The 57671-nt window shown below is 37.3% G+C and carries 56 protein-coding genes (2 of these 56 running past the window's edge); all 56 read left to right on the top strand.

Annotated features, from left to right (window positions below):
- Nucleotides 1–800, top strand: the end of a protein-coding gene (gene feoB, locus LKD20_RS02600; protein ID WP_227720810.1) for a ferrous iron transport protein B. The gene continues 1573 nt to the left of window position 1, outside the view; 800 of the gene's 2373 nt are visible here — the last part of the coding sequence; its start codon lies beyond the left edge, outside the window; it ends in the stop codon at nt 798–800.
- A 231-nt stretch (nt 801–1031) separates the two neighbouring features.
- Nucleotides 1032–1238 (top strand): FeoB-associated Cys-rich membrane protein, encoded by a 207-nt coding sequence (locus tag LKD20_RS02595; RefSeq protein WP_227720809.1) that lies wholly within the window; start codon nt 1032–1034, stop codon nt 1236–1238.
- Nucleotides 1239–1342: 104 nt separating this feature from the next.
- Nucleotides 1343–1603: a DUF6110 family protein gene (locus LKD20_RS02590; RefSeq protein WP_004697111.1), complete on the top strand. Its 261-nt coding sequence runs from the start codon at nt 1343–1345 to the stop codon at nt 1601–1603.
- 16 nt (nt 1604–1619) lie between these two features.
- Nucleotides 1620–3758, top strand: a complete 2139-nt coding sequence (locus tag LKD20_RS02585) for a heavy metal translocating P-type ATPase (protein WP_227720808.1) — start codon at nt 1620–1622, stop codon at nt 3756–3758.
- Nucleotides 3759–3873: 115 nt separating this feature from the next.
- Nucleotides 3874–4278: a hypothetical protein gene (locus LKD20_RS02580; protein WP_227720807.1), complete on the top strand. Its 405-nt coding sequence runs from the start codon at nt 3874–3876 to the stop codon at nt 4276–4278.
- Nucleotides 4271–5113 carry a hypothetical protein gene (locus LKD20_RS02575; RefSeq protein ID WP_227720806.1) on the top strand — a complete coding sequence of 281 codons (843 nt, stop codon included), beginning with the start codon at nt 4271–4273 and terminating at the stop codon, nt 5111–5113. Before LKD20_RS02580 ends, LKD20_RS02575 begins: the two co-directional genes overlap by 8 nt.
- 49 nt (nt 5114–5162) lie before the next feature.
- Nucleotides 5163–5963: an ECF transporter S component gene (locus LKD20_RS02570; protein WP_227720805.1), complete on the top strand. Its 801-nt coding sequence runs from the start codon at nt 5163–5165 to the stop codon at nt 5961–5963.
- Between the two features lie 67 nt (nt 5964–6030).
- Nucleotides 6031–6174 (top strand): six-cysteine ranthipeptide SCIFF, encoded by a 144-nt coding sequence (gene scfA / locus LKD20_RS02565; RefSeq protein ID WP_004693318.1) that lies wholly within the window; start codon nt 6031–6033, stop codon nt 6172–6174.
- Between the two features lie 166 nt (nt 6175–6340).
- Complete coding sequence (scfB, locus tag LKD20_RS02560; RefSeq protein ID WP_039969275.1) at nt 6341–7750, top strand: thioether cross-link-forming SCIFF peptide maturase; 1410 nt, start codon at nt 6341–6343, stop codon at nt 7748–7750.
- Nucleotides 7751–7785: 35 nt separating this feature from the next.
- A complete protein-coding gene (gene hypF / locus LKD20_RS02555; protein ID WP_227720804.1) occupies nt 7786–10065 on the top strand; it encodes a carbamoyltransferase HypF in 2280 nt (759 codons plus the stop codon).
- Between the two features lie 143 nt (nt 10066–10208).
- The gene (locus LKD20_RS02550) at nt 10209–10460 is read left to right on the top strand and encodes a HypC/HybG/HupF family hydrogenase formation chaperone (RefSeq protein ID WP_005387071.1); all 252 of its coding nucleotides are present in this window, start codon (nt 10209–10211) and stop codon (nt 10458–10460) included.
- Nucleotides 10420–11538 carry a hydrogenase formation protein HypD gene (hypD, locus tag LKD20_RS02545; protein ID WP_039969273.1) on the top strand — a complete coding sequence of 373 codons (1119 nt, stop codon included), beginning with the start codon at nt 10420–10422 and terminating at the stop codon, nt 11536–11538. The genes LKD20_RS02550 and hypD overlap by 41 nt, the downstream gene beginning before the upstream one ends.
- Before the next feature lies 1 nt (nt 11539).
- Nucleotides 11540–12547, top strand: a complete 1008-nt coding sequence (gene hypE / locus LKD20_RS02540; protein ID WP_005387069.1) for a hydrogenase expression/formation protein HypE — start codon at nt 11540–11542, stop codon at nt 12545–12547.
- 254 nt (nt 12548–12801) lie between these two features.
- A complete protein-coding gene (locus tag LKD20_RS02535) occupies nt 12802–13248 on the top strand; it encodes a hypothetical protein (protein ID WP_005387067.1) in 447 nt (148 codons plus the stop codon).
- A 108-nt stretch (nt 13249–13356) separates the two neighbouring features.
- Nucleotides 13357–14475, top strand: a complete 1119-nt coding sequence (locus tag LKD20_RS02530) for a hypothetical protein (protein WP_039969271.1) — start codon at nt 13357–13359, stop codon at nt 14473–14475.
- Between the two features lie 37 nt (nt 14476–14512).
- A complete protein-coding gene (locus tag LKD20_RS02525; RefSeq protein ID WP_227720803.1) occupies nt 14513–16069 on the top strand; it encodes an LptA/OstA family protein in 1557 nt (518 codons plus the stop codon).
- Between the two features lie 13 nt (nt 16070–16082).
- Complete coding sequence (gene galU / locus LKD20_RS02520) at nt 16083–16946, top strand: UTP--glucose-1-phosphate uridylyltransferase GalU (RefSeq protein ID WP_227720802.1); 864 nt, start codon at nt 16083–16085, stop codon at nt 16944–16946.
- A gap of 167 nt (nt 16947–17113) precedes the next feature.
- Complete coding sequence (locus LKD20_RS02515) at nt 17114–17680, top strand: hypothetical protein (protein WP_227720801.1); 567 nt, start codon at nt 17114–17116, stop codon at nt 17678–17680.
- Nucleotides 17681–17688: 8 nt separating this feature from the next.
- Nucleotides 17689–18201: a biotin transporter BioY gene (locus tag LKD20_RS02510; RefSeq protein ID WP_005387058.1), complete on the top strand. Its 513-nt coding sequence runs from the start codon at nt 17689–17691 to the stop codon at nt 18199–18201.
- Between the two features lie 66 nt (nt 18202–18267).
- The gene (locus LKD20_RS02505; RefSeq protein WP_227720800.1) at nt 18268–19374 is read left to right on the top strand and encodes a thiolase family protein; all 1107 of its coding nucleotides are present in this window, start codon (nt 18268–18270) and stop codon (nt 19372–19374) included.
- Between the two features lies 1 nt (nt 19375).
- Nucleotides 19376–20671: an AMP-binding protein gene (locus LKD20_RS02500; RefSeq protein WP_227720799.1), complete on the top strand. Its 1296-nt coding sequence runs from the start codon at nt 19376–19378 to the stop codon at nt 20669–20671.
- A gap of 27 nt (nt 20672–20698) precedes the next feature.
- Nucleotides 20699–21697, top strand: coding sequence for a nucleoid-associated protein (locus LKD20_RS02495; protein ID WP_227720798.1), 999 nt, complete (start codon nt 20699–20701; stop codon nt 21695–21697).
- An 80-nt stretch (nt 21698–21777) separates the two neighbouring features.
- Nucleotides 21778–22269 carry a Cys-tRNA(Pro) deacylase gene (ybaK, locus tag LKD20_RS02490; protein WP_227720797.1) on the top strand — a complete coding sequence of 164 codons (492 nt, stop codon included), beginning with the start codon at nt 21778–21780 and terminating at the stop codon, nt 22267–22269.
- A gap of 9 nt (nt 22270–22278) precedes the next feature.
- Nucleotides 22279–23004, top strand: a complete 726-nt coding sequence (locus tag LKD20_RS02485; protein ID WP_227720796.1) for a ribonuclease H1 domain-containing protein — start codon at nt 22279–22281, stop codon at nt 23002–23004.
- A 22-nt stretch (nt 23005–23026) separates the two neighbouring features.
- A complete protein-coding gene (locus tag LKD20_RS02480; RefSeq protein WP_105088996.1) occupies nt 23027–23950 on the top strand; it encodes an NAD-dependent epimerase/dehydratase family protein in 924 nt (307 codons plus the stop codon).
- Nucleotides 23951–23970: 20 nt separating this feature from the next.
- Nucleotides 23971–24249, top strand: a complete 279-nt coding sequence (locus tag LKD20_RS02475; RefSeq protein ID WP_024065484.1) for a DUF1294 domain-containing protein — start codon at nt 23971–23973, stop codon at nt 24247–24249.
- A gap of 84 nt (nt 24250–24333) precedes the next feature.
- Nucleotides 24334–25770 (top strand): phosphoglucose isomerase-related protein, encoded by a 1437-nt coding sequence (locus tag LKD20_RS02470; RefSeq protein WP_227720795.1) that lies wholly within the window; start codon nt 24334–24336, stop codon nt 25768–25770.
- A gap of 155 nt (nt 25771–25925) precedes the next feature.
- The gene (locus LKD20_RS02465) at nt 25926–26336 is read left to right on the top strand and encodes a GDP-mannose 4,6-dehydratase (RefSeq protein ID WP_432049330.1); all 411 of its coding nucleotides are present in this window, start codon (nt 25926–25928) and stop codon (nt 26334–26336) included.
- A gap of 129 nt (nt 26337–26465) precedes the next feature.
- Nucleotides 26466–27296 (top strand): hypothetical protein, encoded by an 831-nt coding sequence (locus LKD20_RS02460; RefSeq protein ID WP_178885221.1) that lies wholly within the window; start codon nt 26466–26468, stop codon nt 27294–27296.
- An 89-nt stretch (nt 27297–27385) separates the two neighbouring features.
- Nucleotides 27386–28666, top strand: a complete 1281-nt coding sequence (locus tag LKD20_RS02455) for a type II secretion system protein GspD (protein ID WP_178886024.1) — start codon at nt 27386–27388, stop codon at nt 28664–28666.
- A gap of 27 nt (nt 28667–28693) precedes the next feature.
- The gene (locus LKD20_RS02450; protein ID WP_227720794.1) at nt 28694–30613 is read left to right on the top strand and encodes an ABC-F family ATP-binding cassette domain-containing protein; all 1920 of its coding nucleotides are present in this window, start codon (nt 28694–28696) and stop codon (nt 30611–30613) included.
- A 109-nt stretch (nt 30614–30722) separates the two neighbouring features.
- Nucleotides 30723–31871, top strand: coding sequence for an ABC transporter substrate-binding protein (locus LKD20_RS02445; protein ID WP_129822882.1), 1149 nt, complete (start codon nt 30723–30725; stop codon nt 31869–31871).
- A 17-nt stretch (nt 31872–31888) separates the two neighbouring features.
- The gene (locus LKD20_RS02440) at nt 31889–32770 is read left to right on the top strand and encodes a branched-chain amino acid ABC transporter permease (RefSeq protein WP_227720793.1); all 882 of its coding nucleotides are present in this window, start codon (nt 31889–31891) and stop codon (nt 32768–32770) included.
- The gene (locus LKD20_RS02435) at nt 32770–33780 is read left to right on the top strand and encodes a branched-chain amino acid ABC transporter permease (protein WP_119208314.1); all 1011 of its coding nucleotides are present in this window, start codon (nt 32770–32772) and stop codon (nt 33778–33780) included. Before LKD20_RS02440 ends, LKD20_RS02435 begins: the two co-directional genes overlap by 1 nt.
- A gap of 11 nt (nt 33781–33791) precedes the next feature.
- Nucleotides 33792–34553 carry an ABC transporter ATP-binding protein gene (locus LKD20_RS02430; protein WP_227720792.1) on the top strand — a complete coding sequence of 254 codons (762 nt, stop codon included), beginning with the start codon at nt 33792–33794 and terminating at the stop codon, nt 34551–34553.
- Nucleotide 34554: 1 nt separating this feature from the next.
- Nucleotides 34555–35265: an ABC transporter ATP-binding protein gene (locus LKD20_RS02425; RefSeq protein WP_060924775.1), complete on the top strand. Its 711-nt coding sequence runs from the start codon at nt 34555–34557 to the stop codon at nt 35263–35265.
- Between the two features lie 419 nt (nt 35266–35684).
- The gene (locus tag LKD20_RS02420) at nt 35685–36428 is read left to right on the top strand and encodes a polysaccharide biosynthesis/export family protein (protein ID WP_060924774.1); all 744 of its coding nucleotides are present in this window, start codon (nt 35685–35687) and stop codon (nt 36426–36428) included.
- A gap of 36 nt (nt 36429–36464) precedes the next feature.
- Nucleotides 36465–38291: a polysaccharide biosynthesis protein gene (locus LKD20_RS02415; protein WP_227720791.1), complete on the top strand. Its 1827-nt coding sequence runs from the start codon at nt 36465–36467 to the stop codon at nt 38289–38291.
- A 120-nt stretch (nt 38292–38411) separates the two neighbouring features.
- Complete coding sequence (locus tag LKD20_RS09595) at nt 38412–39857, top strand: GumC family protein (protein WP_227720790.1); 1446 nt, start codon at nt 38412–38414, stop codon at nt 39855–39857.
- Nucleotide 39858: 1 nt separating this feature from the next.
- Complete coding sequence (locus tag LKD20_RS02405; protein WP_227720789.1) at nt 39859–40470, top strand: CpsD/CapB family tyrosine-protein kinase; 612 nt, start codon at nt 39859–39861, stop codon at nt 40468–40470.
- A 69-nt stretch (nt 40471–40539) separates the two neighbouring features.
- Nucleotides 40540–41745, top strand: a complete 1206-nt coding sequence (locus tag LKD20_RS02400; protein ID WP_349226959.1) for a DegT/DnrJ/EryC1/StrS family aminotransferase — start codon at nt 40540–40542, stop codon at nt 41743–41745.
- Complete coding sequence (locus LKD20_RS02395) at nt 41739–42425, top strand: sugar transferase (RefSeq protein WP_255621181.1); 687 nt, start codon at nt 41739–41741, stop codon at nt 42423–42425. The genes LKD20_RS02400 and LKD20_RS02395 overlap by 7 nt, the downstream gene beginning before the upstream one ends.
- Nucleotides 42426–42436: 11 nt before the next feature.
- The gene (locus tag LKD20_RS02390) at nt 42437–43303 is read left to right on the top strand and encodes a LicD family protein (protein ID WP_227720786.1); all 867 of its coding nucleotides are present in this window, start codon (nt 42437–42439) and stop codon (nt 43301–43303) included.
- Between the two features lie 9 nt (nt 43304–43312).
- The gene (locus LKD20_RS02385) at nt 43313–44035 is read left to right on the top strand and encodes an IspD/TarI family cytidylyltransferase (RefSeq protein ID WP_227720785.1); all 723 of its coding nucleotides are present in this window, start codon (nt 43313–43315) and stop codon (nt 44033–44035) included.
- Nucleotides 44028–45077 carry an NAD-dependent epimerase/dehydratase family protein gene (locus tag LKD20_RS02380; protein WP_227720784.1) on the top strand — a complete coding sequence of 350 codons (1050 nt, stop codon included), beginning with the start codon at nt 44028–44030 and terminating at the stop codon, nt 45075–45077. The genes LKD20_RS02385 and LKD20_RS02380 overlap by 8 nt, the downstream gene beginning before the upstream one ends.
- Nucleotides 45074–46141 carry a glycosyltransferase gene (locus LKD20_RS02375; RefSeq protein WP_227720783.1) on the top strand — a complete coding sequence of 356 codons (1068 nt, stop codon included), beginning with the start codon at nt 45074–45076 and terminating at the stop codon, nt 46139–46141. The genes LKD20_RS02380 and LKD20_RS02375 overlap by 4 nt, the downstream gene beginning before the upstream one ends.
- Nucleotides 46142–46160: 19 nt before the next feature.
- Entirely contained in the window at nt 46161–47402 is a 1242-nt protein-coding gene (locus LKD20_RS02370; RefSeq protein WP_227720782.1) for an O-antigen ligase family protein, read from the top strand.
- The gene (locus LKD20_RS02365; protein ID WP_227720781.1) at nt 47380–48312 is read left to right on the top strand and encodes an ATP-grasp fold amidoligase family protein; all 933 of its coding nucleotides are present in this window, start codon (nt 47380–47382) and stop codon (nt 48310–48312) included. Before LKD20_RS02370 ends, LKD20_RS02365 begins: the two co-directional genes overlap by 23 nt.
- Nucleotides 48296–49429, top strand: a complete 1134-nt coding sequence (locus LKD20_RS02360; RefSeq protein ID WP_227720814.1) for a CapA family protein — start codon at nt 48296–48298, stop codon at nt 49427–49429. The genes LKD20_RS02365 and LKD20_RS02360 overlap by 17 nt, the downstream gene beginning before the upstream one ends.
- Nucleotides 49429–50880, top strand: a complete 1452-nt coding sequence (locus LKD20_RS02355; protein WP_227720780.1) for a lipopolysaccharide biosynthesis protein — start codon at nt 49429–49431, stop codon at nt 50878–50880. The genes LKD20_RS02360 and LKD20_RS02355 overlap by 1 nt, the downstream gene beginning before the upstream one ends.
- A gap of 26 nt (nt 50881–50906) precedes the next feature.
- Entirely contained in the window at nt 50907–52004 is a 1098-nt protein-coding gene (locus LKD20_RS02350) for an NAD-dependent epimerase/dehydratase family protein (RefSeq protein WP_227720779.1), read from the top strand.
- Nucleotides 52005–53171, top strand: coding sequence for a nucleotide sugar dehydrogenase (locus LKD20_RS02345; protein WP_227720778.1), 1167 nt, complete (start codon nt 52005–52007; stop codon nt 53169–53171).
- A gap of 34 nt (nt 53172–53205) precedes the next feature.
- On the top strand, nt 53206–53652 hold the full coding sequence (locus tag LKD20_RS02340; protein ID WP_227720777.1) for a VanZ family protein: 447 nt from the start codon (nt 53206–53208) through the stop codon (nt 53650–53652).
- A gap of 264 nt (nt 53653–53916) precedes the next feature.
- Nucleotides 53917–54720 carry a CpsB/CapC family capsule biosynthesis tyrosine phosphatase gene (locus tag LKD20_RS02335; protein ID WP_227720776.1) on the top strand — a complete coding sequence of 268 codons (804 nt, stop codon included), beginning with the start codon at nt 53917–53919 and terminating at the stop codon, nt 54718–54720.
- Between the two features lie 243 nt (nt 54721–54963).
- Nucleotides 54964–57114, top strand: coding sequence for an anaerobic ribonucleoside-triphosphate reductase (nrdD, locus tag LKD20_RS02330; RefSeq protein WP_227720775.1), 2151 nt, complete (start codon nt 54964–54966; stop codon nt 57112–57114).
- A 137-nt stretch (nt 57115–57251) separates the two neighbouring features.
- A protein-coding gene (gene nrdG / locus LKD20_RS02325; RefSeq protein ID WP_039969258.1) for an anaerobic ribonucleoside-triphosphate reductase activating protein crosses the window boundary here: on the top strand, nt 57252–57671 show its 5' portion. 78 nt of this gene lie beyond the right edge of the window; only the first 420 of its 498 coding nucleotides appear in the window; it begins with the start codon at nt 57252–57254; its stop codon lies off the right edge, out of view.

The following is a 57671-nucleotide window of genomic DNA, read 5'->3' as shown; positions in this document are numbered from 1 at the left end:
CTGCTTCCATCTTGATTTGGTTCATCACTGCATATCCAATGGATGTAGAATACTCCAAAGATTATGATGCAGTGAAAGAACAAGTTGCACAAGAGTATGAAGTAAAAGATGCTGCTACATTAGCTCAATTTGGTATCACTACAGATGATCAAAAAGAGGCAGTAGATAAAATTGTAGAAGATATGAAATCTACTGTAAAAGATGCTGAAGATGCTGCTAAGAATGCAGGAGAAGATGAACCTGAAGTAGCAGTAGAGGATGATTCTGAAGCACCTGAATTATTCAATGATATTAAAGATGAAAATAAAGACTTGTTCCCAGCAGCATGGGCAATGTATAAAAACAGTGCTAACTTAGATGCTGAAAATGACAAACTTGATAAAGAACAAGCTTCTGAAAAAATTGAACAATCCTATGCAGCATCCTTTGGTAAAGCTATCAACCCAGTGCTAGAACCATTGGGGTTTGATTGGAAAATGGGCCTATCATTAGTAGCTGGTTTGGCGGCTAAAGAGGTTGTTATCTCAACATTAGGTACTGTCTATGCTGTTGGTGGTGATGATCAAAATCCAGCTCCATTGACTGATTACCTACAAAATGATCCAAGCTTCTCACCATTGATTGCATTAACAATGATGTTGTTCGTATTAATTTACCCACCTTGTTTGGCAACATTAGCCGTTATCAAACGTGAAACAGGTTCTTGGAAATGGGTTGCATTCATGTTCTTCTATGAAAATACATTTGCTTGGATTGCATGTTTCATCTTCTATAACATAGGTCGCGCATTAGGTTTCTAATCTAGAATCGCTAAATAGGAGAGTTTAGCCACTTTTAGATACTTTGAACAAAAATGAATAGAAAAAATGCGATTTTGTTATAAGTAATTTAAAAATAATACTTGATAATTATCAATATTCGTGGTTAAATGATAATGAGAAAAGGGAAATATCCTTTAGATATTGCTTTTATCTTATTTATCACTAAGACACATATTGTAATTTAGTAGATATTGAGAAAGAGGCATAATAATGGATAATCTTGTTATAGGACTCATAGTTGTATTAGCAATAGCTTATATCGGCAATAAATTTTACAAACAAATGTCTGGTAAAGGTGGCTGCGGCTGTGGTGGCGGTGGCTCCAATTCTAGCTCTAAGAAATCTTCTGGTTGCGGTGGTAACTGCAGCTGCGATGGTTCCAACAAGGCACTAGGCATTAAACGTACAGCTAAGTAAGCTAATACGAATTCTGATTTTGAAAGAGGGGTCTCTATAATGGCTCCTCTTTTCAAATATAGTAATTAAATTTTTTATCATATTTAGTAGAAAGGAATATTATCATGTTCAACATCGATCAAAAAAATCTTAAAAACGCTAACTTATTCGCAGCAGGTCTTGCATTGGGTACTGTAGGTCTTAAAGTTTTAACTTCTAAAGATGCTAAAAAAGTATATGCTGGTATCGTAGCAGCTGGCCTTCGCGCTAAAGAAACTGTATTAGAAACAGCTGAAAAAGTACAAGCATCCGCATCTGACGTATTGGCAGAAGCTCAAGAAATCAACGAAGCACGCAACGAAGAAATCTTTGAAGAAAACAAATAATTAGAGGATTGCACATATGTTACAATTTTCTGTAGTAAAAAAACTCAGAAATCGCTTGCATGTTAAGGTTACAGGTCATCGTTTTACAGAGGCTGAAGCAGCTTATGTAGAGGATACATTGCTCCTTAATGATGCAATTGTAGATGTAACCTTCTACACTCGCAGCAATCAAGTTGCCATTAAACATACTGGCGATGTTGATGCTGTGCGTGAAGCAGTGCTAGGTCTACGCGATTTAGACTTGTCCGAAGCACCTGCTTTGAACGAATATTCTCCACGCTTGGTAAATAAAAAATACCGTGAAATGATGATCAATCGCACTGCACTTTACTTAGGTAAAAAAGCAGTGTTGCCTGCACCAATTGCAGCTGCATGGGCATGGTTTGATGGTATTAAATTTATCGGCAAAGCCATTAAAACATTGTGGCAACGTAAGTTAACTGTCGAAGTACTTGATGGTGTAGCTATTGGTGCTGCATTACTTCAAAAAGATTATCCTACAGCTGGCGCTGTTATGTACCTATTAGGTATTGGCGATATCTTAGAAGAATGGACTCACCGTAAATCCGTATTGAATCTTGCTCAAAGCATGTCCTTAAACGTAGATAAAGTATGGGTTTTAGTTGATGATATTGAAGTGAGCAAGCCAGTTAATGAAGTTGTTGCAGGCGATCAAATTATCATTCGCCAAGGCGAAGTGATTCCATTGGATGGCGTCGTTATCGATGGTGTTGTTCTTGTTAATGAAAGCTCCATGACTGGTGAACCAGAAGCGGTTCGTCGCGATCAAGACAGTTCTGTATATGCTGGTACTGTTGTTGAAGACGGTAAAGCTATTGTCGAAGTACGTAGCACATCCAAAACATCTCGTTACGAAAAAATCGTTAACCTCATTGAAGAGTCTGAACAAATGAAATCCGGTATGGAACAACAAGCATACCGCATGGCTGATAAATTAGTTCCAATTAGCTTTATTGGTGCTGGTTTAACATACTTGTTGACTCGTAATGTAATGAAAGCATTGTCTTTCGTAATGGTTGACTTCTCTTGTGCTCTTAAATTATCCATTCCATTAGCAGTACTTTCCGCTATGCAAGAAGCATCTAAACGCGGTATCACTGTTAAAGGTGGTAAATTCTTAGAACAAATTGCACAAGCAGATATGATTGTATTCGATAAAACAGGTACTCTTACAAAAGCAGAACCTGAGTTTGAACAAATCATTCCATTTAATGGTCATGATGCAGATGAAATGTTAAAATTGGCTGCATGTATTGAGGAACATTTCCCTCATTCCATGGCAAAAGCAATTGTACGTGCTGCTAAGGATCATTCCTTGCCTCACAAGGAAATGCACTCCGACGTAGAATACGTTGTAGCTCATGGTATTGCATCTAAAGTTGGCCGCTACCGTGTACGCATTGGTAGTGCTCACTACATCTTTGATGATGAAAAAACAAAGATTCCTGCAGATGAACAAGAAAAGTTCAATAATTTACCAAATTCATCTTCCCATATTTACCTCGCTATTGGAGGTACACTAGCAGCGGTTATTTGTATTAAAGACCCTGTTCGTGAGGAAGCAAAACAAGTTATAGCTGATTTACATACATTGGGCATTAAAAAGGTTGTCATGATGACTGGCGACTCTAAACGTAATGCACAACGCGTAGCTGACGAACTCGGCATCGATGAATTGCATGCTGAAGTATTGCCAGAAGATAAAGCAGCTTATGTAAAACAAGCAAAAGCTGAAGGCTATACTGTTATGATGGTAGGGGATGGTATTAACGATTCTCCAGCAATTTCCGAAGCACATGTTGGTATCGCTATGAATGAAGGCGCGCCAATCGCTCAAAAAATTGCAAATGTTACTATTTCTTCCGATAACTTACAAGCTCTTGTAGATTTACGCCGTATTTCTATGGCATTGATGAAACGTATCAAAGCTAATTACAATGGTATCGTTGGTTTCAATGGTGCTCTTGTTGGTGGTGGCGTACTCGGTATTATGCCGCCAAGTCAAACAGCTTGGTTGCATAATCTATTCACATTGGGTATCGGCTTAGAAAGCATGACTCCATTGTTGAAAAAAGAAGAACCAAAGGATGCTGTTCCTACAATTGATGTAACAGCTGACTCTGTAGTAGCTTAATTAGAAACCTCCATATAAGGTATTCATTTACCTATATGGAGGTTTTTCTTTTTTGATGACATTTATCTATGATTATTGTAAAATACAAAGAGATTACATATCATAGGAGATCTTTATGAACACATTAATGGATATTTGTAAAAGATCCATCTACTTGAATCTATTTATCGTAGTAATTCCTATTATTGCGTATATGATTCATAATGGATCGAGTGCGACGGTAGCACTTGTATGGTATTTGCTTTTATCCCTAATTATGCCTTGGGCATATTTATCATTTAAAAGTAGTACCTTTGGAGATGGTAAATCGATTAGCCGTATTGCCTATGTTGTAAGTTGGATTATAATCCACGGCATTAGCTATAAAGGTATTTTTCTCGGTGTAGATTTATCGATGTTATGGGGCTGGCCTACAGCAGGCCGAGATGTAGCTTTCTTAGTAGCTATGTATATCGGTGTTACTATTAGCTTGATCTTAGCGTATGGTCTTACTCGCTTAGTGGGAGGCCGTAATGAATAAGAGTTTCTGGTTATTTACTATTGTTTGTGCTTTATTTGTAAGTGCTGTAACGACAGTTCTTACTTTGAGTGGAGCATTAGCGTTACCTATATTAGTATTCCCTGTATTGTCTCTTGTAATACCGCTCATGGTGCGTAGACTTAAGAATGCTAAATTTAACGACGACCTACCATTGAGCATGGGCTATCATGCATATAGTTGGGCTTGGTGGACAGTATTTTCATTTCTTCATACGCCATTTAGCTTTACAACAGAGAATGGAATTGTAACAGCATTGCTTCTATTCGTGGTGTATTTTATCGTTCAAGTGCTCATTGAACTTTGTGGTCTGTTAGCAACTAAGTTTTTTGATCGAAAACATCGATGGGGCATGGTAGATGAAGCCCTTGATATAATCGGGTATACTATACCAATCCCATTTTTATACATTGGTTCGCTTTTGTATATTGATTTACAGGATCCGATGGTATACTTCATGTATGCATCATCAATGAATGTGAATATACTGTTTGCAGAATTTGTGTTGTTGCTTATATCTTTGTTGGTATTTGTATTTTATTTATATCCAAGAGATATAGCATATAGAGGTATACGATTATTTCGCATTGTTTTAACCGCTGCTTTATGGCTTGCTATGAATGCCCATATTTTATACGGTGGTTATATTCCAGAATTTATTGTATCTTTAGTTCCCACCGTTTTCCCAACGTATCAAGGTAATCCGCTTGTGTTTGTTACTCCTGCTTTATTAGAAGCTGGTATGACAGGTATAGCGGTGATTATAGGCGCATTGGTAGAACGTGGTATAATTTCACGACGCCGTGAACGTATTTAATTTCTAGTTTCGACTTATATCCGTAAGGAATGAGAGCGAAGGAGGATCTATGAACAACATTGAACGTCCAGTGGATGATAACTCAACTGTATCAATCCAAGACAATGAAAAAATGAAGCAAGTTGAACGTAAAAAGACCAAAAAGCAGAAGAAGAGTGGCATTACGATTCGAGAATTAACAATTATTGGTCTATTAGCGGGGATTACTATTGCATTAGGTGTTTCTGGCTATGGTATTATTCCATTAGGCCCTCTTAATGTAACTACCTTGCATGTACCGACACTTATTGGTGCTATTGTAGAGGGACCTAAAGTGGGTGCTTTTGTAGGCTTCATCTTTGGTTGCTATAGCTTGTGGCAAAATATTACAGCACCTAATATTTTATCCCCTCTATTTATTAATCCAATTATTTCTGTGCTACCACGTATTCTTTTTCCGGTATTAGCATATTTAGTATATTTACTATTATGGAAAGCACCGCAAGGTCCACGCATTATCGTGTCTGCGTTCATGGGTACCGTATTCCATACAATTATGGTTATGGGACTTATTTTCTTACTTTATGCAGACATGTTTGCTGTTAAAATGAATCTTAGCCCAGATCAAGTATTAGGGTCTATTGTATTCTTATCTGTTACACATGGTATTCCAGAAGCAGTGTTTGCTGCTGTTATCGTAACACCAGTTGCAATGGCATTGAGAAAGGTATTACGTAAGGATACGCCAAAGAAATCAAAATCTGAGGATGTTACAACTACTACAGCAACAACAGGTGCAGTAAATACAAATAAATCTGCAACTGTAGAAGTAAATGAAACAAAACCTGTAGAAGAAAACATAACTAAATAGTATTTTACAGGCTTTTCATAAATATGATAAAATAAATATCATTCGATAAGTATTGAGGAGGATAACCATGGCTAAACGTATTCGTACTATCAACACTGAATCCTTACAAAAAACTGCTAAAACTGGCGGTTGTGGGGAATGTCAAACATCTTGCCAATCCGCTTGCAAAACAAGCTGCACAGTTGGTAACCAAGTTTGCAAACAAAAATAATAAAGAGGCTCGCTTAGCGGGCCTTTTTTATTTATGTGTATAATACATACTTTGTATGGTATATCTTTATGACTCTTTTCATAACGTTTAGCGTGGAAATGTGGTACAATTATCTAGAAAGTTCTATATAGTAGAACTTTTACCATACATAATAATTGGAGGTACCATGTTAGAATTAAAACCAATGATCCATAAGTTTCGGATGAAGGATAACTATTACTGCTTAGATGTTAATAGTGGTATTATTCACGTTATCGACGAACTCATTGATAGAGTTCTTGACATATATGATGGCACTAATCGCGATGCAGTACATGCTGCATTAGATGCTAAGGAAGATGCCGTAGAACTTGATGAGATTATGGATGAGTTAGATGAGCTCATTAAAGCAGAGCAATTGTTTGCTCCGATGAGTACAGAGTTTAAACTTGTAGTAGGTGAAAAACCTATTGTTAAGGCATTATGCTTAAATATTGCTCATGATTGTAATTTAGCATGTAAATACTGTTTTGCTAGCCAAGGTGATTACGGCGGTGTAAAACGTGAATTAATGAGTTTTGATGTGGCGAAGCGTGCAGTGGACTTCCTCATTAAAATGAGCGGCCCTCGTCAACATTGTGAAATAGACTTCTTTGGTGGAGAACCTTTATTGAACTGGGATGTTGTTAAACAAACAGTTGAATATATTGAATCCATTCAAGAAAAGCACAATAAGATTTTCAAGCTTACATTGACTACAAATGGCATGCTGTTAACACAAGATAAAATCGACTATGTAAACGAACATAAGATGAGCCTTGTATTATCTTTGGATGGTCGTGAATCTGTACATAATGCGATGCGTCCTGTAGCTGGTAGTGGTGCGGAATCTTACAAATATATTGCTAAAAACCTTATCAATGCTGTAAAACAACGCCATGGCCTTGAATACTACGTACGTGGTACGTATACACATAAAAACTTGGACTTTACAAAAGACGTTATGGCTATGTCTGATCTTGGCTTCGAACATTTATCCATGGAGCCTGTAGTAGGTGAAGAGGGGGACTATGTTCTTCGCGAAGAGGATTGGCCTGTATTGGAAAAAGAATATGAAAAATTAGCAGATATTTATTTACAACGTCAATTAGATGGTTGGGGCGAGAAGTTTAACTTCTTCCACTTCCGTATGGATTTGTATCGCGGTCCATGTATGGCTAAACGCCTTCGTGGTTGTGGGGCAGGTCATGAATATATGGCAGTCGTACCAAATGGCGATATTTACCCATGTCATCAATTCGTAGGTAAAGATGGATATGTGCTTGGCAATGTGTATGATGGATTACAAAATACAGAAATTCCTAAAGATTTCCGTAATACACATGTATTCTCTAAACCAACTTGTGCTGAATGTTGGGCGAAATTCTTCTGTTCTGGTGGTTGTCATGCTAACAACATTACATTAGGTGGCGATTTAGAAACACCTTATGAATTTGGCTGCCGCTTACAAAAGAAACGTATTGAATGCGCTATTATGATTCAAGCCGAGTTAGAACAAGCTGGCATTGATGGCAGTATTCCTGTAGCATTAGGTTAATAGCCATTAATTCTCCGTCTATAGTAGGAGTTTATATGAAACAAAATAGTAATCAAACTATAGAACGCTGGGGAATTCGTTATACCGGTATAGTTCAAGGGGTCGGATTCCGGCCCCTTGTTTCTATGTGGGCACATTCCCTAGGTTTAACAGGTTTTGTATATAATGATAGCCAAGGTGTTTACGTCGAGATACAAGGTTGTACTAGTGATTTGCAGTTGTTTTTAGATGCGATTCAAGATGACCAACCTCGATTGTGCCGTATTACAAGTCAACGGGTAGAACATCTTACTATACAAAACAATGAAGTTGAGTTCTCTGTGAAGCCCTCTCCATTAGGCGAAGAGGTTAGTACGTTTATTAGTGCTGATACAGCGCCATGTGATGACTGTCTTAAAGAACTAGAACGGGACAAGCGTAGGAAAGAATATCCTTTTATTAATTGCACAAATTGTGGCCCACGATATACGATTATTAAATCTCTACCTTATGATCGTGAGCGAACGACGATGGATGAGTTTCCTATGTGTGAAGCTTGTAAGGCTGAATATGAGGATATAGAGGGGCGTCGTTATCGTGCTGAACCTAATGCGTGTTCTCTTTGTGGGCCACATTATACTCTATATAAACCTAATCGTACGGTTGTAGATACAGTAAATGTATGGAATACAACCCGTGAATTAATCAACGAAGGTAGTATTATCGCTATAAAGGGGATTGGCGGCTATCATTTAGTTTGTGATGCTCGAAATGATGTAGCGGTCCAACGCTTACGTAAGCGTAAAAACAGACCACATAAACCACTAGCAATTATGGTGGGGTCTCTAGATACGGCAATCGAGCTAGTCCATCTTAGTGATGTAGAACTAGATATTTTGACTGGAATGGAACGTCCTATCGTATTATTAGAAAGAAATCACCATAGTTTAGTTCATTTGAGTACCCATGTAGCGCCAGATAATCATATGCTTGGCGTAATGTTACCATATACACCGATGCATGAGGTACTATTACCATCAGATGCGGCGTGGGTCATGACGAGCGGCAATCGTAGTGGTGATCCCGTTTTATATGATGATAATCAAGCATTTGAAGAATTAGGGGCAGTTGCTGATTACTTTTTGGTCCACAATCGGAAAATTTATGCACCTCTCGATGATTCTGTTGTAACTGTTATTCATAAGAAACCTCGATTTATTCGTCGTAGTCGTGGCTATGTACCAGAACCTATTCATTGTGAAATTTCAGGGCAAACTTCGATATTAGCCATGGGTAGTGATTTAAAAAATGCTTTTGCTGTGAATAAAGGTTCTGAAGTTCTTGTAGGACCACATATTGGTGATCTACAGAATGCATCAACTCATGCCACATTGGAGTGGACTATTGACCGATATGAGGAATTGTTTTCTATACAACCAGAGAAAATTATTGTAGATAGTCATCCTCAATTTTTCTCGTCCCACTTAGGAGAGCGCATTGGTAAAAGCGCACAGATTCCTGTTATATCTGTTCAACATCATCACGCTCATATTGCATCAGTCATGGCAGAGCACAATCTTGAAGGTCCAGTGCTGGGGATTGCCATGGATGGTACCGGATATGGACCAGATGGAACGGTATGGGGTGGTGAATTTCTCCTTTGCAAGGGAGATAAATATCAACGATTAGCTCATATCCATGAAGCGCCATTACCGGGAGGAGAGAAAGCTGTTTCCGAGCCATGGCGCCAAGCCTTATGGTATATTCGAAATTACTATGGTGATGATGTTCCACCTATCTACCAAGATTGGATGAAAGAATTGCCTAAAGGTTGGGCCATATTAGATAAAGCATTACAATCTACGATGCCTATGGTTCAAGCAACGAGTTGTGGTCGTTTGTTTGATGCGGTTGGCTCTCTTTTAGGGCTTGGTATGGTCCACACCTATGATGCACAAATTGCTATAGCCTTAGAGGCTCTATGTGGTGATGAAAAAGGAATATTGCTTGATTATAACTATGATGGGCGAATTCTTGATTTTACACCTACCGTTCAATCCATTATGGATGGTGTAGTTAATGGTGAATCTAGGGCTCATCTTGCTGCATCTTTCCATAAAACCGTTGCTATCGCATTATGTGAAACCGCAGCGGATTTAATGGAGCGCTATAATGTTAGTGATGCGGCTATTTCTGGCGGTGTATTTCAAAATCGCAAATTAGTAGAGCTGATATATCGCGCTTGGCATGTAGGCGATTTGTATATGAATGAAGCGGTTCCTTCCAATGATGGCGGAATAGCCTTTGGTCAACTATGGATTGGCAATCAGAAATAGTTATATATTCTTGTAGTTAGTATCACTTAATAATTACTACAATTGTGATACAATGATATTAGAAATATTTATATATGGTGAGTTTTCTTTCTCGAAAGTAAACTCATAGAATTTGTTATTAATATAATATATAAGGAGATAGTATGTGCTTAGCTGTACCAGCACAGTTAGTAGCTGTGAATGATGTTATTGGCACTGTTGAATTAACAGGTGCCACCCGTGACTGCAGCTTACTCCTCGTACCAGAAGCAAAGGTAGGGGACTGGTTGTTAGTCCATGCGGGTTTTGCTGTACAAATTGTTGATGAAGAAGAGGCACAAAAAACATTAGAGGCCTTTAAGGAGCTAGAAGAACTTGAAGAAGCTTACTTTGCAGGAAAAGCAGAACAGTGCTGATGCGTTATTAAAACGTATCAATGCCCTTCATGAGCCTGGGGAAACCGTAAGGCTTATGGAGGTTTGTGGTACACATACTGTATCGATTTTCCGTGAAGGTCTTCGACAATTATTGCCAAGTGGCATTGAACTTGTAAGTGGACCAGGATGTCCTGTATGTGTAACAGATCAAACGTATATGGATAAGGCGTTAGCCTATGCTGAACGGGATGATGTTATTATTGCTACCTTTGGGGATATGTTAAAGGTTCCTGGTAGCTATAGCAGTCTTAGTGAGGCTCAAACAAAGGGCGCCCATATTCATGTCATTTATACCCCTTTAGAGGTGGTAGAACTTAGTAAAAAATACCCAGATAAGAAAATAGTATTTCTGGCTATAGGTTTTGAAACGACTATTGCCGTTATTTGTGCAACTGTAAAAGCAGTTCATGCAGCAGGGCTGAAGAATGTTTTCTTCCTTGTATCTCATAAATTAGTGCCTCCTGCATTACGAGCTTTATTAGATAAACAAGAAGGTCATATTGACGGATTTATTTTGCCAGGTCATGTAAGCGTTATTATTGGTGAAGAGCCATACCGATTCTTACCTGAAGAATATCACATACCGTCTTGTATTGCTGGCTTTGATGGACTTGAGATTTTATCTGCTATAGCAAATATTTTAGAGCAACGTAAAACCGGTAATTTTGTGGTGGGTAATACCTATCATTCTGTAGTTATGCAGAAGGGGAATCCGGTAGCGCAAGCGATGATCAAAGAAGTATATGATGTATGTGATGATGCGTGGCGTGGTATCGGTGTTATTCCAAACTCTGGCTTAAGATTAAAGGATGCATATGCAGCCTATGATGTGGAACGTGCATTACCTATCCAGCTTGAAAAGCCTTCTCTTGATCCAAAAGGGTGCCAATGTGGTCGTGTATTGCAAGGGCTTATTAAGCCAAGTGAATGTCCATTATTTGGTAAAAGCTGTACTGCTGACCACCCTGTTGGTGCTTGCATGGTATCTGTAGAAGGTAGTTGTGCAGCATGGTATAAATACGGTTATTCCAGTGGTGGATCGACGTGGGAGGATTAATATGGAACGAGTTCGCTTAGTCCATGGGAATGGCGGTCGATTTAGTCATGAATTGACCGAGCGTTTTATTTTGAAATACTTTACAAATGATTTATTGGCTCCTTTACATGATGGTGCTCAATTTCCCGTTACAGCAGGACGTATGGCGTTCTCTACAGATTCCTATGTAGTACAACCAACGTTTTTCCCTGGCGGAAATATTGGTAAATTAGCTGTATGTGGTACTGTGAATGATTTAGCTATGAATGGTGCTGTCCCACAATATTTAAGTTGTGGCCTTATCTTAGAAGAAGGCTTGGCCTTTGATGAGTTAGATGAAATACTTCATACTATGTCAGATATGGCAAAAGCTGCAAATGTACAAATTGTTACAGGGGACACTAAGGTTGTTAAAAAGGGCGAGGTAGACAAAATCTACATAAATACAGCGGGTATTGGCATGATCCCAGATGGGATTGATATTGGTCCACATCGTGTGAAAGCGGGAATGGATATTATCTTATCTGGTGCTATTGGGGATCATTCTATTGCTGTTATGGGTCAACGATTTGGCTTGGATTTATCTGATGCGTTAAAAACTGACTGTGCGCCTTTAAATAACATGGTTCATGCTGTACTTGATAAAGTGGGGCCTCAAGTGGCTCTATTGCGAGATCCTACACGTGGTGGTTTAGGTACTGTTTTAAAAGAAATTGCAGACCAAAGTCAAGTTGGTATTAAGGTAGAAGAAGCGGCTATACCAATTCACGCTGAAGTACAGTCTGTTTGTGATATTTTAGGATATGATCCATTATATTTAGCAAATGAAGGAAAGGTTGTACTGGTAGTAGATCAATCCGTTACAGAAGAAGTTCTCTCCATTCTTCACGGCTTTGAAGAGGGCAAAGAAGCTGTGTTAATTGGGAGAACACTAGACAAGAATATTGGTAAGGTTGGTTTACAAACCGCTATTGGTGGTGTTCGCTTAATCGATTTGTTAGGTGAAGATCAAGTTCCTCGTATCTGCTAATTAACTAATTGAGTTTCTTTAAGTCCTAAGGGTATGTAAAGATAAGAACTATTTTATGCCTATAGAGTATGATTGAGAGTTGATATTGACACTAAATCTTTGTGATGGTAGCATTAAATTAAGTTGTGTAAAATTCATTGGTTGTTCATCGGACTTTTATACAATGCTAGTATCTTTATGTGTAAGTTCTTATACTTTCACTAGAATCTATGTATAGAATTTGTTAAAATATAAGTATCTATAGGAGGCTTATTATGAAAAAGAAGATTATTACAGCTGTTCTAGGGATTTGTTTAACTACAACTGCATTCGGTGGCATCTTGACTACTCAAGCTGGCGGCCTTAGCAGTATTCTTGGTGGTGCAGCTAAAATTGGTGGTATCGGTATTGTTATCAATAAATTCGGTCCTCAAATTGACTCTTTCTTAAATAAATTATTGAAACAAAATAACTTAAGCACAGAGTATACAACTAAAGTTGTACCTATTATCAGTATTGGTACAAAAGGTTATATCGGTGCTGCTCAAGTTACTGGTCCTGCATCTAGCATTGAACAAGTTAAAGCAGTTGCTCAAGTAGAAGGTAGCTTTAACGGTATGGTTCGTGTTAAAGGTTTAGTACCTGTTGATAGCACAAACCCAGTTGGTGCATCTCGTGTTCAAGGCGTAGGTGTATCTGCGATTATCGATTTGAAAATTTAATGGCCACTGAGCATATAAAATAGTAGACTCAGGGAATAAGCACGGTCTTAGGCCCGTGCTTATTCTGTTGTATAACAGTTATACATTAGATACGTTGTGGAGGAATTTATGAAGAAGCAAGTACTTACACTTTTAATGGCATCCTTGATTTCAGGCACTGCATTTGCTGCTCCTGGCACAGTTACAGAGAAAACAAATGTTTTGGAAACTACTGTATATGGTGCAGTACAAGATGGTGCTGTAGTGGACCGCATTAATCAACTTGATGAAACCGTGTATGGTACTGGTTTCAATGGCAATTCTGCTACATTGAGCAAACGTGTTGATTCCCTCTATAACTCCGTAGAAGGTAGTGGCACAAACATTTCTTTGCGCGAAGAAATGGATGCGCTTGAATATACATATCAAAATAGCATTAACGCAGGTTCTCTTGTAGATCGCGTAGAAAAGATGGAACGTAGCGTTAATGGTCGTATTGGTAGCGGCTCTTTACAAAAACGTATCATTTCTTTGAAAACAAAAGTATATGGTAGCAATGTAACGCTTACTAACCAAGTTGGTACATTAGCTGGTAACCAAGTCTTCAAAGTTACCTTGAATGACGCTGTTTCTTCTAAAACTAGCCATGAAGGCGACACTGTTGCTTTCACAGTAGCTGAAAATGTAATGGATGGCAATGTGTTATTGGTACCTGCAGGTACAGTAGGATCTGGTACAATTACATCCTTGAAAAAGGCTCGTTCCTTTGGTCGTAATGGTGTATTAGACATCACATTTGACACAATCCCTGCTATTGATGGTACTGAATTTACTGCAGTACAAGGTAAAGAAGCTAAGGATAAAACTCGCAGTGAAGTTAAAGCAGCTGGTGCATCCGTAGCTGGTGCTGTTTTACTTGGACCAGTAGGCTTAGTAGGTGGTGCCTTTGTTAAGGGTAAAAATATTGAATACCCTGCTGGTGCAACTATTTATGTACAACCTCAAGATTCTGTTACAATTCAAGGTCTTGTAATTGGTGGTGATGGTTTGGCTCACAGTGATGATGAATTGGCTGAAGCAGTAACTGTACCTAATACGGCCGATGAATCTGAAGAGACTGTAGACACTAATGAAGCGGCTGTTGATGAAAATGAAACAACAACAGAGGAACCAGCAGCAGTAGAAGAACAAGAAGAACCGGTAGAAAATGTTTCTCAACCTATCGTAGTTGTAAAGCGTAATCAATAATTAACAAATTCTTAAAGCAAGAGGAGTTCTAGTAACCATGAGGAAACGTAAAGTACAATGGCTGGCAGCGGCTTGTGTTTTTTGTTTAGCACAACCAGTATGGGCCGCTACGGAGTCAACCACGGTATATCAAGATCAATTGGATAGCGTTGATCAATCCTATCTTGGAGAAATCTCTAAAGCATCTACACCTGAAAATAGTAATATCCGTGTTGTACGTCGTGGTGAAAAGGCAAAGTCTGATCAACCTACAGAACAATTGCCGACTCGTATTGATGCAGATAAAATGTCCTATACTGGGTCCACTGGTGATGTATATGCACAAGGTGATGTAGTAGTGACTCAAGGTAATCAAACCTTGATGGCACCACGTATAGAAGGTAATACAAAAACTACAGAATACCGTACTGTTGGTGGGTATCGCTTTTTGGAAAATGGCGGTAAAACAAAGGATATTACAGGTCAAAATATGACATATCGGACTAGTGACCGTCATTTTACAGCTGACCAAGCGTTTGGTTGGAATGATCCTTACTATGTGAAGGGGCAAAATGCTACATTTGATGGTGAAACTGGTCATATGGATAAAGGCATGGTTACCACAAAACATGCGATGGCCTTTAAACATACACCAGATTATCGTGTAGAAGGTCAAGATATCAAGGTGTATCCTGGCGATAAAGTCATTATTAAAAAACCGTCTTTCTACATTAAAAACTTTAAGGTTTTATCTTTACCTTCTTATACAGCGTCCTTACGTCATGATAAGGGTGAGCAGAAGTTTAGCCTTTTTTCTTTGATTCCGAGACCTATGTATAATAGTGATGATGGATTTGGCTTGCATGGTAGTACTGAGTATCCAATTGGTAAGCATGGTGAAGCGTACATCGACTATCGTTGGTACGTTAAAAATGGCTTTAAACCACAAATTGGATATCGTCATTATTTACCTTGGGCTACAGCATCTATAGGGTATAGTAAAGAATCTAATGAATATAATGATGAAACAGTATGGGTTGAAAAAATTGGTGAGGTTCGACTCGATACTCATACGTATCATGTAGGAAAATCACCAGTAACTGTACGCGGTGGTGTTAATGCTGGTTATTGGAAAGAAGGTTCTGTAAAAGGTTCTCATAAAGAATACTATACAGAAGTATCTCACGATCCAATTAAGCTTGGTAAAAATGCTAATCTACGATTCTTAGGTGGGTATCAACGCGATTATTATGGTTATAATGATACTATTCGTAGTATGCCTTATTGGGGGGCTCGTTTCCGGTCTAAGGTTGGTAATCGAGCTAATGTATGGGTTAGCTATAATCAACGCAATATTTCATATAACAACTCTCCATATCGTTTTGATACTACGGAACTTCCGAAAGAACTTATCTATGGTGGTAGCTATAAATTAACTCGTCTAGATGACTTCTCTGTAAGTGTAAAAACAAATATGATGAGTGGTGATATTGATTCTGTATACTATACGTGGCATCGTGATTTGCATTCCTTTGATATGTATTTGACATATAAAGATGCCCATAGAAGCAACAATGATCAATGGAAGATAAAGTTTGTTGGCAAAGACTTTTAATTAGGAGATAATTATGCAACGTATTAGAAAAGCCGTTATTCCAGCAGCTGGCTTTGGTACACGCTTTTTACCAGCTACTAAAGCACAACCAAAGGAAATGCTTCCCATTGTAGATACACCAGCTATCCAATATATTGTGAAAGAAGCATTAGATTCTGGCATTGAAGAAATCCTAATCATTACAGGTCGTAATAAACGCGCTATTGAAGATCATTTTGATAGCAGTGTGGAATTAGAACTACTTTTACAAAGCCAAGGTAAAAATAAACAATTGGCTATGATTAAAGACTTAGCAGATATTAAAGTTCACTTTATTCGTCAAAAAGCTCCTCGTGGTCTTGGCGATGCTGTACTATGTGCAAAAGCCTTTATTGGTGATGAACCATTTGCTGTATTGCTTGGTGATGATATTGTATATAATCCTGAAAATCCATGCCTTAAACAGTTAATTGAGTGTTATGACGAACATCCTGGCATTATCTTAGGGGCTCAATTTGTACCTGAAGATAAAGTTAGCTCTTACGGCATTGTATCTGGTGAAGCATTAGCTGATAATTTATATCGCGTTCATAATTTGGTGGAAAAACCAAAAAAAGAAGATGCACCATCTAGACTTGCAGTATTAGGTCGTTACATTTTAACACCAGATATTTTCAATATTTTGGAAAATACAAAACCAGGCGTAGGTAATGAAGTTCAATTGACTGATGCTCTAGCCGCATCCAAAACCGATACATATGCTTTAGCGTATGAAGGTATTCGTTATGATATAGGCGATAAATTAGGTTACTTGAAAGCTACTGTTGAGTATGCCTTTCGTAATGAAGAGTTAGGTGAGAACTTCAAAGCATATTTAAAAGACCTAGATCTTAAATAGTGAATCTATATATGTATATACAAAGAACCTGTGGATATTACCATAGGTTCTTTTGTATGGTAGCGATATTTTTGCATTATTGTCAACAAAACAAAGGTTATTTTGTTGACTAATAAAATAATGTTGATTATAATCAATTTATTGAATAAATAAAGGACTGTGATTATATGAAATCGCTCTTTACAACATTGTGTAATAATGATTTTGGATTACCAGGACATAGTGTTATTAAGCATATGCATTATGATGCTTCTGGTAGTAATCAATCTATCAGTGGTATTTTATATCAAGTTGCTAAAACTACTACAATTGGTATTCTAGATAAATCAGGTTTTTTAATTGTTGATTTACGACCGGTACTGAAACATTTTCGTATCCGTTCTACAATTCATCAAGAGAAAAACGACCGTACTATATCTTTTTCTAAGGACGATATAATACGATTTGTAAACGATATTAATGATACTAATGAGATTCATCGAGAAGCACCCTATGTGGTACCGGGTTGTATGATTCTAGAAAATTTATGGAATTATTGGAATATTAGTAAATCTGCGCAGCAGATGGCTATTTATTTTCATGCACCCGTTATTGCAGATGATCAGGTAACTTTGGTGGAAAATTCTGAAGATGCTCAAGTAGAAGGGTATATAGGTGATACATTAGCTTTTTCGGCTACTTTTTTTGGTGAAAATGAAGATTTAACATATTTAAAACAAAGATGTATTAGTTAGAGGTAATTATGGAAGCAAGACGTTTAACAAAAATGGCTTTATTAACAGCCTTATTATGTATTTCAGCATATATTTCTTTCCCATTGCCATTTAGTCCGGCCATGGTAACTGCATTGACTTTGGTGGCTACATTAACAGGTCTATTATTGCAACCAAAGGATGCATTTATTGTATTTATCATTTACGTTTTACTTGGTGCTGTAGGTTTACCAGTATTCGTTGGTGGCACAGCAGGTCTTGGCAAATTATTAGGACCAACAGGGGGCTTTATCTTCTCTTGGCCAATAGCTTATACATTATTAAGCGTATTCAAAGGTTCTAAAAAGAGCTTTTTCTCTTATGCATGGCGTTCTCTTGTAATTACTATTCCTGTAGTATATCTATTTGGCGTTGCAGGCTTTATGATTGTAACAAAAACTGAACTTTGGGCGGCATTGCCTGTAGTAATGTTCCCATTCATTCCTGGGGATATTGTAAAATGTCTCGTTGCTTCTTGGTTAGCAACTAAAATTAAAATTTAGAATGTAATAATGAAAAGAGGCATTCCTTGGGATGCCTCTTTTCTGCATTTTCTTATAGGAGCTAATATGTCAGTATATATTCATGGTGGGCTTAGAATCCCTATAGGCGTATTAAATGGACAATATAGAAATATGAGACCTGAAATGTTAGGAGCTCAACTCATTAATGAATTAATCAATCGTTATGATATTTCACAAGTGGATGGGATCTTTTGTGGTAATGCAGTTGGTACAGGTGGGAATATTGGTCGCCTTATGGGGCTCATGACTAATTTGCCGAATTCTGTTCCTGCGATTACCGTAGATATGCAATGTGCATCAGCCTTGATGAGTATTGAGATGGCCTATACACATATTGCATCAGGTGTTATGGATTCGGCTATTGCTGGTGGTATTGAAAGTTCTTCATTACAGCCCGATAGGATGTATGCAGCTGGTGATAATCGTGAAGGCCTATATAAGGTTGCTCAGTTTAGCCCTAACGATTGTTCTCCTCTAGCTATGTTAGAAGGGGCAGAGAGGACGATTCAAAAACATAATGTACTCAAGGAAGATTTATATCCCTATATTATTGGTAGTCACAAACGCGCTTCTGAAGCTTTAAATAATCCGCATTTGAAATCTTACATTATGCCTATTACCATCGATGGCAAAGCCTGTGTTGATGAATGCATTAGACCTAAAATGAACGAAAAACTCTTGTCCAGGATGAAGCCCTTATTAGGTAAGAACTCTATTACAAATGCAGGTAATGCTTGTTTAACTCATGATGGCGCGGCTTTTGTATACGTATCTAATGAAAAAGGGCCCTTTAGAATTCATAGTATTATGCCTTGGGCGGGAAATCCTCGGTTTAGCCCAGAAGGAGCTTTAGAAAGCACAGAAGCGATTTTAAAACGCACTGGTCTAACGATGGATGATATTGATGTAGTGGAATGGAACGAAGCCTTTGCTATCATCGATGTGCTTTTTAATAAGGCGTATCCTAACCACATGGGGAAATATAATAAACTAGGTGGTGCTTTAGCGTATGGACATCCTTATGGCTGTTCTGGTGCTATATTAGTTCTTCATTGTATGGCTGCTTTAGAATCTTGTAATGGTCGCTATGGTTTGTGTGCTATTGCCGGCGCAGGTGGTACAGGAACTGCTTTGATTATGGAACGAATGTAAAATGACAATTATTGAACGGTTACAACAATATAAAGAGTTAAAGCCTCATAAGGTTGCTCTTATTGTAGATGATACGCAGTATACATATGGTGAACTATATGATGCTATTCTTTCAATAGATCTTGATGATACTAGTCGTATCGTACATCTTACTCAAGTTAAAGAAACATTAAAAAATAAAGTTCTTTTAATTCAGAGTCAATCCTTTTTAGAACAACTTGTACAATGGTTAGGTGCATTGTATGCCGGCTATATTCCCATGGTATGCCATAATGAAATGGATACTGAGTATATAGACGAGTTAGCTCATATTATAGCTGATGAAGGCGTGTTACCATTAACTGATTTTGGTGTACTTACATCAGGTACTACGGGGCGTCCTAAACCGTTGTGGAGAAAAGAGGAATCATGGCGAGAGTTTTTTGATATTCAAAATAATATCTTTTATATAAATGAAGATACAAAAATCTTTTTGCAAGGCAGCTTTAGTTTTACTGGTGTTAGTAATATGGTTGTTGCTGTCTTATGGGCAGGAGGAACCATTGTTACTACCAGTTCCTTGCGTCCTACTCGATGGATTGAGCTGCTTAAAAGATATGAAGTAGATCATATCTATGCTCTTCCTACAAAACTTAGATTGCTCGTAAGGCATTGTAAATATAAATTATCTGCGATTAACTATATTATTGCTGGCTCACAAGTGCTTGATCGTCATCTGATGGAACAGTTACAGTCGATATGCCCTAATATGGGATTTATATTGTATTATGGAGCCACAGAGCTTAACTATATTACATATTGCACAGGCCGAGAGTGGCTTGAACGTGAAGGTACGGTAGGAAGACCATTTCCGTCTGTTCAAATTGAAGAGGATAAAGGCATTATTTATGTGACTACAAAATATCATATTGAAGGTATATCCGATACATATACGGTTAATGATTGTGGTTATATAGATGCAGAGGGGTACCTTATGTTTACTGGGCGACAAGGCGATGTGGTAAACAAGGGGGGGTATAAAATATCTATTCCCTCCATGGAAACTTATTTGCAATCTATAGATGGTGTCTCAGAAGTAGCTATTATCGATATCATAGATAATGTAAAAGGGGAAGATTTTGTAGCGTATATGGTGTTGGAGGATAATATTCTAGTAGCTGATGTTATGGAAACAATACGGCATCATAGGCCTTCCATAGAATGGCCAAAATCTATCTACTCTATTCCTATGTTACCTCTTACTGAATGCTCAAAAGTTGATAAACGAAAGCTAAAAGAGTGGTATAATAAAGGGTAATTGTTTTTACTATTATAAGGAGGCATCATGCAGATTAATAAGGCGGCGCTAGAGATTTTCGATTTTACATCCTCTTTAGCCGTATACTCTGAACATGAATTAAAGGTTGGGGATCAAGCCATTCATGATTATATTGCCAATCATGTAGTTAAGGCGTTCAAAGACCCCGGTGCTAGAACAGGTACCTTGCATGATGCAAGTCCATTTGGTAAACAATTAGTCGATTATAAAAATGGAGACCTCAAGTTTATAGAGTTATCTAAGAACTTAGGTGAAAGCTTGTTTACCTATATGAAACAAGCGACGGACTCCGTTGTTATCGATACGATTATTTGTGAAGCTGTTACGGATGCCTCTTATATCTGCATTCTTTTGTGCCAAGCTCATGATGCTTTTACACATCAATTATTTAGTGAAGATAATGGCAGCTTAGCCACAGAACTTGTTTCTCATAAGGCCGTGTTGCCTATGCCGTCGCAGAAGTTACGCGCCTTTGCATCCATTAATTTAAATGATTTTAGCGTTCGAATTTTTGAACCGAAAGGTGAATTTGATGGTGAAGTATCCTATATCTTAGCAGATAAGGTATTGCAATTAGGCACTAACCAATCTTCTAGAGATACGGTGAAAAAGGTGAAAGCTATCGTAGATAAGGTGGCTCAAGCCCATGAGTCGGATGGTGTCGTTGAATTGACGACTGCAAAGTCTATGATTGCGAAAAATGCAGAAGTATCTGATACAGTAGATCCTGTTCGCATTGTGGAAGAGGTATTTAAATCAAACCCTGTTCAACAAGAGGCGGCTAAGAAAGAATTAGCTGATGCAGATATGATGAGGCCTCTACCTGTTAATCGAGAGTTTGCTACGAAGGTTGGCGAACATCATAAGATTAAAACGGATACGGGCATTGAAATTTCTTTTCCTGTAGAGTATATGAAAAATCGCGAGTTCATTGAAATCAAAACTAATGATGATGGAACCTTGCGTATTGAACTAAAAAATATTAATAAAATCGTAAATAAATAGTAATGAAAAATATATTTATCGATAGAAATATATTATGGTATGATTAAATTTATTTGTTATGCTAGTATATGGAGGTTATAGTGGGTAAAGAGAAACATAAGAAAACAAATGCATTACGTATTTTAGATACTCATAAGATACCTTATAGTATTAGTGAATATGAGTGGTCTGAAGAACGTGCTGCTGGCCTTCATGTAGTAGAAGTCTTAGGACTCGATGAAAAACAAGTCTTTAAAACACTTGTTGGTAAGGGCGATAAAACAGGGTTTGTAGTATTCTGTATTCCAGTGGCTGAAGAGCTAGATATGAAACAAGCGGCTCGTGTCAGTCATAATAAGTCTGTAGAACTGGTTCATGTTAAGGACTTACTAGGCATTACAGGATATTTACGGGGCGGATGTTCTCCAGTGGGAATGAAAAAATCATTTCCTACCTATTTTGATGCCACAATGGAGCCTCAAGAATTTGTATATGTAAGCGCTGGTCTACGAGGCATGCAGATGAAGGTAAATCCAAAGGATTTGGCCTCTGTTGTAAATGCTGAATTTGTAGCACTTACAATGGATCATTAAGAGGTACCTATGGCAAAGAAGTTTTATGCAGTTCGTCAAGGACGTGTACCGGGAGTTTATACTACCTGGGCAGATTGTGAGAAACAGGTAAAGGGTTTTGGTGGTGCTATCTACAAATCTTTCCCTACAGAAGCAGAAGCACGTGTTTTTGTAGATGATTCAGGATTATCCTTAAGTGATTTTATGAGTGCTAAACGGAGCGAACCTAAATCGCCACAAGCAGTTAAGTCTAAATCTATGAATTCTAGACCTATAGGCTTTAGTTCTAAAGGTCAAAATAAGGTATCTCCAAATGTGGTAAAACCAGATTTTACTAAGGCCAACCATGTTATTGCTTATATTGATGGTAGTTATAATAAAGGCACCAATACAGTTGGCGCTGGTGGCGTTATCTTCTTGAATGGATCTAAGGAGACTTTTTCATTTCCTTCTAATGATGAAAGATATACATCATTTTGGAATGTAGCTGGTGAGCTACTAGCAGCTATGTATGTTATGAAATATGCCGTTGATAATGGTATTCCAGAATGTTCCCTATATTATGATTATATGGGAATAGAAATGTGGGCTACCAAACGATGGAAACGCAATAATGCACTGACTCAACATTATGCTGCGTTTTATGACTCAATTAAAGACCGTGTGCGCGTACACTTTCACAAGGTGGCTGCTCATACGGGCGATACATATAATGAAATGGCTGATGTACTAGCCAAACAAGGCGCGGGAATTTAACTTTCTCAGAAAGGAGGGTGTTATGAATATATGTGTTACAGGAGGGGCCGGTTTTATTGGTTCCCATCTCGTTGATCGATTAATTGAATTGGGGCACAATGTGCTCGTTATAGATAATCTATCTACAGGTATGCGTTCTTTTGTACATGATTCTGCTCAATTTATTGAGATGGATGTACGAGATCCAAAATTATTATCTGTCTTTGAAGAGTTTAAGCCCTCTATTGTATTTCATGAGGCGGCTCAAACTATGGTTCAATCCTCTATGGAGAATCCAAGTTATGACTGTGATGTTAATTTGTTAGGGCTTATTAATGTACTTGATGCTTGTCGTAAGGTAAAGGTTGAACAATTCTTAATGCCTTCTTCGGCTGCTGTGTATGGGGACTTAGCAGTATTACCATTGACCGAAGAACTAAGTGGTATGCCATCATCCTTCTATGGTTTGACTAAGCTTACTGCAGAAGGGTATTTACGTATCTATCGTGAAGCTTTCGGGTTAAATACAGTATGCTTTAGATATGCCAATGTATATGGTCCACGTCAAGGTGATGGTGGTGAAGGTGGCGTTATTAGTATTTTCAATCGTTTAATCGTTGAAGGCAAGCCTTTAACCGTATATGGTGATGGGGAACAAACAAGAGACTTCATTTATGTAGAAGATGTGGTAGAAGCTAATATTAAGGCTATGGGCAATACTAGCTGTACAGGTATTTATAACGTGTCTACCAATACGGGAACATCTGTTAATGAGTTGATTACACGATTCAGATCTATTAGTGGTGCTGATTTTATGGTTCATTATGAAGACGAACGCATAGGGGATATCAAACATTCACGTTTAAGTAATGCAAAGGCAGAACGTGATTTTGGATTTGTAGCTTCAACAACATTAGATGAAGGCTTACAAAAAACATTAGAATATTTTAAAGCTCATCATAAGTAAGGTATATAAGGTTTGGGGACATGAGTGATACACAATTCTGGGTTACTGTAGGGCTATGGAATCTAATTGTATTTAGCATGTATGGATATGATAAGCTATGTGCTATTAAGGGGTATAATCGGATTTCAGAGTTCACATTATTATTTTTAGCATTTGCCTTTGGCGGCCTTGGTGCGCTATTGGGCATGGTTATTTGGCGTCATAAGACTTTAAAGCTTAAGTTTAAACTAGCTATCCCTATTGCATTGTTATGGTCTGTTTATGCAGTGGGGTTTGGTTATGGTTTGTGGGTGAATTGATTGCATAAACTAATATTTTATTCATTGTTTTATGGTATAATGAGTAGAATATTGTACATAAAATGTCAGTGAAGGAGATATTTGATGTTGCGATTACAATCGGGGTTCGAGTTAGATTACGCTAACATATATAATGAAAGTTGCATACAAGAACGAGACGTAAAAAACTTTGAGCGTGCTATACAAAATGTTTGGCGCCATACCAATATTTTACGCTCTACAGGCTTTGAAGAAGGCCATGTTTCCAAGGACGGCTTGCCTGAACCGGTATTGTTTTACCAACTTCCTTATATTTCTGAAGATGGTATTAATACACCTGCAATGCTAAAACGTCTTTATGAATTGAGGGACTATGCTCGCCATAATATTGATACAGTTGTATCTGTAGGTATTGGTGGTTCTTATTTGGGTAGTAAGGTTATTTTTGATGTTCAATGTGGTGCATTTTGGAATAATCTTAGTACGGAAGAACGCAACGGATATCCACGGATGTATTTTGCTGGATTTAACGTAGATGGTGATTATTTATCAGGCCTTATTCGTACCTTAGAGTATCAAGCTCAGAAAAAAGGACCCGACTATAAGGTGATGCTCGTTATCACCTCTAAGTCTGGCTCTACTATCGAACCAATGGCTAATTTCATGATTTTGGAAATAGCATTGCAAGATCGGAATATAAATTATGAAGTAGTAGCTGTTACCGATACGTCTGATGATGAACATCCTACAGTTCTACGTTCTATGGCACTAGAAAATCATTGGAAAACCTATAGTATTCCCTATGGTGTTGGCGGTCGTTTCTCTGTGTTTACAGAGGTTGGCTTTGTAACGGCGGCTCTTGTGGGCTTTGATATTGAGGGGTTCTTAGCTGGTGCAGCTTCAATGGATGCTGCTTGCCAAGAAGAGGATATTTTCAAAAATCCTGCTTTATTAAGTGCATTGCTAAAATATATTGCGTCCGAACGTTATGGTCGTATTATTGAGGTGTTTATGCCTTATGGGGAAGCCCTTCATTCCTTATCTGATTGGTATGTACAGCTATTGTCCGAATCGTTAGGTAAGATGAGTAATACATGCTTACCTTATGGTCGTACACCAGTTGCGGCAGTAGGAACTATGGATATGCATGCTCAAGTACAAGAGCATCAAGAAGGTCGCCTTAATAAGGTCGTTCAATTTATTAAGGTTAAAGAGTGGCAACATAATCTTGTAGTGCCTAATACACATAGTCAATATGAACGATTGCAAGCACTTGGTAATGTAGGCATTTGTGATATTCTCAATATTGCATTAGATGCTAATAGAGAGGCTTTATCTAGTGACAATCGCTTTAATATGACGATAACTGTACCAACATTAAATGCATTCCATTTAGGGGAAATCATGTTTATGCATTGTTGGGCTGTTTACTTTGAATCTATTTTTGCTGGTGTAGACGCTTTCGATCAACCAGGTGTTGAAGTTTATAAACGTCTCATCGGTCCAAAATTGGCTCATGTAAAGGATGGAGAGAATTCATAAGGGGGAACTATGAATATTTTAGTAACAGGTGGGGCTGGTTATATTGGGAGTCACACAGTACGTGCCTTTCAATAAGCAGGCTATACACCTATCATTGTAGATAATCTTTCGCGTGGACATGTAGAATCTATTTCTAAAGGGGACAGTTTTACAATATGGATGCAGCTCGTGGTAAAAGAGAGCACATAACTGTTTTTGGTACTGATTATAATACAGCTGATGGTACATGTGTACGCGATTATATTCATGTTAATGATTTGGCTACAGCTCATGTGTTAGCAATGGATTATTTGCGTAACGGTGGTGAATCTCAAGTGTTTAATCTTGGTAGTGGCAATGGCTTCTCCGTTAAGGAAATTATTGAAACTGCTAAAGAGGTAACTGGTATCGATATTCCTGTTCAATATGGTGATCGTCGTGCTGGCGATCCAGGTACATTGATTGCTTCCTCTGAAAAAATTAAAGAATTACTTGGTTGGGATCCTAAATTCAGTAATGTAGCCGATGTTATCAAAGATGCTTGGAAATGGCATACATCTCATCCTGATGGTTTTAAAAGCAAATAAAACAAGAACAAATCCTTTTGATTTGTCAATATAATGAATGACTCTATTAGTCACCTAGGTGACTGGTAGAGTCATTTTTTTGTAGGAATTTAAAAGGACCTCCTAGAATATGTCAGCAGGAGGTGGAATATGAACTTACAAGATTATATACAACGCATTAAATTATGGATTGATAAACAGTATTTTATTATTCGTCACTATAAAATTATTATTTCTGTTTTTCTTGTAATTATAGTTGGCATATTAATCGTTGGTGTTTTATATCCTCACGAAGAAGAACGTGTTCATATACAACCTGAGCATGTTAATGGTGGGGAAAATAATCAGACCCGATTAAGTTCAAAAGAATCATCAGAAGGAATATCACATAATAGACAGAAACATCATAACAGTGATGCTAAAGAAACGAGAAAAGATGACAATCTAAAAACTAAAAGTGAAGGCCGTTTGTTATATGATGTGAGCAGCGTGGAACGCGGGCATCCTTGGAGAGAGGTTTTTAAAGATTTACCAGATAATGATGTACATGGTAGACATGAAGATACTAAGGATGTAGATGAAGTGGCTGATAGCATTAATGATATGCAAGGGTTTAATAATAGTAAGTACTCAGGCAGGGATACATATAAAGGACGGACTAATAGGTATAAAACCAGGAGAACACAGAATAAGAATAAACACACAGGGGATAAAACCATTAGTGATAGCAGTGATGATTTTACTAATAATCAAATTAATTCAAAGTCTCATAGTAGGTTAAATTCTTCGAGTATGGAACAGCCTGTTGAACTTGTTGGTATTGTTGAGGGCAATGAGATTATTGCTATTTTACGAAAAGGTACAGAGGAGCAAATGGTTACTGTTGGGATGGTTTGGCATAGCGTTACTGTCTCTAATATAAGTGCAAGTGGTGTAGAAATCGTTGAAGGAGGTTCATCACGGTGGTTAAAAATCAATTAGGTAAGGATTGCTTACGTAGTAGAGTGACCATAGTAAGAAAAAAACTATTCAAAGCTAGCATACTAATAAAAATAATTATAATAGTGGTTATGTTTCTATATGCATCATTAGGGGAATCTTCTATAGTATTAGCGAGTAATACAGGGCCAGCAGTAACTACTAATCTAGAAAGCGATAGGGACTCACTAGATAGAGAAATTAGTAATGGTAAATCAAATAATAATAATGACATAGAAAAGGATAACGTAATTAATGAAAAGGGCGAGCTGAGAAAATCAAAAGGATCAATTACGATATCCGTTCGTAATGCTTCTCTAAAAGAAACAGTATTAGGGATTTGTCGGAGTTATCGTATATCTGTTATGGGTGTAGAATCTTTAACAGGTAACATTACGGCTACTGTGCAAGGTGAAACACCAGAGGATCTTATAAAAGAATTAGGAAGGCTATATCATTTTTCCGTTTCAAAACAATATAATACGATTCTTATTGAGCCAGATGACAAAGCACTTGAAAATAGAGAATTATATGTTATAACACCGGAGCATTTGCCAGCAGAGTCTTTAAAAAATATAATGGGCACTGTTGTGAAACATGATAAAATGGCGGTACTTTCAGAACAAAATGAAGTGATTATGCATTTGACCAGTGGAGAGAAACGGCGTGTAGAAACACTGGTTAAAGCTATAGATAAGGAGCCTAAGCAAGTACAATTAGAAGCGACAGTCATTGCTATGGAACAATCTTATGCAAAGGAGCAAGGCATTCGGTGGTCGTGGCTTAGCTTGACAGGACATGGTGAAGATAAAACTAATTCTTACGGGGCCGTTACCTTTGGTAAAACACCCGGTGGTGAAGCCTATAAATTTTTTGTGAAACCCGAGTTGAGTCTTATGGAAAGTTCCGGTAAAGCCGCGCTAATTGCTAAGCCATCTATTATGGCCTTAAATGGTGAAACAGCACATATCTTGATCGGTGAACGTATCCCTGTTATAGAAGAGTCCGAAGTGAATGGCGAACGTAAGCGTTCTACACGTTATGAAGAGGTGGGGATTAAGTTAAACTACACGCCTATTATTACTGGGGATGGCGGTGTAGATGCAAAAATTCACGCTGAAGTAAGTACACCTATCATGGTATCCGAAATGAAAGCTTATAAAATTAGTACGCGGCAAGCACATACACGGGTGCGGTTACAACCTGGAGAGGTACTCGTTATAGGTGGACTTATGGATAATCGCGATCAACATCAAATTCAAAAAGTACCTATTTTAGGAGATATTCCTTTACTAGGTAAATTATTCCGACATAGTAGAAAAACAAAAGATTCTATAGAGATGCTAATATTAGTTCGGGCAATTGTGGTATAATAAAGGGTAATGATTAGGAGGTTATGAATGGAACGCATTCGAATGATAGGCCTTGGAAAATCATTTGGGGTGCGCCAAGTATTTTCCAATGTGTCTTTTGAGATAAAAGAAGGTGAGCGACTAGCCTTGGTAGGACCTAATGGGGCTGGGAAATCCACCTTGTTAAAATGCATATTAGGCTATGAAGAATTAGATGAAGGCAATGTAGTTAAGTCTCCTGTAGCCAGTATTGGTTACTTACAACAAGATGTAAATCTAGGAGATGATAGTTTAGCTACAGAAATTGAAAAAGCTTGGGCCGATGTCCATGTATTAGAGGAGCAACTAAAAGAACTTACCACGCGTTTGGAGTCTGAAGAAGCTAGTGAATCGGATCTGCAGCGATTGGATTATTTGCAAAATCGTTTAGAATGGCTAGGTGGCTATGATTATGAGCAAAAGACTAAACGTATCATTTATGGACTTGGTTTTACCGATGAGGATTTAGATAAGCCAGCTAGTGCTTTTTCTGGTGGTCAAAAGACTCGCATTAATTTAGCTAAAGCCTTGGTACGCCGTCCAGACTTTTTGTTCTTAGACGAGCCAACTAACCATTTAGATATGGACATGTTAGAGTGGCTAGAGGGTTATTTATCTGCCTATCCTGGCGGTATTCTCATCGTCAGCCATGACCGCTATTTTTTAGATCGTATTGTCACTGGTGTTGTAGAACTAGATAACCATAAGGCGACAATCTATCGTGGTAATTACAGCCGCTATATTCAACAACGGGATGAACGTTTGAAAGCAGATATGGTGGCCTATGAGAAACAACAGGAGTACATCAAGAAGACAGAGGCCTATATAGATAAATATCGTGCAGGTATAAAATCTAAAATGGCTCGTGGCCGGCAGTCTCAACTTAACCGTTTAGAACGACTTGATGCACCGGTAACCTCACATCATTTACAATTTTCTTTCCCTCCTGCAGCGATGAGTGCGGATAAGGTTCTTGTCCTAGATCATTTATCAGTAGGGTATGGTGAAAGTCCTATCATTGATGATATATCACTCGTAGTTCGACGAGGTGAATCAGTAGCTCTTATTGGACCTAATGGGGCAGGTAAATCGACACTCGTAAAGACTATTGTAGGTGAATTATTTCCTGAGAATGGTCACGTAGATATCGGTAATCGCGTACAAGTGGGATATTTCTCGCAAGAGCATGAAGAACTACATGATTCTTGGCAGGTAGTAGAAGAGGTTATGAATCACTTTAACTACACTGAAGAGAAGGCCCGTAATGTATTAGGTTCATTCCTATTTAAAGGGGATGATGTATTTAAGCTTGTAGGTGACTTATCTGGTGGTGAGAGAGCTCGTTTAGCATTATTAAAATTATTCCTTCAAGGTGATAATTTTCTTATCTTAGACGAACCGACGAACCATTTAGATATTCCAACGCGCGAAATTGTGGAACAAGCCTTGCAACAATTTGAAGGTACATGTTTTATTATTTCCCATGACAGATATTTCTTAGATCAAGTTTCTACAAAAACCATTGTTTTAGATGATGGAAAAATTACTGAATATCTTGGTAATTACTCGTACTATAAAGAAAAGCTGAAAGAACAAGAAGATTTATTAGCATTAGCTAATGAACAGAACTCAGAGAGTGATAAAGTTGAAAATAAAGTTGTTTCACTTGATGAACCAGTACTTTCAACATCAGAACCGACAGAGGAACCTCAGAAGAAACCGAATGCATATATGGTGGAAAAACAATTAGCTGAGGTAGAATCTGAAATTGCTCGTTTAGAAGCAACCATGAAGATGTATGAAGTGCAATTGGCTAATCCTGTAGTACAGCAAGATTTAGATGAAATGTCCAAAATTTCCATACAAATTGAATCTACACAAAGTGAGTTAGATGCATTGTATGAGAAATGGGAACGATTATCTGAATAACTTATAATAGTATATATTATTATAGAGTTATTTTAATTGACAAAAAATTAAAAACTCTAATAATATAGATATAGATTTAAAGCTTTATGTTTCAAAGGAAGGGTGTAGCATGAATAAATCCATGTTAAAAAAAGCAGCCATTTTTGGTCTTGCTGGTGTAATGGCAGTTGCTGCTGGTTGTGGCAGTAATAAAGATGCAGGTAATGCAAATAGTAATGAAGCTAAAATTGCATTGTTAACAACAACAACTGGTGGTGCAGCAGCATATGGTGAATCCATTAAAGCTGGTGCAGAATTGGCAGTAAGCGAAATCAACGCTGATGCAAATGCTGTAAAAATCAACTTGTTAGTAGAAGATACTAAAGGTGATAAAAACGAAGCTATCAATGCAATGAATAAAGTAATTTCTAAAGATAAAGTTGTAGCTGTTATTGGCCCAATGTTATCTGGTGAAATGATGGCAGCAGGTCCTGTAGCAAATAAAAGCAAAATCGTAGCTCTTGGCACATCTACAACTGCTGAAGGTATTACAGATATCGGCGATTACATTTTCCGTAACGCTGTACCAGAATCCTTGGCAGTAGATACTGCAATTAAAGAAGCACATAAAACTTTAGGCTTCAAAACTGCAGCTATTATGTACTCCAACAACAATGACCAAATGGTATCTGTAAATAATACAGCTCGTAAAGCATTGGAATCTGAAGGTGTACAAATTGTTGATACTGAAACATTTGCAGATAAAGATACTGACTTCTCTGCACAATTAACTAAGATTCAACAAGCAAAACCTGATGTTATCGTAGTTGCTTCTCTTTACCAAGAAGGCGCATTAATCATGAAAAAAATGCGTGAAATGGGTATGAATCAACCTGTAATTGGTTCTAATGGTTTCAACAGCCCTGAATTCATTAAAATTGCAGGCGCTGCAGCTGATGGTGTTATCGTAGGTACACCTTGGTTCCCTAACAAAGACGATCAAAAGGTAAAAGACTTCCGTAAAGCTTACAAAGATAAATATGGTAAAGAACCAGACCAATTCGCAGCTCAAGCTTATGATGCTGTATACCTCTATGAAGCAGCTTTGAAAAAAGCAGGTTCTACTACAGATCGTGAAAAATTCCGCGATGCTTTGAAAAATATTGCTGACTTCGTTGGTGTAACTGGTCAATTCAAGTTCAACGAAAAACGTGACCCTTCCATGGAAGTTCAAGTTTTACAAATTAAAAACGGTCAATTTGACGCATTAAAAAAATAAAAAGTTGAGGTAGTATAGTGTTTTTACAACAATTAGTTAACGGGTTAACCCTCGGTAGCTTATATGCTGTACTCGCTATTGGCTTAACACTTGTGTTTGGCGTTTTAAATATCATCAACATGGCACACGGAGGCATCTTTATGATAGGTGCCTTCGTTGGTCTTTTTATGGTAACTGTTTTTAACGTTAACATTTTTGTAGCCCTTATCGTAGCTATGGCTGTCGGTGCTATCCTCGGTTATCTTTTAGAATTTGTGGCGCTTCGTCCACTACGTAAGAAAAAGGTGTCTCACTTGGCACCACTTATTAGTACCATTGGTGTTTCTATTTTTCTTGAAAGTTTGGCATTATTGCTTTGGGGCCCTCAAACAAGATCTTTCCCACCAGACTATATTGGTGGTCTAATCGACTTTGGAGCTTTCAAAATTTCCATGGTACAAATTATTGGTTTAGGTGTTTCTGTAGTTCTAATGCTAATTCTAAATATAGTTATTAAGAAAACTAAAATTGGTAAGGCTATTCGTGCCGTATCTATGAGTACAGAAACAGCGGCTCTCTTGGGCATTAATCCAACAATGATTATATCTGTTACTGTTATGATTGCATCTGCCTTGGGTGCAGCTGCAGGTGTATTGGTAGGCTTGTCCTTTAATGCTATTGAGCCTACTATGGGTGTTATTATTGGATTTAAAGGCCTTGCCGTACTTATCTTAGGTGGTCTTGGTAATATTACAGGCGCCATGGTTGGCGGCTTCATTTTAGGCGTAGCAGAAATCTTCTCTGTTGCATATGGCGCATCTACTTTCCGTGATGCTGTGGCCTTTGGTCTCATCATCCTATTATTATTCTGGCGCCCACAAGGCTTGTTTGGTTCTAAAGATAAAGGGGGTAGACCGTAATGGATTTATTAAACCCGTATTATCTACAGATCGTAATGTTCTTCATCATCAATGCCATCATGGGTATCTCTATTTACTTTACTCTTGCAAGTGGTCAGCTTTCTTTAGGGGCTGCTGGCTTTATGAGCGTTGGTGCATATGTAGGCGCTATCCTTTCTTTGAAAGCTGATTTGCCTATCGTTGTAGGCATCATTATTGGTGGCCTAGTTGCTAGCCTTGTAGCCGTTATTATCGGCTTACCAACAACACGTCTTCGCGGTTTATATCTTGCCATTGCTACTCTTGGTTTTGGCGAAGTTGTGCGTGTTATTTTCTTGAATTTGGACATTACTAATGGTGCGTTAGGCCTTTCTGGTATTCCATCTATTCCTCAAGAATTAACAAATTTAGCCTATGAACTTGATATCGATGGTTTAATGGGCATTGATGCTGTTGCATGGGGCAACTTAATGGCTATTATTATTCTATTGGCAATCTTAGTAGTGATTATTGCCTTCTGTGTACGCATTAATAATAGTCGTGTGGGCCGTGCCTTTGCAGCGATTAAGGCTGATGATCATGCAGCAGAATTAATGGGGATTAACGTTGTATACTACAAGATGATGGCCTTTATCATTGGTGCTTTCATCGCCGGTATTGGCGGTGGTTTGTATGCTCATATTACAAACTTTATTAATCCTACAGATTTTAGCTACCATAAGGTAGTACAAATCTTATTATTCCCAGTATTTGGTGGTTCTAATGTAGTATGGGGTTCCGTATTAGGCTCCTTCATTCTTACATTATTGCCAGAAGTATTACGCTTCTTATCCGACTATCGGGACATCATCTACGGTGCATTACTAGTTATCTTGATGGCAGTTCGCCCAGATGGTATTTTAACAGAATCTATGGTAGACAAAATTAGTCGTAAATTAGGCTTTAAGAAAGCCCCATATATTCCTGAATCACAAGTATTAACAGAACGTTTTGAAGCGTATAAACGTAAACAAGAAGAAAAACAAGGATAGGAGGGAACTGAATGCTATTAGAATTAAATGACGTAAGTAAAAGCTTTGGTGGCGTTGCAGCTCTCACAGGTATATCCTTTGGTGTAAAACAAGGTGAAGTGTTTGGTGTTATTGGTCCAAACGGTGCTGGTAAGACTACACTCTTTAACTTGATTACTGGTGTATTCCCTGTAAGTTCTGGTGAAATCGTATTTGATGGCATGTCTGTTGTAGGTATTAAGCCACATAGAACAGTTGAAATGGGTATAGCTCGTACATTCCAAAATATTCGTCTCTTTGGTAATATGACAGCTTTAGAAACTGTTTTAACAGGTATGCATTGCCGAACTGGTTCTGGCTTTGTTGCTAGTTTCTTAAGAACAAAACGCCAACGTATTGAAGAAGAACGTTGTCGTGGCATTGCGTATGAATTTTTGAAACTCGTAGGTCTTGAAGACGATGCTGAAGAGGTTGCTACATCTTTGCCTTATGGTAAACAACGTCGCCTTGAAATTGCTCGTGCCTTGGCTACACATCCTCAATTAATTTTGCTCGATGAACCAGCAGCAGGTATGAATGATAGTGAAACAGAAGCGTTACGCCTATTGATTGGTAAAATTCGCGACCTTGGTATTACTGTTGTAGTTATTGAACATGCCATGGAATTAATGATGAATATTTGTGATCGTTTGGTAGTGTTCAACTTTGGTAAAAAGATTGCTGAAGGTACACCTCAAGAAATTCAAAATAATGAGGCTGTAATTGAAGCATACTTAGGGAAAGAGGAGGCGTAATATGTTAAAGCTAGAAAACATCGTGGCTGGTTATGGACATATTACAGCCTTAAAAGATATCAGTTTAGAAGTACCACAAGGTTCTATTGTATCCTTGATTGGTGCTAATGGTGCTGGTAAGTCTACAACTATGAAGACCATAATGGGCCTTGTAAAGCCAACATCTGGTAAAGTATTATTTGAAGGCCAAGATATTACTGGTCATAAAACACATCAAATTGTACATGGTGGTATTTCTTTAGTTCCTGAAGGTCGTCAAATCCTTCAAGATATGAGCGTTTATGAAAACCTTGAAATGGGCGCTTATATCCGTAACGATAATGAGATTGAAGAAGATATCAAAAAAGTATTTAAACGCTTCCCAATCCTTGATGAACGTAGTTATCAATTAGGTGGTACACTATCTGGTGGTCAACAGCAAATGTTGGCTATTGGTCGCGCCCTTATGGCACGTCCAAAATTGTTATTATTGGATGAACCATCTATGGGTCTTGCACCATTAGTAGTAAACGAAATCTTTGAAACTATCAAAGAGATTAGTGCTGAAGGAACTACTGTTCTTTTGGTAGAACAAAATGTGCGACAAGCATTAAAAATAGCTGATTATGCGTATGTATTGGAAACAGGTAAGATGGTATTATCTGGTCCTGCTGACGAAGTACGTCATGATCCTCGCGTTATGGAAGCATATTTAGGCGGTCGTGTTGAATAATTAATACTTTAAGTCGATAGACTTATCTAAAATTTTTAATAAGGTGTATATACTAGAAAACTAGTATATACACCTTATTTTTTTATTTAATCAATAAAATTGATGAGTGTTTGATGATTTTGTGAATCAACCATGAATTGAGTTTATATATTTTTTATTTATATATCTAAAATTAATGAAAAAAACGAGTGAAATATGAGTGAAATGCGTAAAAAAATACACATAATAAAATAGTAAAAACCTTATGTTTACGCGATTTATTCTTAAAGGTTTAATGAAGTTAGCTCAGAACGGTCTGTGTTTATGGAAGAAAGTTTAAAATAATGATAAAATGACTTAACCGATTTTTTAGGATTAATAATTCTAAAAAAATAAAGTGTTGTATTGAGTGAGTTAAATGTAAATCAAAGAGGTAAAATATGAATAAAAAACAGTATATGATGATGGCCGCATTCTTATGTGCCACAACAACATCCATGGCTGCACCTGTTAATGTAACAGCTGAACAGTCTTACGATTCTAAAATATTACAAACTGAAGGACACGCACCACTAGAAACTAGTGCATCTGTAGTGAGCTCTGATAAGGTGTATCGCCTACGACAAGGTGATGAACTAACAATTCAAGTTGTACAGCAAGCAGATCTTGGTACACGTAATGGTAACGATATTATGTACACTGTTCGTCCTGACGGATATGTATCATTCCCTATGGTAGGACCAGTAAAAGCAGATGGTTTAACTGTCGATGAGTTCACCGCTCAATTACAGCAAGGTTTATCTCGGTACATTATTAATCCGGATATTACTGTAAATGTTACAAAACTCGGAGGAGTTCGGGTATACGTATTCGGTGAGATTAATAAGCCTGGTGCGTATACATTGACTAAGTCTAGTACTGTTATTGATGCGATTGGTGCTGCTGGTAGCTTTAACTGGGATACAGCTAAAAAGAAAATTTACTTAATTCATCAAGACAATCCTGAAAAACCAATTCCTATAAATTTAAATCGCATGTTACAAACTGGAGATATGTCCGAAAACTATATTATGCGTGAAGGGGATGTTCTTTACTTGACTAAAAATAGCCGCATCAACTTTGCTCGTGATATTGCTCCAATCTTGACCGGCGCATACATGGTATCTCGAATCGGCAAAGATTAAGGATAGGGTTTATCTCATATATAAGGGGGCGTTCTTTTGCGTTCATATTTATTACCAGCCATACTGTTTATTGCCGATATTGCGACGATTGTTATTGTTGCATTTATCAGTTTATTTATTAGATTTGACGGTTATATAGAACCTCGATATATTGATCAAATGGTAGATGCATTGCCATTATTATTAGTTTCATATATGTTGATGTTCTTGGTTATGCACCTATATACGCGCATATGGCGTTATGCAGGGATGAGAGAGGTTTTAGCTGTTTTTGTAGCTACAACTATTGGTACAGCAATCTTTTATTCCTCCATGTTTGCTTTTGGCAAATCTTTACCACGTTCTATCTATTTTATTACATGGTTTTTAACTACCGGTACCGTTGGTATGGGACGTATGTTACTTCATTATGTGGCACTTCATTATAGTAATGGGGACGATGGTGAAAGTGGCCAAGTAAATACACTCATTATAGGTGCTGGTGATGCCGGTGCAACGATAGCTCGTGAAATCGAACGTTATCATAAGCGGTCTCGAAGAATCATTGGGTTTGTTGATGATGATATGTTTAAACATAACCGTCTTATGAATGGCTTTAGAATTTTAGGGAATCGTGAAGATATTCCAATGCTTGTAGCAAGATATAAGGTTGAAGAAATTATCATTGCCATGCCATCTGTAAAGCGCGATGTCATTCGTGAGATTATGGAAATCTGCTCTCCTCTTAAATGTAAGATTAATACATTGCCGGGGATGTACCAGTTACTAGATGACGAAGTCCTTGTATCCCATCTTCATCCTGTTTCTATCGAGGACTTATTAGAGCGTGATGAAATTCATCTCGATACATCTAAGGTGGAACCATATCTTAAGGATAAAGTAGTTCTTGTTACTGGTGCAGGTGGTTCTATTGGTTCTGAAATCTGTCGTCAAGTACTGCGGGTAAAACCTAAAAAACTATTGTTACTAGGACATGGTGAAAATAGTATTTATCTTATTCACCAAGAGTTGCGATCCATTGTACCTGAAGGGACTTTGGTTCCCATTATTGCTGATATTCGAGATAAAAATCAGTTAGACCAAATTTTTACTGACTATGAACCAGATGTAGTATTCCATGCAGCAGCTCATAAACATGTACCACTTATGGAAATTCAACCAATTGCAGCGGTGCTAAATAATATTTATGGTACTCGTAATGTGGCAGATGTAGCAGGGGCACATGGTGTTGAACGTTTTGTTATGATTTCCACAGACAAAGCGGTAAATCCAACAAGTGTCATGGGTGCTACGAAGCGCGTGGCAGAAAAGGTTGTACTTGGTATGAATCATAAGTACGATACAAAGTTTATTACCGTTCGCTTTGGTAATGTTCTTGGTAGTCGAGGTTCTGTTATTCCATTATTCCGCAAACAAATTGAAGCTGGCGGCCCTGTAACCGTTACAGATCCCGAAATGACTCGTTACTTTATGACTATTCCAGAAGCAAGTCAACTTGTATTACAAGCTGGTGCGATGGGGAATGGTGGTGAAGTGTTCTTATTAGATATGGGTGAACCAGTGAAAATTGTTGATTTAGCAAAGAATATGATTCGTCTTTCTGGATATGAGCCTGATAAAGATATTCGTATTGAATTTACTGGCTTACGTCCAGGTGAAAAGCTATATGAAGAATTATTAACTGCTGAAGAAGGCACTAACACAACTACACATAAGAAGATTTTTGAAGCTGCATTAGAAGATGTAGACCAAGAATGGTTAAGTGGTGAAATCGAGCGCTTTGAAACGTGTAAATCTGATTTGGATGTAATCAATGTATTACAAGATATTGTTCCTACATATCATCCAAATCATAATGTATAACAATTTAATTATAATCATTTATCCAAAACTGTAATCTACGTGAGAGGGAGATATACAGTACATATTCCTAAAAGGGAGAGACCCTGTTGTTTGTAAACTTTCACAGAAAGGGGTATATGGGTGGAACAAATTATTGATTTAAAAGAGGTCGGTAGAGTCCTCGTTAAACGGCGCCGTAAAATTATCAATGTAACGGTTGCTTGTATTGTATTAGGTGGTGCATATAGCCTGTTAGCACCATCTACCTATCAATCTACATCTATGTTGCGCATTAAACAATCTCAAGGTTTAAGTAACTCTGTATTATCAAGTGCTAATGGTTATTCTGATTCTATGGCACGTCAATTGATGAATACAGATGCAGAAATTTTAAAGAGTCGTAATGTTGTAGAACCTGTTATTTCCGCTATTGAAGATCCAGAGGGAACAGGTAAAGCACCTACATACGAAGAGTTTGTTAAAACGCGTATCGAAACAAAACCATATAAAGAAACTGAATTATTACAAGTTAGTGTAACTGGTAAAAGTCCAGAACAAGCACAAGAGGCTAATCAATTATTAATTGATACATTCTTAAAGCGCTTAGCAGACATTTCACATGTTGAGCAACGGACGACACGTGAGTTCTTGCAAAAACGCGTAGTAACTGCAAAAGAAGAATTGGAGCAAGCAGAAAAGAAATTGCAACAATTCCAAGTGGATAATAAGGTTTACTCCACCGCAGATCAAATGAAGGGATTAACGGATAAGATTACCCTTATCGATCGTGAGAAAGCTCAAAATCAACTTGATTTAGAAACAGCGCAAGCAGCGTTGGGCAGTATTAATGAGCAATTAGGTTCTGCTGGTAAAAGTATTGCTGACAGTGCTACCGTTCAGGCTTATAAAGGGCAACTAGCCGATTTAGAATCCCGTAGGGCTTCCTATGTTGGCAAATATACTGATGAGCATCCTGCGATGAAAGAACTTAACCAACAAATTGAAGAAGCAAAAAGCGGCTTAAATGCTGAGATTAATGCTATTGCAACCCAACAAGCACCATCTAGCAATTCTGCTCAACAAGGTTTGTTGGCCGATAAATTCAGAAATGAAGCGGCTTTAGCCGTAGCACAAGGCAAAGAGTCTACATTGGCTGAACTTGATAAAGAAAACGAAGAGGCTATGAAAAACTTACCAGAAAAAGAACGTGGTTATATTCAAGCCAAACGTGATGTAGATGTAGCACAAGATATTTACGAAATGCTATCTAAACGCTTAGAAGAAGCCAAGGTAGCAGAAGTAATGGTGCCAAATGAAGTGCAAATCGTAGATGCTCCTACATTGCCAGAAAAAGCTATTGCTCCTCGTAAAGTACTTATTTTATTAGGCTCTGCAATTTTAGGAATTATTCTTGGTTGCCTTTACACATTGGGTCAGTTCTTCTGTAATCGCAAGGTTCAATCCGTACAAGAAATCAATGAGATTCTTGGTATTGAAAACTTAGGTGTCATTCCAAATCATGAAGAAAAGGAATATGAAGAACCTAGTAATCGTATCGTAGCATTGTGGCGCAAAGTGAGAGGTTAATATGATTAGACTAATTTCTAATGAGCGTGGTGATACACCACTTGTAGAAGCATATCGTACATTGCGTAGCAATTTACAATACGTATGTAATCAACATAAATGTAAGATCATTTGTATCACCGCTGCTACTAGTGGAGAAGGAACCTCTGAGGTAGCGGCTAATACGGCATTAGCTTTATCGAAGAATAATAACAAAGTTCTTTTGGTAGATGGTAATTTACGTAATCCAGTTCAGCATGTAGCATTCAACGTGCAAAATAAAGGTCTTACTAATGCAGTTATTATGGATGAAGATTTGACGATTCATCGCAATATTGTTCCTCATTTAGATGTGCTTACTGCTGGTGAAGTAGTTACCCATCCTTCAGAGGTAGTTGATTCTAGTAAATTATCTACAATTTGGGATTATATCCGCGACGAATATGATGTGGTTATCATTGATACACCACCTGTATTAGATGTTACGGATGCTATTGTATTAGCTGAAAAATCTGATGGTGTCATGCTTGTTGTTAAAAATGAAGTAGCAAGTCCTAAAGATTTAATAGAAGCTAAGAAACGACTTACTCAAGTTGGAATTACTTTATTAGGTTCTATCGTCATTGATGTGTAGTCAATAATTTAATATATATTCCATTAGATAAATCAAGCGTATCGACAAGGTACAGAAAGTAATGAGGTGATGTATATGAAAATTAATTTTTCCCCTCCTGATATTACAGAGTTAGAAATCAATGAAGTTGTTGAAGCCTTAAAGAGTGGTTGGATTACAACTGGACCGCGCACTAAAGAATTAGAAAAAAAGATTGCGGCACAATTAGGTACACCTAAAGCTGTTTGTTTAAACTCTGCTACCGCAGCGCTTGAGATGTCTCTCCGTGTATTAGGTATTGGACCTGGCGATGAAGTTATTACCAGTGCCTATTCCTATACTGCTAGTGCAAGTCCTGTTGTTCATGTAGGGGCTACATTAGTTATTGTAGATACCCAAAAAGATTCATTTGAAATGGATTATGATGCAGTGGCTCGTGCTATTACACCAAAAACAAAGGCAATCATTCCTGTAGATATTGCAGGGGTACCTTGTGATTATGACCGTTTACGCTCTATTGTAAAAGAAAAGAAATCGCTATTTACACCTGCCAATAATATTCAAAAAGCATTGGCACATATTCCTATCGTAGCGGACTGTGCCCATTCCTTTGGGGCCTCATATAAAGGTACACCAACAGGTAATGTAGCTGATTTCAGCAGTTTTTCCTTCCATGCAGTAAAGAATTTTACAACTGCTGAAGGGGGCTGTGCTACATGGCGACACATAGATGGTATCGATGATGAAGCTATTTATAAGCAATTCCAATTATTATCTTTGCATGGTCAAGATAAGGATGCTCTTGCTAAAACAAAAGTAGGCGCTTGGGAATATGATATTAAAGGTACCTATTATAAATGTAATATGACCGATATTATGGCGGCTATTGGATTAGCTCAATTTGAGCGATACCCAAAATTGTTAGCACGTCGTAAAGAAATCATCGAAGCTTATGATGCAGCTTTTAAAGACTTACCGGTTACATTGCTACATCATTATACTGATGAACATCAAAGTAGTGGGCACTTGTATTTAGTACGTTTAGATGGACAAGATGCTGAATATCGCAACAAGGTAATTGAAGCTATGGCTGAAGCTGGCATTGCAACGAATGTACATTACAAACCAATTCCGATGCACACGGCTTATAAGAATTTCGGATTTACCATCGATGATTATCCAAATGCTTATAATCAGTTTAAAAATGAAATCACACTGCCTCTTCATACATTGCTAACAGATGAAGAAGTGCAATATATCATTAAACAGTTTAAAAGGATTATTACGGAATGCTAGTAAAAAACTTTCACGATCTCCCAAAAGAGCTGCAGTGTGAAGCTGTGCGTCCTTATTTTGAATTGTTAAATCAAAAGCGTGGGAGCCTTTTATGTAAAAGTATTTTTGACCGCCTTATGGCCGCAGGGATGCTCATTATATTGAGCCCTGTATTTCTTGTGTTAGCCATTATGATTAAACGGGATAGCGAAGGAGAGGTTTTCTTTCGTCAAACACGTGTTACACAGTATGGTCGTACCTTTGGTATTTATAAGTTCCGCACAATGGTAAAAAATGCAGAATCATTAGGTGCTCAAGTGACATCACAAAATGATATGCGTGTTACTAAGGTTGGAAATATGCTTCGTAGTTGTCGTCTTGATGAATTGCCTCAGCTGATTAATATCCTGTTAGGCGATATGAGCTTTGTCGGCACAAGACCAGAAGTGCCTCGCTATGTGGCGGCTTATACCGATGAAATGAAGGCAACCCTATTATTGCCAGCTGGTGTAACTAGTGTGGCAAGCATTGCTTATAAAGATGAAGATCAACTTTTACAAAATGCTCAAAATATTGATGAAGTCTATATTAATGAGGTATTACCAGGCAAGATGGCTTGGAATTTAAAGAGTATTAAAGAATTTTCTTTTCTACAAGATATTAAAACGATGGTTGATACAGTACTAGCTGTATTACGTTGAAAGAGGTCCCTATGAGTACATCTATGACAAAGGAAATACAAGAAAAAGAGCTTGCTATGTTGCTGTACTTTAAAGAGTTTTGTGACAAACATAATTTGCGCTTTTACCTCTGTGGCGGTGGTCTCATTGGGGCTATACGTCATAATGGTTTCATCCCTTGGGATGATGATTTAGATTTATTTATGCCACGTCCCGATTATGAAAAATTAGCTGAATTATGGCCTAAATATGCAGATACAGAACGGTATACGTATTGTCGAACTGATCGAAATCATATTTATCATGATGCGGGTGCTTCTATTCGAGATAACAACACGACATTTATTAATCGTCATAGTATGCACGAAGATATTTGTCATGGTTTGGCTCTTGAAATTATGCCTATTGATGGATGTGCACCAGGGAAAATTAGTCGTACACTGCAATTAATGTGGGCCATGACCTTTGCACTTTTCAATGCTCAACGATTGCCTGATAATAAAGGACCGATGTATCGTGCATTAGCAGGATGTATTTATAAGGTATTTTCTAGTCAGTCGTTACGTTATCATATTTGGCGTTTTGCGGAAAAGCAAATGACTAAATACGATTTCAATACGAGTAAGGAGTGTACGGAGCTAATTGGTAGTTTAAAAGGCATGAAGCTGCGTCATCCTCGAGAAGACTTTGCTTCAGTTGTATATAAGGACTTTGAAGGTCATCAAATACCAGTTATGAAAGGGTATGAAAGATATTTACGTCTCATTTGGGGCGATTATATGCAACTACCACCAGTAGAACAGCGCGTAGCTAAACATGATGCTGTATTTGCTGATTTAAATACACCTTACAAGGAGTATAGAGGCATACATTATGCCAAAAACGAAGCTCAACCTTAAGGAGGGCCTATGAAACGAATAGCAGTAATCTTTGCGGGTGGCGTAGGTGCTCGTATGAATAACAGCAAGACGCCAAAACAGTTTCTTGAATGGAACGGTAGACCTATTTTGATACAAACTTTAGATGTATTTGAACAAACGGACTTAATTGATGGCATTGTTCTAGCCTGCAAAGCAGAGTGGATTGATCACACCAAGAACCTCATCAAAGAGGCTGGTTTAAAAAAGGTTCTATCCATTGTTCCAGGTGGAGAAAGTGCTTTAGATTCTCAATATAATGGATTGGCAGAAGCGAAGCGTTTATTTCCTAATGAAGATGTTACCGTATTGATTCACGATGGTGTTAGACCGCTTGTAGATAAGGAAACAATAGAGAGAAATATCGAATCTGTAGAAACAAAGGGGTCTGCTATCACTGTTACACCTGCTATTGAAACCGTTATGGTTACAGATAATGGTTCTATCAATCGAATATTAAATCGTAGTCAATGCCTTATGGCAAAAGCACCTCAAAGCTTTAAACTAGACGATATTCTATCGGTTCATGATCGAGCAAAAGCAGAAGGTACTCATAATTTTATAGACTCTGCGTCCATGATGATGCATTATGGCTACACTCTATATCCAGTATTAGGGGAGACGGAAAATATAAAGATTACGACACCATCTGATTATTATATGTTCACAGGTATTATTAAGAACCGCGAATTAGGAGGATTACAAGATGAGTAATTCCGTTATTAAACGCGAGTTAGCAGCTTTACTACAAGATAAAAGGCACTTTGATTTCCTCCGCCATCAACGTATTCTTGTGACAGGTGCGACGGGACTCATTGGCTCTATGTTTATAAAACTGCTTATACTTGCTAATGAAGCGTATGGTCTAGATATACAGGTAATAGGTCACGTACGTAGTCATAACAAAGCACAGGCTATTCTAGGTGATTATTTAGATAATGATTCTATTACACTTATCGATGGTTCTTTAGAATCTATTGATGTGCCTTGTGATTATATCTTACATGGTGCAGCACCAACACAATCAAAGTTCTTTATGGAGCATCCTGTAGAAACGATTCGTACTTCGATTCATGGGACGGAAGCTATGCTAGAACTAGGCCGTCATAAAACGGTAAAGAAACTTGTGTATCTATCGAGTATGGAACAGTATGGTGTTCCTTATGAATCGGGACAGGTGATGACTGAAGAGCGATTAGGATATTTAGATCATTTAAATGTGCGTAGCTCTTATTCTGAAAGTAAAAGATTATGTGAGTGTTATTGTAAATCTTATGCCGTAGAATTTGGCGTTCCAGCTGTTATAGCTCGATTGGCACAAACTTTTGGACCTGGTGTTCCTGTTTCAGATAATCGCGTATTTATGCAATTCACTAAGAGTGCTCTAAAAAATGAAAATATTGTACTTCATACAAAGGGTGATTCTATGTCTAATTATTGCTATATTACTGATGCATTAACGGGCATTTTAACCCTTATGAAGGACGGAGAAGCTGGTGAAGCATACAATGTATGTCATGATGAGGAAACTCGATCTATAGCAAGTATTGCGCATTTGGTAGCAACTCATGTAAGTCATGATAAGAGTGAAGTCATTTTTGATATTCCAGAAGATGTACAAGGCTTAGGCTATGCGCCGACAGTGCACATGTTCTTGAGTTCAAAAAAATTAAAGTCCTTAGGCTGGCAGCCTAAGGTAACAATGGCGCAGGCTTATGTAAGACTTGCAGAATATATCCAAGAGGAAGGACTATGAAAAAGGAAATAATCATTGTTACCATCTCCCTTGGCAATGATGGAGCTGAACGAATTTTAACAGAGTTAGCTCGTCAATGGGTGCATGATGGTCATCATATTACGGTCATCCAAACTAGTCCCAATCGTTATGGTAATGAATATGCCTTAGAAAATGGGATAGAGCAAATTGAAATTCATACCACAAGTTCTAATAAAGTGATTCGCTTTATGCAGGAAATAAAAGAGCTAATAAAGATTTTAAAGACTAGACCGAATGCAACATGTCTATCTTTCTTGTCTGCATCAAGCTTTATATTGGCTATTAGTTCCTGGTTTGTGAAGAATCGCATTGTCTTTTCGGAGCGAAATAATCCGCGCAAGGTGCCTATTGGTTGGCATCAACAAGCATTGCGTAATTTTGCCTTTAGATTTGCTGATGCTCTCGTATTCCAAACAGAAGACGCTCGCTCTTACTTCCCAAAATCTATACAAGAACGTGGTGTTATCATTCCTAATCCTATTAATGGTAAATTGCCACCACCAATAGAAGGGGAACGTGAGAAGACGATTGTTACGGCCTGTCGATTACATCCTCAAAAGAATTTACCTATGATGATTAATGCTTTTAGTATGCTAGCAGATGAGTTTCCAGAGTATAAACTTGTTATTTATGGACAAGGTGTTTTAGAGGATGAACTACGTGCTCAAATTAAAGCGCTCAATTTAGAGAATCGTATTTTATTACCTGGCTTTGCTAGTAATATTTTAGAGAAGGTTGCACCTTGTTCTATGTATGTTTCATCATCTGATTTTGAAGGTATTTCAAACTCTATGTTAGAAGCACTTGGCATGGGCTTGCCTGCTGTAGTTACAGACTGTCCAGTAGGTGGTGCTCGTATGGTAATAAATAGTGGAGAGAATGGTATCTTGGTACCTGTAGGAGATACAAAGGCTATGTATGAAGCTATGCGCAGTATTCTGAAAGACCCTGCATTAGCAGCAAAACTTTCACAGGAAGCTATCAAGGTGCGTGATAAATTTCCACTATGTAAAATTGCTAAACGTTGGTTAGATGTTTTATGAGTTGTAAGGAGGAGAACCATTGAAGTTAAATATAACGGCTATTGCTGACCGCATGATATGGTTCATAACTCTAATTTTTTTAGTGTTGTCGTTGACCATTTCCTTTGCCCTTGGCGATGCGAATTATGGTGCCTATGTATTATTTGTATGCCTATTTGGACTTATTATTTTTTATCTCATACGAGAGCAGGGAGTTATAAAATTTAGGTTTACTTGGATGCATGGTTATATGCTGCTCTTTATTGGAGCCTGTTATCTGAGTACTATTAATGCTATTGAGCCATCTGTAGCACTTAGTCGAAGTTTTGATATCGTTAAGATATTCTTTATGCTTATCATTTTATACATGTGTTATCAAGATAAAAAATCGGTGGACACATTATTAAAAATCGGTATGTGGACCGGTTATATAGTTTGTTTTTACACAGTATATTTCTATGGTTTAGATTACTTTATTACGGTCTTGTCATCTTCTGCACGTATTGCCAATGATGCATTAAATGCGAATACAGTCGGTCTATTAGGTGCCAATGCTATCGTTATGACATTGTATTACATGCTGTACGATCGACCTCGTTGGTGGAATATTATAGTCTTACCTACATTGGGTATTCTAGCAGCTACTGGTAGTCGTAAAGCTTTAGTATTTGTTGTTGTTGGTACAGTATTGCTATTTGTATTTAAAAGTTTACGCAGTGCTAATGTAGTGAATTCTATTGTGAAAATTATAGGGTCCTTATTGGCTCTTACGTTAGTTGGTATTGCAGTCTTACAATTGCCTATGTTTTCAGAGGTACTAGACCGTATGTCGAGTATGGTGGATGCCTTTTCTGGTACTGGTGGCGATTCATCAACTATTATCCGTATGGCTTTGGTTGATATTGGGTGGGATTTATTTTATCAATCCCCTATAACTGGGGTTGGCGTAAATAACCCTTCAGTATTTACCTATTTCGTATACGGTAAAGAGAATTACTACTTACATAATAACTATATTGAACTATTAGCAGGTACAGGGGTAATCGGCTTATTGGCATATTACTCAATGTATATATACATTGCCTATAACTTAATTCGTTATCGGAACTTTCATAGTAATGAATACGTAATGGTACTGATTTTGTTCCTTTCTCAAATCGTTATGGATATGGGCATGGTTTCTTATGAAAGTAAGAGTACATATTTTTATATGATGATGTTTTATTTAGGGGTGCAATTGCTCCGGAAAGGACGTAAAAATGAAGCTCAGCAAGTTGTGTAAAGTTGGCATGTCCTTTTTAACAAAACCTTACTATCGCACGCGAGTATTGATTAAATTGGGTTATTATGACTCTTTATCGGATGAAGAGTTTTTAAAGAAGGTATTTCCTAAATACATGGGATATCCTTTAGACTTAGAGAATCCAAAAACTTTCAGCGAAAAATTACAATGGCTAAAGGTTAATTATAGAGAGCCTATACAAACAGTAATGGTAGATAAGCATGAGGCTAAACATTTTATTGCTCACCGTGTAGGCGATCAATATATAATTCCCACACTGGCTGTTTGGGATTCCGTAGAGGATATCGACTTTGATGCATTGCCTAATCAATTTGTTTTGAAATGTACACATGATAGTGGGGGCATCGTTATTTGTAAAGATAAGTCATCCCTTGATCGAGAGGCAGCTAAAGCAAAGTTAAGAGCATCTCTAAAACGTGATTATTCTAAAATTGCCAGAGAATGGGCTTATCAGAATGTACCGCGTCGTATTATAGCAGAAAAATATATTTCAGAATTGGGCAATGATGATTTATTAGACTATAAGATGTATTCCTTCCATGGAGAGCCAAAGCTAACTGTAGTATGTTCAGATCGCTTTTCAAAGACTGGAACGCGTATGAACTTTTATGATATCAATTGGGAGCCTATGGGGATTCATTTTGGCCATTATCCTCCATTATCTACGGAGTTTCCGAAGCCAGCTACTTATGAGGAGATGAAACGTCTCACAGCTGAGCTAAGTAAGGATTGTCCGTTTTTACGTGTTGATTTCTATGAAATAAAGGGACGACTGTATATTGGAGAGTTAACGTTCTTCCCTGGTGCGGGATTAGAGCAGTTTTGTCCTATGACAAAAGATTATGAATTGGGAGAGTGGTTACATCTTGAAAATGTACATCGGGGCTGATTTTGTCCCTACGGATATAAACAGAGAATTATTTGAAACTAGTAATGTAGAAGCTTTAGTTGGTAAAGAATTGTTAGGCCTCTTTAATCAATCTAATTTAAATGTGTTTAATCTAGAGGTGCCCTTAACTGATGCATCTACTCCGATTGATAAATTTGGTAATAATTTAAAGTCGCCCACAAAAACAATTTACGGATATAAAGCTTTAGAGCCTATATTTTTAACACTGGCTAATAATCATTGCTTAGATCATGGAGTAGAAGGGTTAACAACTACATTAGAGCTATTAAAAAAGCATGGTATTAAAAATGCAGGTGCTGGTGCCAATGTAAAGGAAGCTAAAAAGCCATTTATCTTTGAAAAAGAAGGTATACGTATAGGATTTTACTTATGTGCAGAACATGAGTTTACCGTTGCTTCTTGTCATACAATGGGGGCTAATCCATTTGATGTATTAGAGAGCTTCGATGATGTAGAAGCTTTAAAGAAAACTTGTGATTATGTTATCGTCCTATATCATGGTGGGAAGGAGTTTTATCGCTATCCATCGCCAATGTTACAAAGATATTGCAGAAAATTTGTTGATAAAGGGGCAGATCTTGTAATTTGCCAACATAGTCATTGTATAGGTTCTCGTGAGGACTATGGTAAGGGGACTATTATTTATGGCCAAGGTAACTTTATCTTTAACTCCGAATCCTATATACATCATAAGGAGTTTGTAAAAGATTCCTTATTAATCAGTGTAGAGGCTACAAAGGATAGTTTTATTGTATCTGAAGTGCCAATTCGTGGTACCGAAAGGGGCACCCGTTTGGCTACTGAATCGGAAGCCATGGAAACATTGACGGAATATAAAAAGCGAAGTGAAAACATTAGAGATGCTCATTTTGTTGCTCAAGCATATAAGGATTTTGCTGATACTCATGTAAAGCGATATTTGCGTGAATTTTTAGGTAGATCTTTTATCATTCGTGCAATAAATGGATTATTTGGACGAAAATTAATACAACTTATTTTAGGAAAAACAAGTTATTTAGCAATTCAAAATTACTTGGAATGTGAAGCTCACCATGAATTATTCTTGCGGGGCATTAAGAATATCAATAAAAAATAATGGATACAAAAATAGTAGCTGCTGCTAAATGGTCTGTCATAACAGAGGTTTTAGCAAAGCTTATTACACCACTAACAAATATAATATTGGCCCATATGCTAGCACCTACGGCATTTGGGATATTGGCAACAATTATGATGGTTATATCCTTTGCAGAAATGCTAGCTGATGCGGGATTCCAAAAATTTCTTGTACAGCATGAGTTTCAAAGTGATAAAGAAAAACAGGAGGCTACAGATGTAGCTTTTATTGCTAACTTAGTTCTTTCTTTACTCTTGTGGGGGGCTATTATAGTCGGTCGTGATGAACTGGCCGTATTAGTTGGAAATGATGGCTTAGGCATACCGTTGGCCATAATGGGGGCCATGATTCCGCTCTCTGCTTTCAGTAGTGTACAAATGGCATTGTATAGACGGGACTTTAACTTTAAGTTTCTTCTTAACATTCGGCTCATCACAATTCTGACTCCTATATTGATATCCATACCTATGGCGCTCATGGGATATGACTATTGGTCTTTAATCGCTGGTATGTTAGGGGCTCAGTTATTTACGGCTTTGGCCTTATTGAAGAGTAGGAAAAATCAAATCCATCTCTTCTTTAGTTCTAGAGTCTTTATGAACATGTTTAGTTATAGTGCATGGTCATTGGCTGAAGCATTTTCTATTTGGCTTACTGCATGGGTGGATACCTTCATTATTAGTCGCTTTTTGGATGCCTATTATTTAGGAATCTATAAAATGCCTATGGCTATTGTTACAACTGTCATGGCTATGGCTACTTCATCTTTAGCGCCTGTATTATTTGCCGCTTTAAGTCGAGTTCAACAGGATGAACAGGCATTTTCCAATACATTCTTTACCTTCCAACGCTATATGGCTCTTTTTTTAGTACCTATAGGGATAGGCTTGTTTGTATTCCAAGACTTTGTTGTTGATCTCTTATTGGGACCACAATGGAAGTTAGCAGGTATTGTATTGGGATCTTGGGCCTTGAGTTCCGCTATTATGACAGTAACAGCGAATTTGATTTCTGAAGTATTCCGTGCAAAAGGAGCTCCTAATTTATCATTCTGGACTCAAATATTACATTTAGTTGTATTAATACCGGTCATTTATATTTGTATTCAGTATGACTTTAGTACATTTGTCTATGCTCGTTCAATAGTACGCATGGAAATGTTAATGGTTGCCATGATTTTCTTAGCATTATTTATACATATAAGTGCCCTTCGGGTGATTACTAATATAGGTGTATATCTAATTACTGCATCTATTGTTGGTGCTCTTGCATATAGTATTTTACATTTATATGATGCGGTATGGTGGACTATAGCTTGTATGATTTTATGCGTTGTATTGTATGTGGTTATCTTATATCTCATACCATCTGAGCGCACTATTATCACTTCTGGCGTTGATAAATTATTAAGTAAAGTAAGACGATCATAATTAACAGAACTATGAAAGGAGTACATATGCTTTCAAAAAATGTAGACTTAAACAACACGGTGATCCTAGTAACGGGAGCCGCTGGATTTGTAGGGGCTAATCTTGTTATGTCCCTGTTATCTGAAGCAGAAGGAACTCAAATTATCGGCATAGATTCTGTTAATGATTACTATGACGTGGCCTTAAAAGATTATCGATTGCAACAAATTGATGAGATGTGCAAAGATAATAAAAATGCGTGGGTATTTAAAAAAGGGAATATTGCAGATAAGGCCTTTATCGAAGAAATTTTCTCTACTTATAAACCACGTGTTGTTGTTAACTTAGCAGCACAGGCGGGTGTGCGTTATTCTATTACGAACCCCGATGCTTATATCGAGTCTAATATTATTGGTTTCTACAATATATTAGAGGCTTGTCGTCATTCTTATGATAATGGTGAAAGTGGAGTAGAGCATTTAGTATATGCATCATCCTCCTCCGTATACGGTGCGAACAAACAAATTCCATACTCTACAGAGCATAAAGTAGATAACCCAGTTTCTCTGTATGCAGCTACTAAAAAATCGAATGAATTATTGGCTTATTCGTATGCCAAGTTATATAACATACCTAGTACAGGGCTTCGTTTCTTCACTGTGTACGGTCCAGCGGGGCGTCCGGATATGGCGTACTTTGGCTTTACTAACACGTTGCGGAGCGGTGGCACTATAAAAATCTTTAACTATGGTAACTGTAAACGTGACTTTACCTATATCGATGATATAGTAGAGGGCGTATCTAAGGTGATGTGTGCGGCTCCAGAACGTCGCAACGGTGCCGATGGTTTACCAGTTCCTCCGTATGCTATTTATAATATTGGCAATAGTCATCCTGAAAATCTTCTAGATTTTGTGCGTATTCTTTCAGAGGAATTAGTTGCAGCTGGCGTATTACCAGAGGATTATAATTTTGAAGACCATAAAGAATTAGTGGCGATGCAACCAGGCGACGTACCTGTTACCTATGCAGACACAAGTGCTCTAGAAGAAGATTTTAGATTCAAGCCAAATACATCTTTACGTGAAGGGTTACGGAAATTTGCTATATGGTATAAAGAGTTTTATATGACGGAGGGCAAATAAATGAAGATTGCAATTGCTGGGACCGGCTATGTAGGCCTTTCAAATGGTGTTTTATTAGCACAACATAATGAAGTAGTAGCCCTCGATATTATTCCTGAAAAGGTAGAAATGTTAAATCGCAAAGAGTCACCTATTGTAGATGCAGAATTGCAAGAGTACTTGGCTACTAAAAAATTAAACTTTAAAGCTACCTTAGATCCTGTAGAGGCTTTTACAGGTGCTGATTATGTTATTATTTCGACCCCTACTAATTATGATCCTCAAAAGAATTTTTTTGACACATCTTCTGTAGAGCAAGTTATCAAAACAGTATTAGATATCAATCCAGATGCTGTTATGGTTATCAAGTCAACAGTACCAGTTGGGTATACAGCTCAAATGCGTAAAGAATTCGATACAGAGAACTTGATGTTCTCTCCAGAGTTCTTACGTGAAGGTAAAGCTTTATATGATAATTTACATCCTTCTCGTATAGTGGTAGGAGAAGACTCTAAAAGGGCTCGTTGTTTTGGTCAACTATTAGCTGATGGTGCCATCAAAGAAAATGTGCCTCAATTGTATACGGATTCTACGGAAGCAGAAGCTATTAAATTATTTGCTAATACTTATTTAGCATTGCGCGTTGCTTACTTTAATGAGTTGGATTCTTATGCCGAAGTTCGTGGCCTTAGTACAAGCCAGATTATTAATGGTGTTTGTTTAGATCCTCGTATAGGCGATTTCTATAATAATCCATCCTTTGGTTATGGCGGTTATTGCTTACCAAAAGATACTAAGCAATTATTAGCTAACTATAATGATGTTCCACAAAATTTGATTTCTGCTATTGTTGATGCTAATAGAACTCGCAAGGATCACATAGCAGATGTTATTATAGGAAAGAACCCAAAAATTGTTGGCATCTATCGCTTGACTATGAAAATGAACTCTGATAACTTTAGAGCATCTGCAATTCAAGGTGTAATGAAGCGTATCAAGGCAAAGGGGATTGCTGTAGTTGTATATGAACCGACTCTTGATGCAGATGATTTCTTTAATTCACCTGTGATTCGCAACTTTGAAGACTTCAAACGTGTTAGCGATGTTATAGTAGCTAATCGATGGGATAAGAGTTTAGAAGATGTGAAGGATAAAGTTTATACAAGAGATATTTTTGACCGCGATTAAGATTGATATGTATTATGGCGTTTAGGAGAGTAGTATGAAACGTTGGATACTATATATCCTGTTAGGGCTAATAGTATTTTTTATATGGGATAATTCGATGCAGAATGGTGGATCATCAGATGGATTTAGTTTGCTCTTTGCAGAGACTTTTGTTCCTATAGCAAATGAATTAGGCTTTCATGGAAATATATGGATCTTGAATAGGATTGTTCGAAAATTAGCACATCTCACAGAGTTTACAATCCTTGGTGGTGTTTTATATACGATTCTACGTCGATATATTACATATGGTACAGTAATAAAAACGATAGGTTTAGGAATGTTGATAGCTTGTCTTGATGAATTTATACAATTATTCTCACCAGGTCGTAGCTCTCAGTTCTCTGATATTTTGATAGACACAGTAGGTGTTGTTATTGGTATTCTAGTGGTAAAATTAGTCTATTATATCAGGTATAAGAGAAGGACATTTAAAAATTAAATTGTTAATAATATACAGATGAGTGAAAAATACCTCATAATCTTAGCGATTATGAGGTATTTTTAATGAAGATAAAATGAAAATTTAAAAAATATATTAAATTAACATATTATAATTTATCTATTTTTATATAAAAACCACTGTACAAGCGACTTTTCCCTTGATATAATCATGAATAGAAAATGAAAAACAAATGAGATAAACATGAACTTTATAAAGAGGACGATATCTGTAAGGGGTTATCGTAAGTAGAAGGGAAAGAATATGAATCGCGTGGTTGACTTACATGGTTGCATTTTGCCAGCTGTGTTAGGGCCTCAAGGGCCACAAACAATGGCAGAATCAGTAAAAATGATAAAATCTTTGGCTGAACAAGGAATTACAGATATTTTCAGTACTCCTGATGTGACAGTATCTATGGATATGAATACTTGGGATGAAATGGAAACAACATTGAATGATGTAAAACTTGCAGTAGGTGAGCAACAAGTAGATGTTACTATTCATAGTGGTGCTCGCGTTTTACTTTGTGATGAAATGGTTGAATATATCGTTGCTCATCGCAATCAGTATTTGTTGGGGAATAGCCATTTTATGTTAGTAGCATTACCTGAAAATAGTAAGGTTCACCATATTAATGCATGGTTGCTAAGCTTACTAGATATGGGCATTGTTCCTATCATTAGTGAAGTAGAAACGCATCGCCAATTATTTACAAAACCAGAACAGCTATTGGAATGGGTAGATAAAGGGATTTTAATTCAATGTAACATGGCATCCTTTAATCATAGTAATGCTAATTATCATAGAGCGATCGAATTATATCGTAATGGATTAATTCACTTCTTTGGCACTGGTTATTGTAATGAAAGTGATGTACAAGCGCATCAAGGGTATGTAGAAGCTATTTCTAAACTAGACAGTACATACAAAAAAGATTTGTTGCCAAATATTCATCTTAATGAGCGCGATCTTTTAGCTGATCGCACATTCTATCCTACTGTTCCTTCTAGTTGGGTAGGTCAAAAATCTAACTTCTTGACTCGTCTATTTGGGTTTACATTATGATTTAAATAGGTTCTTTTATTCATGCTATATTAGCATGGCTGAAAGAACCTATTTTTACTTTATATAGTATTTGTTCTTGAAAACAACCACCATATATAGTATACTGAGTTAGCGGTAAAAATAGAGAGTTTACTAATAATTCTTTACATTTTTACATATAAATTTATAAAAGTATGGTATACCATACTTTTTTCTTTGTCATAACATATATTTCAGCGGTAACAAAATGGGGAGGTTGCCAATATGTTGCAGGTCATTAAACGGGATGGTACAAAGGTACCTTTCGACAAAAACAAAATTGCTTTGGCTATAGAAAAAGCCGAGCATAGTAGTACAGGGTTGTACGAAGAGGGGTTGGCACAGCGTATTGCTGATGAAATTGAAGAATATGCTACAAAGCTCCAAAAGGATATGACAATTTATGCTATTGAAGATCAAGTGTATTATAAGTTGATTGAGTATCATAATCCTGCAACGGCACGTGCCTATGAGGGTTACAAAGCTGTTCAAGCTTTTAAACGTCGTCAAAATACTACAGATGATGATGTAATTGGTTTATTAGACCGTAGTAATGTTAGTGTTCTCGACGAAAACTCTAATAAGGATGCTGCGATTGTATCTACACAACGTGATTTAATTGCCGGTGAAGTATCTAAGGATATCGCGCGTCGTAAATTAATTCCTACAGATATTTTAGAGGCCCATGATAGTGGTGCCATTCACTTCCATGATATGGATTACATTATCCAGCCTATGTTTAACTGTTGCTTAATCAATTTGGAAGATATGCTTACAAATGGTACAGTTATCAATGGTAAGAAGATTGATACACCTAAATCTTTCCAGGTTGCATGTACAGTGACAACACAAATTATTGCTCAAGTTGCATCTGGGCAATATGGCGGTCAAAGTATTAATGGCATTGATCGCATTTTGGCACCATTTGTACGTAAGTCTTACGAAAAGATTCTTAACAATGTTATTGAAGAACAAGTTGAGATTTACGGTATGGAGCCAAATATGGAAAAGGCTCGTGAAATCGCATGGAAACGTACGCGTAAAGAGGTTAAGGATGGTATTCAAACTATCCAGTATCAAATCAATACATTGATGACTACAAATGGTCAGTCTCCATTTGTTACGTTGTTCATGTATTTTAAACCTGATTATGAATATGCTAAGGAAGCTGCTCTTATTACAGAAGAGATTTTGCGTCAACGAATTAAAGGTGTAAAAAATGAAGCTGATGTATATATTACACCGGCATTCCCTAAATTGATTTATGTTCTTGATGAACATAATGTAACACCAGATAGCCCATACTATTACTTAACTGAATTGGCTGCACAATGTACAGCTAAACGGATGTACCCAGATTATATTTCCGCTAAAAAAATGAAGGAAAACTATGAAGGAAATGTATTTAGTCCAATGGGTTGCCGTTCTTTCTTATCTCCTTGGAAGGATGAAAAAGGAAACTATAAATTTGATGGACGCTTTAACATGGGCGTTGTAAGCTTAAACTTGCCACAAATTGGTATTTTGGCTCGTGGTAGTGAAGAAAAATATTTTGAAATTTTAGATAAACGTCTTGAATTAGCAGAAAAAGCATTGTTATTACGCTACAATCTTTTGAAAGATGTAGTGAGTGATGTGTCTCCAATTCACTGGCAACATGGCGCCATTGCACGCCTTAAAAAAGGAGAAAAAATCGGTCGTTTCCTTACTGGTGGTTATGCAACGATTTCTCTTGGCTATATCGGTATTTATGAAGCAACTCGATTGATTACAGGTGAATCCAATACAGGTGAAAAAGGCCGTGTATTTGCAATGAAAATTATGGATCGTTTAAACGATGCTATTAACCTATGGCATGATAAACATAATCTTGGCTTTGGTTTATACGGTACTCCTGCTGAAAGCTTAACAAATCGATTCTCTTCTTTAGACCGTGCCCGTTTTGGTGTTATTGAAGATATTACAGATAAAGGGTATTACACTAATAGCTATCATGTAAATGTTCGTGAAGAGATTAATGTATTTGATAAATTTGCCTTTGAATCTGAGTTCCAAAAGAAATCTACAGGCGGCTGTATTTCCTATGCGGAAATTCCGAATATGACTAATAATATTCCAGCCGTTTTAACTATGATTCAATATATTTATGACCATATTTCTTATGCTGAGTTTAATACCAAGTCCGACTACTGTCACGAATGTGGTTTTGATGGTGAAATTAAGGTCAATGAACATAATGAATGGGAATGTCCTCGTTGCCACAACACAAACCGCGATAAATTAACTGTAATTCGTCGTACTTGTGGTTATTTAGGTGAAAACTTCTGGAATGAAGGTCGTACGAAAGAAATCAAAGATCGTGTAATGCATATTTAAAATTATTAGAATTATAGTTACTATAAATACATGGTAAAAGCTGTGCTTAAGGCACAGCTTTTACTGTATATATGAGAAATTGAAATATATCTATATGGTGTTAATCAAAGTTGATAACCACTATTATGGAGGTAATTATGAGATATGGGCAAATAAGACAATATGATATTGCCAATGGGGAAGGTATTCGTACATCTATATTCGTAACCGGTTGTACACATTGTTGCTATAACTGTTTTAATGAAGAATACCAGAATTTTAATGCCGGTAAGGAATGGACTCAATCTGAAACTGATTTAGTTGTATCCTATGTGAAAAGTCCAACATGCTCAGGTTTAACCTTGTTAGGTGGGGAACCGTTCCAAAATGTACAAGGCTTATTACCGGTGGTGCGGGCAGTTCGTGCGGCGGCGCCAGAAAAGAAAATTTGGGCCTATTCAGGTTATACAATAGATGATATCTTAGAAGATGAGTTGAGAAGCGCTTTATTACATGAAATTGATATTCTCGTAGACGGTCGCTTTGTAGATGAACTAAAAGATCCAGCATTGCGATTT

This window comes from Veillonella fallax, from assembly GCF_020687175.1.
GTDB classification, from domain to species: domain Bacteria; phylum Bacillota; class Negativicutes; order Veillonellales; family Veillonellaceae; genus Veillonella; species Veillonella fallax.
The sequence above is the reverse complement of the archived record's forward strand: the minus strand, read 5'-3'. Positions and strand labels throughout refer to the sequence as shown.

Coding starts and splice junctions, on each gene's coding strand:
- LKD20_RS02595 (WP_227720809.1), top strand. CDS start 1,032: ATGGATAATCTTGTTATAGGACTCATAGTTGTATTAGCAATAGCTTAT.
- LKD20_RS02590 (WP_004697111.1), top strand. CDS start 1,343: ATGTTCAACATCGATCAAAAAAATCTTAAAAACGCTAACTTATTCGCA.
- LKD20_RS02585 (WP_227720808.1), top strand. CDS start 1,620: ATGTTACAATTTTCTGTAGTAAAAAAACTCAGAAATCGCTTGCATGTT.
- LKD20_RS02580 (WP_227720807.1), top strand. CDS start 3,874: ATGAACACATTAATGGATATTTGTAAAAGATCCATCTACTTGAATCTA.
- LKD20_RS02575 (WP_227720806.1), top strand. CDS start 4,271: ATGAATAAGAGTTTCTGGTTATTTACTATTGTTTGTGCTTTATTTGTA.
- LKD20_RS02570 (WP_227720805.1), top strand. CDS start 5,163: ATGAACAACATTGAACGTCCAGTGGATGATAACTCAACTGTATCAATC.
- scfA (WP_004693318.1), top strand. CDS start 6,031: ATGGCTAAACGTATTCGTACTATCAACACTGAATCCTTACAAAAAACT.
- scfB (WP_039969275.1), top strand. CDS start 6,341: ATGTTAGAATTAAAACCAATGATCCATAAGTTTCGGATGAAGGATAAC.
- hypF (WP_227720804.1), top strand. CDS start 7,786: ATGAAACAAAATAGTAATCAAACTATAGAACGCTGGGGAATTCGTTAT.
- LKD20_RS02550 (WP_005387071.1), top strand. CDS start 10,209: ATGTGCTTAGCTGTACCAGCACAGTTAGTAGCTGTGAATGATGTTATT.
- hypE (WP_005387069.1), top strand. CDS start 11,540: ATGGAACGAGTTCGCTTAGTCCATGGGAATGGCGGTCGATTTAGTCAT.
- LKD20_RS02535 (WP_005387067.1), top strand. CDS start 12,802: ATGAAAAAGAAGATTATTACAGCTGTTCTAGGGATTTGTTTAACTACA.
- LKD20_RS02530 (WP_039969271.1), top strand. CDS start 13,357: ATGAAGAAGCAAGTACTTACACTTTTAATGGCATCCTTGATTTCAGGC.
- LKD20_RS02525 (WP_227720803.1), top strand. CDS start 14,513: ATGAGGAAACGTAAAGTACAATGGCTGGCAGCGGCTTGTGTTTTTTGT.
- galU (WP_227720802.1), top strand. CDS start 16,083: ATGCAACGTATTAGAAAAGCCGTTATTCCAGCAGCTGGCTTTGGTACA.
- LKD20_RS02515 (WP_227720801.1), top strand. CDS start 17,114: ATGAAATCGCTCTTTACAACATTGTGTAATAATGATTTTGGATTACCA.
- LKD20_RS02510 (WP_005387058.1), top strand. CDS start 17,689: ATGGAAGCAAGACGTTTAACAAAAATGGCTTTATTAACAGCCTTATTA.
- LKD20_RS02505 (WP_227720800.1), top strand. CDS start 18,268: ATGTCAGTATATATTCATGGTGGGCTTAGAATCCCTATAGGCGTATTA.
- LKD20_RS02500 (WP_227720799.1), top strand. CDS start 19,376: ATGACAATTATTGAACGGTTACAACAATATAAAGAGTTAAAGCCTCAT.
- LKD20_RS02495 (WP_227720798.1), top strand. CDS start 20,699: ATGCAGATTAATAAGGCGGCGCTAGAGATTTTCGATTTTACATCCTCT.
- LKD20_RS02485 (WP_227720796.1), top strand. CDS start 22,279: ATGGCAAAGAAGTTTTATGCAGTTCGTCAAGGACGTGTACCGGGAGTT.
- LKD20_RS02480 (WP_105088996.1), top strand. CDS start 23,027: ATGAATATATGTGTTACAGGAGGGGCCGGTTTTATTGGTTCCCATCTC.
- LKD20_RS02475 (WP_024065484.1), top strand. CDS start 23,971: ATGAGTGATACACAATTCTGGGTTACTGTAGGGCTATGGAATCTAATT.
- LKD20_RS02470 (WP_227720795.1), top strand. CDS start 24,334: ATGTTGCGATTACAATCGGGGTTCGAGTTAGATTACGCTAACATATAT.
- LKD20_RS02465 (WP_432049330.1), top strand. CDS start 25,926: ATGGATGCAGCTCGTGGTAAAAGAGAGCACATAACTGTTTTTGGTACT.
- LKD20_RS02460 (WP_178885221.1), top strand. CDS start 26,466: ATGAACTTACAAGATTATATACAACGCATTAAATTATGGATTGATAAA.
- LKD20_RS02455 (WP_178886024.1), top strand. CDS start 27,386: ATGTTTCTATATGCATCATTAGGGGAATCTTCTATAGTATTAGCGAGT.
- LKD20_RS02450 (WP_227720794.1), top strand. CDS start 28,694: ATGGAACGCATTCGAATGATAGGCCTTGGAAAATCATTTGGGGTGCGC.
- LKD20_RS02445 (WP_129822882.1), top strand. CDS start 30,723: ATGAATAAATCCATGTTAAAAAAAGCAGCCATTTTTGGTCTTGCTGGT.
- LKD20_RS02435 (WP_119208314.1), top strand. CDS start 32,770: ATGGATTTATTAAACCCGTATTATCTACAGATCGTAATGTTCTTCATC.
- LKD20_RS02430 (WP_227720792.1), top strand. CDS start 33,792: ATGCTATTAGAATTAAATGACGTAAGTAAAAGCTTTGGTGGCGTTGCA.
- LKD20_RS02425 (WP_060924775.1), top strand. CDS start 34,555: ATGTTAAAGCTAGAAAACATCGTGGCTGGTTATGGACATATTACAGCC.
- LKD20_RS02420 (WP_060924774.1), top strand. CDS start 35,685: ATGAATAAAAAACAGTATATGATGATGGCCGCATTCTTATGTGCCACA.
- LKD20_RS02405 (WP_227720789.1), top strand. CDS start 39,859: ATGATTAGACTAATTTCTAATGAGCGTGGTGATACACCACTTGTAGAA.
- LKD20_RS02400 (WP_349226959.1), top strand. CDS start 40,540: ATGTATATGAAAATTAATTTTTCCCCTCCTGATATTACAGAGTTAGAA.
- LKD20_RS02395 (WP_255621181.1), top strand. CDS start 41,739: ATGCTAGTAAAAAACTTTCACGATCTCCCAAAAGAGCTGCAGTGTGAA.
- LKD20_RS02390 (WP_227720786.1), top strand. CDS start 42,437: ATGAGTACATCTATGACAAAGGAAATACAAGAAAAAGAGCTTGCTATG.
- LKD20_RS02385 (WP_227720785.1), top strand. CDS start 43,313: ATGAAACGAATAGCAGTAATCTTTGCGGGTGGCGTAGGTGCTCGTATG.
- LKD20_RS02380 (WP_227720784.1), top strand. CDS start 44,028: ATGAGTAATTCCGTTATTAAACGCGAGTTAGCAGCTTTACTACAAGAT.
- LKD20_RS02375 (WP_227720783.1), top strand. CDS start 45,074: ATGAAAAAGGAAATAATCATTGTTACCATCTCCCTTGGCAATGATGGA.
- LKD20_RS02365 (WP_227720781.1), top strand. CDS start 47,380: ATGAAGCTCAGCAAGTTGTGTAAAGTTGGCATGTCCTTTTTAACAAAA.
- LKD20_RS02360 (WP_227720814.1), top strand. CDS start 48,296: ATGTACATCGGGGCTGATTTTGTCCCTACGGATATAAACAGAGAATTA.
- LKD20_RS02355 (WP_227720780.1), top strand. CDS start 49,429: ATGGATACAAAAATAGTAGCTGCTGCTAAATGGTCTGTCATAACAGAG.
- LKD20_RS02350 (WP_227720779.1), top strand. CDS start 50,907: ATGCTTTCAAAAAATGTAGACTTAAACAACACGGTGATCCTAGTAACG.
- LKD20_RS02345 (WP_227720778.1), top strand. CDS start 52,005: ATGAAGATTGCAATTGCTGGGACCGGCTATGTAGGCCTTTCAAATGGT.
- LKD20_RS02340 (WP_227720777.1), top strand. CDS start 53,206: ATGAAACGTTGGATACTATATATCCTGTTAGGGCTAATAGTATTTTTT.
- LKD20_RS02335 (WP_227720776.1), top strand. CDS start 53,917: ATGAATCGCGTGGTTGACTTACATGGTTGCATTTTGCCAGCTGTGTTA.
- nrdD (WP_227720775.1), top strand. CDS start 54,964: ATGTTGCAGGTCATTAAACGGGATGGTACAAAGGTACCTTTCGACAAA.